Annotated in this window: 57 protein-coding genes (2 of these 57 only partly in view); 25 read left to right on the forward strand and 32 right to left on the reverse strand. The window is 65.9% G+C overall.

All coding sequences use genetic code 11. From position 1 onward, the window contains the following. The 3 genes from J2S32_RS11370 to J2S32_RS11380 all read left to right on the forward strand — a co-directional run. A protein-coding gene (locus tag J2S32_RS11370; RefSeq protein WP_253521396.1) for a GlsB/YeaQ/YmgE family stress response membrane protein crosses the window boundary here: on the forward strand, window positions 1-201 show its 3' portion. The gene continues 54 nt to the left of window position 1, outside the view; 201 of the gene's 255 nt are visible here — the last part of the coding sequence; its start codon lies off the left edge, out of view; its stop codon occupies window positions 199-201. A gap of 79 nt (window positions 202-280) precedes the next feature. Further along, window positions 281-538, forward strand: a complete 258-nt coding sequence (locus J2S32_RS11375) for a hypothetical protein (RefSeq protein WP_253521399.1) — start codon at window positions 281-283, stop codon at window positions 536-538. 204 nt (window positions 539-742) lie between these two features. After that, entirely contained in the window at window positions 743-994 is a 252-nt protein-coding gene (locus J2S32_RS11380; protein WP_253521402.1) for a DUF2680 domain-containing protein, read from the forward strand. Window positions 995-1082: 88 nt separating this feature from the next. Here J2S32_RS11380 and phhA read toward each other — a convergent pair whose 3' ends face one another. Continuing rightward, window positions 1083-2021 carry a phenylalanine 4-monooxygenase gene (gene phhA / locus J2S32_RS11385; protein WP_253521405.1) on the reverse strand — a complete coding sequence of 313 codons (939 nt, stop codon included), beginning with the start codon at window positions 2019-2021 and terminating at the stop codon, window positions 1083-1085. A gap of 58 nt (window positions 2022-2079) precedes the next feature. Between phhA and ppk2 the strand changes: the two genes are divergently transcribed. Then, on the forward strand, window positions 2080-2850 hold the full coding sequence (gene ppk2, locus J2S32_RS11390) for a polyphosphate kinase 2 (RefSeq protein ID WP_253521409.1): 771 nt from the start codon (window positions 2080-2082) through the stop codon (window positions 2848-2850). 46 nt (window positions 2851-2896) lie between these two features. Here ppk2 and J2S32_RS11395 read toward each other — a convergent pair whose 3' ends face one another. From J2S32_RS11395 to J2S32_RS11420, 6 genes are all read right to left on the reverse strand, one after another. Beyond that, window positions 2897-3751 carry an FAS1-like dehydratase domain-containing protein gene (locus J2S32_RS11395; RefSeq protein WP_253521412.1) on the reverse strand — a complete coding sequence of 285 codons (855 nt, stop codon included), beginning with the start codon at window positions 3749-3751 and terminating at the stop codon, window positions 2897-2899. Then, window positions 3751-4983: an acetyl-CoA C-acetyltransferase gene (locus J2S32_RS11400; RefSeq protein WP_253521415.1), complete on the reverse strand. Its 1233-nt coding sequence runs from the start codon at window positions 4981-4983 to the stop codon at window positions 3751-3753. Before J2S32_RS11400 ends, J2S32_RS11395 begins: the two co-directional genes overlap by 1 nt. Window positions 4984-4986: 3 nt before the next feature. Then, the gene (locus tag J2S32_RS11405) at window positions 4987-6225 is read right to left on the reverse strand and encodes a CoA transferase (RefSeq protein ID WP_253521418.1); all 1239 of its coding nucleotides are present in this window, start codon (window positions 6223-6225) and stop codon (window positions 4987-4989) included. Between the two features lie 3 nt (window positions 6226-6228). Next, complete coding sequence (locus J2S32_RS11410) at window positions 6229-7413, reverse strand: acyl-CoA dehydrogenase family protein (RefSeq protein ID WP_253521421.1); 1185 nt, start codon at window positions 7411-7413, stop codon at window positions 6229-6231. Next, a complete protein-coding gene (locus J2S32_RS11415; RefSeq protein ID WP_253521424.1) occupies window positions 7406-7675 on the reverse strand; it encodes a hypothetical protein in 270 nt (89 codons plus the stop codon). The genes J2S32_RS11410 and J2S32_RS11415 overlap by 8 nt, the downstream gene beginning before the upstream one ends. 92 nt (window positions 7676-7767) lie before the next feature. Next, complete coding sequence (locus J2S32_RS11420) at window positions 7768-8058, reverse strand: hypothetical protein (protein WP_253521427.1); 291 nt, start codon at window positions 8056-8058, stop codon at window positions 7768-7770. A 116-nt stretch (window positions 8059-8174) separates the two neighbouring features. Here J2S32_RS11420 and recQ point away from each other — a divergent pair, with 116 nt between their 5' ends. The 6 genes from recQ (at window position 8175) to J2S32_RS11450 (ending at window position 13411) form a co-directional block, all read left to right on the forward strand. Continuing rightward, entirely contained in the window at window positions 8175-9944 is a 1770-nt protein-coding gene (recQ, locus tag J2S32_RS11425) for a DNA helicase RecQ (protein ID WP_253521430.1), read from the forward strand. Between the two features lie 57 nt (window positions 9945-10001). Continuing rightward, entirely contained in the window at window positions 10002-10916 is a 915-nt protein-coding gene (locus tag J2S32_RS11430; protein WP_253521433.1) for an SPFH domain-containing protein, read from the forward strand. 22 nt (window positions 10917-10938) lie between these two features. Beyond that, window positions 10939-11130, forward strand: a complete 192-nt coding sequence (locus tag J2S32_RS11435) for a toxin-antitoxin system HicB family antitoxin (RefSeq protein WP_253521436.1) — start codon at window positions 10939-10941, stop codon at window positions 11128-11130. Between the two features lies 1 nt (window position 11131). Continuing rightward, complete coding sequence (locus J2S32_RS11440; protein ID WP_253521440.1) at window positions 11132-12103, forward strand: alpha/beta hydrolase; 972 nt, start codon at window positions 11132-11134, stop codon at window positions 12101-12103. Then, complete coding sequence (locus J2S32_RS11445; RefSeq protein ID WP_253521442.1) at window positions 12100-12363, forward strand: hypothetical protein; 264 nt, start codon at window positions 12100-12102, stop codon at window positions 12361-12363. Before J2S32_RS11440 ends, J2S32_RS11445 begins: the two co-directional genes overlap by 4 nt. Window positions 12364-12424: 61 nt before the next feature. Beyond that, the gene (locus J2S32_RS11450; RefSeq protein ID WP_253521444.1) at window positions 12425-13411 is read left to right on the forward strand and encodes a right-handed parallel beta-helix repeat-containing protein; all 987 of its coding nucleotides are present in this window, start codon (window positions 12425-12427) and stop codon (window positions 13409-13411) included. Here the strand turns inward: J2S32_RS11450 and J2S32_RS11455 are convergent. From J2S32_RS11455 to xth, 3 genes are read right to left on the reverse strand one after another with little or no spacing between them, the layout of a single operon-like run. Continuing rightward, complete coding sequence (locus J2S32_RS11455) at window positions 13389-13904, reverse strand: GNAT family N-acetyltransferase (protein ID WP_253521446.1); 516 nt, start codon at window positions 13902-13904, stop codon at window positions 13389-13391. The genes J2S32_RS11450 and J2S32_RS11455 overlap by 23 nt on opposite strands. Beyond that, window positions 13901-14920 (reverse strand): GTP cyclohydrolase II, encoded by a 1020-nt coding sequence (ribA, locus tag J2S32_RS11460; RefSeq protein WP_253521448.1) that lies wholly within the window; start codon window positions 14918-14920, stop codon window positions 13901-13903. The genes J2S32_RS11455 and ribA overlap by 4 nt, the downstream gene beginning before the upstream one ends. 35 nt (window positions 14921-14955) lie before the next feature. Continuing rightward, the gene (gene xth, locus J2S32_RS11465) at window positions 14956-15747 is read right to left on the reverse strand and encodes an exodeoxyribonuclease III (RefSeq protein WP_253521450.1); all 792 of its coding nucleotides are present in this window, start codon (window positions 15745-15747) and stop codon (window positions 14956-14958) included. Between the two features lie 91 nt (window positions 15748-15838). Between xth and J2S32_RS11470 the strand changes: the two genes are divergently transcribed. Further along, entirely contained in the window at window positions 15839-17287 is a 1449-nt protein-coding gene (locus J2S32_RS11470) for an alkaline phosphatase (protein ID WP_253521452.1), read from the forward strand. Between the two features lie 243 nt (window positions 17288-17530). Here the strand turns inward: J2S32_RS11470 and J2S32_RS11475 are convergent, their stop codons facing one another. The 5 genes from J2S32_RS11475 to pabB all read right to left on the reverse strand — a co-directional run bounded on the left by J2S32_RS11475 (window position 17531) and on the right by pabB (window position 21414). Next, complete coding sequence (locus tag J2S32_RS11475; RefSeq protein WP_253521456.1) at window positions 17531-18193, reverse strand: LolA family protein; 663 nt, start codon at window positions 18191-18193, stop codon at window positions 17531-17533. A gap of 74 nt (window positions 18194-18267) precedes the next feature. Continuing rightward, window positions 18268-18435, reverse strand: coding sequence for a 50S ribosomal protein L33 (rpmG, locus tag J2S32_RS11480; RefSeq protein WP_050601641.1), 168 nt, complete (start codon window positions 18433-18435; stop codon window positions 18268-18270). A 117-nt stretch (window positions 18436-18552) separates the two neighbouring features. Then, the gene (gene arfB / locus J2S32_RS11485; protein ID WP_253521459.1) at window positions 18553-18957 is read right to left on the reverse strand and encodes an alternative ribosome rescue aminoacyl-tRNA hydrolase ArfB; all 405 of its coding nucleotides are present in this window, start codon (window positions 18955-18957) and stop codon (window positions 18553-18555) included. Beyond that, window positions 18950-19603: an RluA family pseudouridine synthase gene (locus J2S32_RS11490; RefSeq protein ID WP_253523088.1), complete on the reverse strand. Its 654-nt coding sequence runs from the start codon at window positions 19601-19603 to the stop codon at window positions 18950-18952. The genes arfB and J2S32_RS11490 overlap by 8 nt, the downstream gene beginning before the upstream one ends. Continuing rightward, entirely contained in the window at window positions 19603-21414 is a 1812-nt protein-coding gene (pabB, locus tag J2S32_RS11495; RefSeq protein ID WP_253521462.1) for an aminodeoxychorismate synthase component I, read from the reverse strand. Before pabB ends, J2S32_RS11490 begins: the two co-directional genes overlap by 1 nt. Before the next feature lie 111 nt (window positions 21415-21525). Here pabB and J2S32_RS11500 point away from each other — a divergent pair, with 111 nt between their 5' ends. Beyond that, entirely contained in the window at window positions 21526-23100 is a 1575-nt protein-coding gene (locus J2S32_RS11500) for a helicase HerA-like domain-containing protein (protein ID WP_253521466.1), read from the forward strand. Here the strand turns inward: J2S32_RS11500 and J2S32_RS11505 are convergent. The 6 genes from J2S32_RS11505 to J2S32_RS11530 form a co-directional block, all read right to left on the reverse strand. Next, complete coding sequence (locus tag J2S32_RS11505) at window positions 23097-24512, reverse strand: sensor histidine kinase (protein WP_253521469.1); 1416 nt, start codon at window positions 24510-24512, stop codon at window positions 23097-23099. The two genes, J2S32_RS11500 and J2S32_RS11505, sit on opposite strands and share 4 nt — an antisense overlap. Then, window positions 24509-25246, reverse strand: a complete 738-nt coding sequence (locus J2S32_RS11510; RefSeq protein WP_253521472.1) for a response regulator — start codon at window positions 25244-25246, stop codon at window positions 24509-24511. Before J2S32_RS11510 ends, J2S32_RS11505 begins: the two co-directional genes overlap by 4 nt. Before the next feature lie 49 nt (window positions 25247-25295). Next, window positions 25296-25970 (reverse strand): EF-hand domain-containing protein, encoded by a 675-nt coding sequence (locus J2S32_RS11515; protein WP_253521476.1) that lies wholly within the window; start codon window positions 25968-25970, stop codon window positions 25296-25298. Window positions 25971-26147: 177 nt separating this feature from the next. Then, window positions 26148-26546 carry a cupin gene (locus tag J2S32_RS11520; RefSeq protein ID WP_253521479.1) on the reverse strand — a complete coding sequence of 133 codons (399 nt, stop codon included), beginning with the start codon at window positions 26544-26546 and terminating at the stop codon, window positions 26148-26150. Between the two features lies 1 nt (window position 26547). Then, window positions 26548-26943 (reverse strand): VOC family protein, encoded by a 396-nt coding sequence (locus J2S32_RS11525; RefSeq protein WP_253521482.1) that lies wholly within the window; start codon window positions 26941-26943, stop codon window positions 26548-26550. Between the two features lie 62 nt (window positions 26944-27005). Continuing rightward, a complete protein-coding gene (locus tag J2S32_RS11530; protein ID WP_253521484.1) occupies window positions 27006-28811 on the reverse strand; it encodes an aminopeptidase P family protein in 1806 nt (601 codons plus the stop codon). Window positions 28812-28963: 152 nt separating this feature from the next. Between J2S32_RS11530 and J2S32_RS11535 the strand changes: the two genes are divergently transcribed. From J2S32_RS11535 to J2S32_RS11545, 3 genes are read left to right on the forward strand one after another with little or no spacing between them, the layout of a single operon-like run. Next, window positions 28964-31111: a S9 family peptidase gene (locus tag J2S32_RS11535; RefSeq protein ID WP_253523090.1), complete on the forward strand. Its 2148-nt coding sequence runs from the start codon at window positions 28964-28966 to the stop codon at window positions 31109-31111. Next, the gene (locus tag J2S32_RS11540) at window positions 31108-31338 is read left to right on the forward strand and encodes a hypothetical protein (RefSeq protein ID WP_253521486.1); all 231 of its coding nucleotides are present in this window, start codon (window positions 31108-31110) and stop codon (window positions 31336-31338) included. The genes J2S32_RS11535 and J2S32_RS11540 overlap by 4 nt, the downstream gene beginning before the upstream one ends. 4 nt (window positions 31339-31342) lie before the next feature. Beyond that, window positions 31343-31735 (forward strand): acyl-CoA thioesterase, encoded by a 393-nt coding sequence (locus tag J2S32_RS11545; RefSeq protein ID WP_253521489.1) that lies wholly within the window; start codon window positions 31343-31345, stop codon window positions 31733-31735. 1 nt (window position 31736) lies between these two features. On the opposite strand, the gene ald is transcribed toward J2S32_RS11545, so the two are convergent. The 4 genes from ald to J2S32_RS11565 all read right to left on the reverse strand — a co-directional run bounded on the left by ald (window position 31737) and on the right by J2S32_RS11565 (window position 37515). Beyond that, a complete protein-coding gene (ald, locus tag J2S32_RS11550) occupies window positions 31737-32852 on the reverse strand; it encodes an alanine dehydrogenase (RefSeq protein ID WP_253521491.1) in 1116 nt (371 codons plus the stop codon). 85 nt (window positions 32853-32937) lie between these two features. Further along, window positions 32938-34524 carry a DUF389 domain-containing protein gene (locus J2S32_RS11555; RefSeq protein ID WP_253521494.1) on the reverse strand — a complete coding sequence of 529 codons (1587 nt, stop codon included), beginning with the start codon at window positions 34522-34524 and terminating at the stop codon, window positions 32938-32940. Between the two features lie 73 nt (window positions 34525-34597). Then, window positions 34598-36931 carry an FtsK/SpoIIIE family DNA translocase gene (locus tag J2S32_RS11560; RefSeq protein WP_253521496.1) on the reverse strand — a complete coding sequence of 778 codons (2334 nt, stop codon included), beginning with the start codon at window positions 36929-36931 and terminating at the stop codon, window positions 34598-34600. Window positions 36932-36987: 56 nt separating this feature from the next. Next, window positions 36988-37515, reverse strand: coding sequence for a thiamine phosphate synthase (locus tag J2S32_RS11565; RefSeq protein WP_253521498.1), 528 nt, complete (start codon window positions 37513-37515; stop codon window positions 36988-36990). A 22-nt stretch (window positions 37516-37537) separates the two neighbouring features. Here J2S32_RS11565 and J2S32_RS11570 point away from each other — a divergent pair, with 22 nt between their 5' ends. Next, on the forward strand, window positions 37538-38209 hold the full coding sequence (locus J2S32_RS11570; RefSeq protein ID WP_253521501.1) for a YggS family pyridoxal phosphate-dependent enzyme: 672 nt from the start codon (window positions 37538-37540) through the stop codon (window positions 38207-38209). A gap of 27 nt (window positions 38210-38236) precedes the next feature. Here the strand turns inward: J2S32_RS11570 and J2S32_RS11575 are convergent, their stop codons facing one another. Further along, window positions 38237-40996, reverse strand: coding sequence for a [protein-PII] uridylyltransferase (locus tag J2S32_RS11575; RefSeq protein WP_253521503.1), 2760 nt, complete (start codon window positions 40994-40996; stop codon window positions 38237-38239). Then, the gene (locus J2S32_RS11580; RefSeq protein WP_253521506.1) at window positions 40993-42687 is read right to left on the reverse strand and encodes a class I adenylate-forming enzyme family protein; all 1695 of its coding nucleotides are present in this window, start codon (window positions 42685-42687) and stop codon (window positions 40993-40995) included. The genes J2S32_RS11575 and J2S32_RS11580 overlap by 4 nt, the downstream gene beginning before the upstream one ends. Before the next feature lie 165 nt (window positions 42688-42852). On the opposite strand from J2S32_RS11580, the gene lgt reads away from it, so the two are divergent. The 3 genes from lgt to J2S32_RS11595 are packed head-to-tail and all read left to right on the forward strand — an operon-like array spanning window position 42853 to window position 45217. Beyond that, window positions 42853-43728 carry a prolipoprotein diacylglyceryl transferase gene (lgt, locus tag J2S32_RS11585; protein ID WP_253521508.1) on the forward strand — a complete coding sequence of 292 codons (876 nt, stop codon included), beginning with the start codon at window positions 42853-42855 and terminating at the stop codon, window positions 43726-43728. After that, a complete protein-coding gene (locus tag J2S32_RS11590) occupies window positions 43725-44807 on the forward strand; it encodes a class I SAM-dependent methyltransferase (protein WP_253521510.1) in 1083 nt (360 codons plus the stop codon). The genes lgt and J2S32_RS11590 overlap by 4 nt, the downstream gene beginning before the upstream one ends. Next, window positions 44804-45217: a DUF2147 domain-containing protein gene (locus J2S32_RS11595; protein ID WP_253521513.1), complete on the forward strand. Its 414-nt coding sequence runs from the start codon at window positions 44804-44806 to the stop codon at window positions 45215-45217. The genes J2S32_RS11590 and J2S32_RS11595 overlap by 4 nt, the downstream gene beginning before the upstream one ends. A gap of 1 nt (window position 45218) precedes the next feature. Here J2S32_RS11595 and J2S32_RS11600 read toward each other — a convergent pair whose 3' ends face one another. The 4 genes from J2S32_RS11600 to J2S32_RS11615 are packed head-to-tail and all read right to left on the reverse strand — an operon-like array spanning window position 45219 to window position 49570. Further along, entirely contained in the window at window positions 45219-46754 is a 1536-nt protein-coding gene (locus J2S32_RS11600; RefSeq protein WP_253521516.1) for an ABC transporter permease/substrate-binding protein, read from the reverse strand. Beyond that, the gene (locus J2S32_RS11605) at window positions 46751-47518 is read right to left on the reverse strand and encodes an ATP-binding cassette domain-containing protein (protein ID WP_253521518.1); all 768 of its coding nucleotides are present in this window, start codon (window positions 47516-47518) and stop codon (window positions 46751-46753) included. Before J2S32_RS11605 ends, J2S32_RS11600 begins: the two co-directional genes overlap by 4 nt. Then, window positions 47515-47988, reverse strand: a complete 474-nt coding sequence (locus J2S32_RS11610) for a hypothetical protein (protein ID WP_253521520.1) — start codon at window positions 47986-47988, stop codon at window positions 47515-47517. The genes J2S32_RS11605 and J2S32_RS11610 overlap by 4 nt, the downstream gene beginning before the upstream one ends. Before the next feature lie 49 nt (window positions 47989-48037). Continuing rightward, entirely contained in the window at window positions 48038-49570 is a 1533-nt protein-coding gene (locus J2S32_RS11615; RefSeq protein ID WP_253521522.1) for a sensor histidine kinase, read from the reverse strand. 153 nt (window positions 49571-49723) lie between these two features. Between J2S32_RS11615 and J2S32_RS11620 the strand changes: the two genes are divergently transcribed. The 6 genes from J2S32_RS11620 to J2S32_RS15855 all read left to right on the forward strand — a co-directional run bounded on the left by J2S32_RS11620 (window position 49724) and on the right by J2S32_RS15855 (window position 55027). After that, window positions 49724-50905, forward strand: a complete 1182-nt coding sequence (locus J2S32_RS11620) for an isovaleryl-CoA dehydrogenase (RefSeq protein WP_253521524.1) — start codon at window positions 49724-49726, stop codon at window positions 50903-50905. Continuing rightward, entirely contained in the window at window positions 50902-51207 is a 306-nt protein-coding gene (locus J2S32_RS11625) for an alkylphosphonate utilization protein (protein ID WP_253521527.1), read from the forward strand. Before J2S32_RS11620 ends, J2S32_RS11625 begins: the two co-directional genes overlap by 4 nt. A gap of 10 nt (window positions 51208-51217) precedes the next feature. After that, window positions 51218-52828 carry a carboxyl transferase domain-containing protein gene (locus J2S32_RS11630; protein ID WP_253521529.1) on the forward strand — a complete coding sequence of 537 codons (1611 nt, stop codon included), beginning with the start codon at window positions 51218-51220 and terminating at the stop codon, window positions 52826-52828. Between the two features lie 74 nt (window positions 52829-52902). Next, window positions 52903-53529, forward strand: a complete 627-nt coding sequence (locus J2S32_RS11635; protein ID WP_253521532.1) for a 1-acyl-sn-glycerol-3-phosphate acyltransferase — start codon at window positions 52903-52905, stop codon at window positions 53527-53529. Beyond that, window positions 53526-54329 (forward strand): DUF1295 domain-containing protein, encoded by an 804-nt coding sequence (locus J2S32_RS11640; RefSeq protein WP_253521535.1) that lies wholly within the window; start codon window positions 53526-53528, stop codon window positions 54327-54329. The genes J2S32_RS11635 and J2S32_RS11640 overlap by 4 nt, the downstream gene beginning before the upstream one ends. A gap of 71 nt (window positions 54330-54400) precedes the next feature. Then, complete coding sequence (locus J2S32_RS15855; RefSeq protein WP_253521538.1) at window positions 54401-55027, forward strand: hypothetical protein; 627 nt, start codon at window positions 54401-54403, stop codon at window positions 55025-55027. Here J2S32_RS15855 and J2S32_RS11650 read toward each other — a convergent pair whose 3' ends face one another. Beyond that, on the reverse strand, window positions 55028-55543 hold the final stretch of the coding sequence (locus J2S32_RS11650; RefSeq protein ID WP_253521541.1) for an AI-2E family transporter. 579 nt of this gene lie beyond the right edge of the window; the window shows 516 of its 1095 coding nt (coding positions 580-1095); the start codon falls outside the window, past its right edge; the stop codon is at window positions 55028-55030. It abuts the gene before it with no gap.

Here is a 55543-nt window from a genome sequence, read left to right on the forward strand (position 1 = left end):
ATTATCCTGCGCATCGAGGATGGTCGCACTATCCTCGCCAATGCGCTGGTCGGTGTGCTCGGCTCGCTGGTAACCGGGATGGTCGCGGGCAATGGTGCCATTCTGGGCACGGTAAGCGGCGTTGCGCTGCTGTGGGCGGTGCTGGGCTCGGTCGTGACGATCGGCCTGTTCAACCTGTTCCGCCAACGCGCCTACCGCTGAACGCGCTTCACATAATCTTAGCATTGATTACAAACGGGCGCGGGATGGATTCGCGTCTCGAATACCAAGGGGAATAAACATGAACTTCAACAAGCTTACCATCATCGCCTCGGCCGCTGCCCTGAGCCTCGGCGTTGCCGCTTGCGACAGCCCGCAGGAAGAAGCCGCTGAAGAGCAGGCCGAAGCCATGGAAGACGAAGCTGACGCGATGGAAGATGCCGGCGAAATCACCGATGCTGAAGCCGACGCGATCGAAGCCGAAGCCGACGACATCGAAGATGCCGCCGAAGGCGACACCGATGCGATGACCGAAGGTCTCGAAGAAGCCGTCAACTAAGACGCTCTTCAGCAGGAATTACCAGGCGGCCCGGAAGCGATTCCGGGCCGCTTTTGCGTGCGCCACTGCCAATCGCCGCATTAGCATTTGTCTGGGAACCTGGCGGCTATTCGCCCGTTCATCACATTCTCGCCGCATTTCGAATACGCGGCGTGCACAAGCGTCGCGACGCGGCGCGAACCTAAAGGTTAAAGGGGATACGTAATGAAGTTCACCAAAGCCACGATCATCGCTTCCGCCGCCGCCATGAGCCTCGGCCTTGCCGCTTGCGACAGCGCAGCAGAAAACGAAGCTGAAGAAAACATCGAAGAGATGGAAGACGCTCGCGACAACCAGGTTGACGCACTGGAAGAAGCCGGTGAAATCACCGAGGACCAGGCCGACGCGATCGACGACCAGACCGACGCCATGGAAGAATCCATGGAAGAACAGGCTGACGAAATCGACGAAATGTAAGCATCGTCGATCGTCAATCGATCATGCGGCCCCGGAGCGATCCGGGGCCGTTTTTCGTTAGGCCCTGTTTTTCTGGCCGCTGCTGTCGTCAGACCGGTTTGGCGCCGCTCTGGCGTCCGCCGCGCAGCGTATATTCGAGCGAGCCGCGGTTCACCACATGGTCGACATCGATCACCGCGGTATTGGCATAGGTGAAGCCCGCGCCAAGGTTCCGGTACAGCTTGTCGAAATCGCGCTCGACCGTCTGGCGGTAGAGATCCTCGAAACTCTCGATCACGAAATAGGTCGGCTGCAGATCGCTGATCACATAATCGGTGCGCATTACCCGGTCGACATTGAGCATGATCCGGTTGGGGCTCTCGGCCTCGGTGGCATAGACCACCTCGGTCGGGCCCGAGAGGATCCCCGCGCCATAGGCCTTGATGCCGTCGGCTTCCTGCAATAGCCCGAATTCGACGGTGTACCAGTAGAGCGAACCGAGCGCCTTGAGCCGGTTGTAGCGCATCGCCTTCCAGCCCGCGCGGCCATATTCCTGCATGTAATCGGCATAGACCGGATCGGTCAGCATCGGGACATGGCCGAAGACGTCGTGGAACACGTCGGGTTCCTGGATGTAGTCGAAGGTCTCGCGCGTGCGGATGAAATTGCCCGCGGGGAAACGCCGGTTGGCCAGGTGCCAGAAGAACACGTGATCGGGGATCAGCATGGGCACGGGGACCACGCTCCACCCGGTCAGCGTATCGAGGTCTTCGGACAATGTGCCGAATTCGGGCACGCCCCCGCGGTCGAGGTTCAGTTTCTCCAGACCCGCCATGAACGCGGTCGCCGCGCGGCCGGGCAGCACGGCCATCTGCCGCGCAAACAGATCGTTCCAGATCGCGTCGTCTTCGGCCGTATAGTCGGTCTGTTTGGGTTCGAGCCAGTCGTCGCCCACATGCGCGGGCTTCTTCAGCGGCGCGGTGAACACCTCTGCCGGAAGGTCGGGCAGGCGGGTAAAGTCCTGTTCGGTCTGTGTAAGTGTAGCCATATGGTCGGCGTTAATACTATCATTGCCGCATGCATACAAATGGCAGGAGCGAGGCGCGATGAAACGCAAGCACTATGAGGCGGCGATGGCGCCGCTGCGCGAGCAGCTGGTCGTCATGGCGCGGTGGGCGCGGACGACGGGGCAGCGGATCGTGGTATTGTTCGAAGGGCGCGATACCGCGGGCAAGGGCGGTGCGATCCGCGCGGTGTCCGAAAAGCTCAACCCGCGCCAATGCCATATCGTCGCACTCGCCAAGCCGACCGAGGCCGAACAGACGCAGTGGTATTTCCAGCGCTACGTCGATCATTTGCCCAGTGCAGGCGAAATCGTGCTGTTCGACCGCAGCTGGTACAATCGCGCCGGGGTCGAGAAGGTGATGGGCTATGCCGACGACGCGCAGGTGGCGCGCTTTCTCGAGCAGACCCCGGCGTTCGAGAAGATGCTCGTCGACGACGGCATACTGCTGTTCAAATACTGGCTCGGGACCGATCAGGCACGGCAGGAGGAGCGGCTGCGCGAGCGGTTGGAGGACCCGCTCAAACGCTGGAAGCTCTCGCCGATCGATCTTGCTGCGCGCGGGCGTTACGATGCCTATACCGACGCACGCGAAGCCATGCTGGAAGCAACGCATACGGCGCACGCCCCCTGGACGCTGGTCGATTTCAACGACCAGAAACGCGGGAGGCTGACGCTGGTGCGCGATCTGCTCGACCGGCTGCCCGATACGCATGTCGTCCCGCCGGAGATCGACTTCCCGGCGCTGGACCGCGAGCCGCGGGCCGAAACCTATGCAGTGCTGAAGCCGATTGCGGACTATCCGATCGAATAGTCATTGCGAGGAGCCGCAGGCGACGCGGCTGCGCCGCTCGCGAAGACTAGCTGAGAGTAGCAGACGCCTTGGTCACCTGGCGTCCATCACCGGCAAAGGCACCGAGCTCGATTTCCCCGCCATCGCCGCGTAGCACGAGGTGGAGCGGCTCGCCCGCAATCGCCGGGCTGACCCCGCGAAAAGCGAAGTGGGCAAGGCGGTTTTCGCCAAAATGCGCGCCGGCCAGCTGCAGCAGCAGACTCGCGGTGAGCGGGCCGTGAACGACGAGCCCGCGATAGCGTTCGACCTCACGCGTATAGGGCGCATCGTAATGGATGCGGTGCGTGTTGAAGGTCAGCGCCGAATAGCGGAACAGCAGCCGCTCGTCGGGCAAGAGTTCGCGGTGCCCATCCCACCCTTGCCGGTCGAAGACAGCCGGGGTCGGTTCGGGCGGGGACAAGGGTGCATCACCCGTCAGCGCTTCGAGATAGACTGCGGTCTGGCGCTCGGTAACGGCAGCGGTGCCGTCGGCGCTGGTTTCATGATCGATCTCGACGAAGACCATGTCGCCCCGGCTGCCCGATTTCGGCGTGATCGAAACCACGCGGCTGACGCGCTCGACTGTCGCGCCTACAGCGATCGGGGCGTGAAACTGGATCGCGCTCGATGCCCACATCCGCCGCGGCAGCGGGATCGGGGGCAGGAAGCTCGCCGGGTCGTTCTCGCGCAGCGGATGCCCGTCGGGGCCCAGCCGTGCGGTCGGTGATTCGGGCGTGCAGAGGCAGAAATGGATGCCCTGCGGCATTGCCGCCGAATCCGGGGCGCCGTGATCGAAGGTCGCGTACCACCGCGCGGCGAGCGCCGGATCGAGCCGGTCTGCCGCGCGCTGCTCGCGCCCGATCCATTCGCCCCACTCGGCCATCAGGCGGCGCGTTCGAACACGGCGGCCATCCCCTGGCCGCCGCCGATGCACATGGTTTCGAGCCCGTAGCGCACCTCGCGCCGCTGCATTTCATGTGCCATGTCGGCGAGGATGCGGATCCCCGTCGCGCCGATCGGGTGGCCCAGCGAAATGCCCGACCCGTTGACGTTGACCAGCTCGCGGCGGCTGTCGTCCTCGGTGAAACCCCAGCCCTTGAGCACGGCGAGCGCCTGCGGGGCGAAGGCCTCGTTGAGTTCGATCAGCCCGATATCGTCCCAGCCCATGTTGGTCTTGGCGAACAGCCGTTCGACCGCGGGAACGGGGCCGATCCCCATCCGGCTGGGGTCGCAGCCCGCCGCGCTCCACGAATGGAACCACAGGATCGGTTCGAGACCCAATTCCGCCACCTTGTCTTCTGCCACCACCAGGCAGGCGGCGGCGGCGTCGTTCTGCTGGCTGGCATTGCCCGCCGTCACGATCGCATCCGCATCGCGCTTGCCGTCGATCGCGCGCAGCTTGCCCAGTGTGTCCATGCTGGCGTCCTCGCGGAAACCCTCGTCACGCGCGAAGACCACCGGATCGCCGCGCCGCTGCGGGATCTCGACCGGGACCAGCTGTTCGTCGAACTTGCCTTCGGCCCAGGCGCGGGCGGCGTTCTGATGGCTGCGCACCGCGAATGCATCGGCGGCCTCGCGGCTGATGTCGTAATCCTTGGCGAGATTTTCGGTAGTCTCGATCATGCCGGTGATCACACCGAAACGTTCGATCGGCTGGCTCATCAGCCGGCCGCGCGTCAGCCGGTCCCACAGCACCATGTCGCCCAGCCGTGCGCCGTGACGCGCCTTGGTGGTGTAATGTTCGACATTGGACATGCTCTCCACCCCGCCCGCGAGCACGCAATCGGCGACGCCGGTCTGTACCATCATCGCCGCGGTCGCGACCGCCTGCAGGCCCGAGCCGCAGCGCCGGTCGAGCTGGAAGCCGGGCACTTCGATCGGATAGCCTGCCGCCAGCCAGCTCCAGCGCCCGATCGCGGGGGCCTCGCCGCTGCCATAGCCCTGACTGAACACCACGTCGTCCACCCGCAGCGGGTCGATCCCGCTGCGTTCGACCAGCGCCTTGATGATCACTGCGCCGAGCGCGCCGGCCTCGAGCGGGGCGAGGCTGCCGAGGAACTTGCCCACCGGGGTGCGCAGGGGCTTGCAGATGGCAACGCGGCGGAGTGTCGTCATGGCTTATTCCTTGTCGGAGAGGCGGGCGATATCGCGATCGACGAGCTTGCCGATCGCACCCGAGGACAGGCCGAGCCGTTCGGCGAGCACTTCCTCGGTATGCTGGCCCAGATAGGGCGCGGGCGCGGGCGGCCCGGCTTCGCGCGAAGGGATATTCGCAAAGCTGCGCGTGGCGGGATATTCGAAGCCGCTGGGATTGGCGGGCGAGGCACCGAACAGCGGGTTGTCGGCCACCAGCGCGGCGTCGTTCGCCGCTTCGTGCATCGTGCGGTAGCGTTCGAAAGTGGTGCCATGCGCGGCGAGGCTGGCGGACAGTTCGTCCCAGTCCACCTTGTCCGCGCGCTCCTGGAACAGCGCGAACAGGCGGTGGCGGTGCTCGAAACGCGGGCGGTCGCCATCGGCGAAGCGCACGCCCAGTTCGGCCTCGAGCGCAGCAATCGCCTCGCCGATGCCAAAGGCGGCGACGAGGCCGTCCCATTGCTTGGCCGTCAGTGCCGCGACCATGAAGCGCACGCCGTCGCGGCTGCGGAAATCGCGCCCGAATGCGCCCCAGATCGCATTGCCCAGCCGTTCGCGGTCGCCGCCGCGATAGAGCATTTCGGCCATCGCGCCGCTATTGGCCAGGGTCCCGATCGCGACATCGCCCAGCGGTACGCGCAATTCGCTGCCCTGACCCGTGATATCGCGCTGGCGCAGCGCAGCGAGCAGCGCGAAGGCGCAATAGGCCCCGGTGATGAAGTCCCATGCGGGCAGCACCTGGTTGACCGGCGGCGCATTGGCCATGTCCCAGTCCTCGGGACCGCACATCAGCGGATAGCCGCTCGCCGCATTAACGGTGAAATCCATCGCCTGGCGCCCATCGTGCCAGCCCATGATGCGCACGCTGACTAGTTCGGGCGCGCCCTCGGGCTGCTGCGCGGCGATGGCATCATGCCCGAGGAAGCTCTTTTCGGGCAGGTTGGTGATGAGATTGCCGGTATTGGCAGATAGCGCGACCAGCAATTCGCGTCCCTCGCCGCTGCGCAGGTCGAGCGCGACCGATTTCTTCGCGCGGTTGAGGTTTTCCCAGCTCAGGCTGCGGCCCTGCTCGGTCAGCATGTAGCGGTCGTAGTCGAGCCCGCCTTCCTTGTGATCGACGCGGATCACTTCGGCGCCCAGTTGCGCGCAATAGAGGCCGGCGGTGGGCGAGGCGACGAAGCTCGAGGCCTCGATAATGCTCAGTCCGTCGAGAAGCTGGTACACGCGCTACAATCCCGCCGCGTAATCGCGCAGCATGTGCTTGGCGATCTGCAGCTGGAGGATCTGCGTCGTGCCCTCGTAAATGCGGTAGATGCGGGCATCGCGGAAGAAGCGTTCGGCATCGTATTCGGCGAGATAGCCCGCGCCGCCATAGATCTGCACTACGCGGTCGACCACGCGGCCGCACATTTCGGAGGCGAAGACCTTGAAGGCGGCGGCGTGCTTGACCGTGTTCTCGCCACGATCGACGCGCGCGGTGACATCGGCCATCATCGCCTCGGCAGCATAGATTTCGGTCCAGCTTTCGGACAGCATCTGCTGGATCAGCTGGAAATTGGCGATCGGTTCGCCGAATGCCTGCCGCTCATTGGCATATTTGAGCGCCGAATCGAGCGCGCGGCGCGCATAGCCGGTGCTGGCTGCGCCGACCGAGATACGGCCATTGTCGAGGCTCATCATGGCGAAGCGGAAGCCCTGTCCGGTCTGTTCGCCCAGTAGCGCATCGCCGGGGACATGCACGTCGTCGAGCATGATGTCGGAGATATGGCTGCCGGCCTGGCCCATCTTTTCGTCGGGGCTGCCGGTCGATACGCCCGGCGTATCCATCGGCACGATGAAAGCGCTGACATGCGCGTTCTTGGGCTGCGCGTCCTTTTCGGTGCGCGCCATGATCAGCCCGACCTCGGCATGCGGGGCATTGGTGATGTAGCGCTTGGTCCCGTTGAGGATCCAGCCATTGCCATCGGGATCGGGCTTGGCGGTGGTCGCCATGGCGGCGCTGTCGCTGCCCGAACCGGGCTCGGTCAGGCCGAAGCAGGCAATCGCGCCCCCGGCGATCCTGGGCCACCACTCGGCCTTCTGCGCGTCGGTCCCGCCATTCTTGATCGCCGAATTGAACATGCCGACATTGATCGAGAAGATCGAACGATAGGCGGGCGCGGCATAGGCCATGGTCTTCACGACCTGGGCATATTGCGTGATGTTCAGCCCGGCGCCGCCGAATTCTTCGGGGACGGTCAGGCCGAACAGACCCATGTCCTTCATCTCCGCGACGATCTCGTCGGGGATGCGGTCGTTGGCGATGACGTCCTTTTCCGCCGGGATCAGCCGCTCGCGGACATAGCGTTCGAGCTGTTCGAGAAACTGGTCGAAAGTCTCGGCATCCATGCCGGGGTGGACGGCGTCACTCATCGGGTAGCTCCATTTGCTCAGGGCCGCCCGATTCCTGCGGGGCTGCACCGGGGGGCATCTTGCCCGCGGGGGTCTCGGCGGATGCTTCGGGCGCGGGCGGAACCACGCCGTCGGGCAGGCGGCGCTGCTCGATCATCTCGGCGGCATCGTCGAGCGCTTCGGCCTCGCTTTGCGTCACCGCGCCGACCGGCTCGGTATCCTCCTCGTAGCCGGAACAGGCAGGCAGCGCGAACAGGGCGAGGAGCGGGATGAATCGGTTCATGGCTGCGGAAGCTAGGCGCACATACACCGCGCGCAAAGGACGCTACGGCGCGGCTGGGCGCGGGCGAGCCGCGAGGCCCGCCCGCTTGAGGCTCAGTTGCTGGCGTCTTGCGACATGGCGTCCATCGCCGCAGCGGCGGTGTCGGCCGCATTGTCGCCGGCTTCCTGGATCTGCGCGGTCTCGCTTGGGCTCAGATCGGGGGTCTCGGTGGCCACGTCATTGGCGGCGGGGTCTTCGACCGGCTCGGCTTCGACATCGGCCAGCGCATCGTCGGCGGCGATTTCGACGGTGTCGGCTTCGGCTTCGGTCGAGGCGTCTTCGGTGCTGCCGCAGGCGGCAAGAGCAAGCGTGGCGGCAGCGGTCAGGGCGATACGGAAGTTCATGGTTTCTCTACTCCGGTGATGGGTCGCGCGGGTAAAGCGCAACCGCGGGGCGCGGGGCAAGGGGAAAATCGCCCGCGACCGGTTGCGTGTGCCGTTCCTTCTGCCATCAGGCGGGCATGACCGGGATTGCGCACGCAGGACAATCGCTGAAGGAGACCTTCGGCTTCGATCGCTTCCGCGGGCGGCAGGAAGAAGTGGTCGCACGCGTACTGGCGGGCGATTCGACGCTGGCGGTGATGCCGACGGGGGCGGGCAAGTCGCTGACCTACCAGCTCCCCGCGGTCATGCTGCCCGGCACCTGCGTGGTGATCAGCCCGCTGATAGCGCTGATGCACGACCAGCTGCGCAGCGCGCGCGCCAACGGTATCCGCGCGGCGACGCTGACCAGCGCCGATGCCGACTGGCGCGAAACGCAGGACGCTTTCCGCGCCGGCGAGCTGGATCTGCTCTATGTCGCGCCCGAACGTGCCAGCCAGCCGGGTTTCCGCGACCTGCTGGGCACGGCGCCGCTGTGCCTGTTCGCGATCGACGAGGCGCATTGCGTGTCCGAATGGGGCCATGATTTCCGCCCCGATTACCGCATGCTGCGCGGCATGCTCGATGCTTTCCCCCAGGTTCCGCGGCTGGCGCTGACCGCCACCGCCGACAAGCAGACCCGCAGCGACGTGATGACGCAGCTGGGCATCCCCGATGACGGGCTGGTGCTGGCGGGATTCGACCGGCCCAATATCCGCTATGCCATTCGCCACCGCGACAATCCGGTGCGCCAGCTGACCGACCTGATGGCCGCCGCGCCGGGACCGGGGATCGTCTACGCCCCGACGCGGCGCAAGGTGGAGGATCTGGCGGACAAGCTGGCGGCGGCCACCGGGCGCGCGGTGCTGCCCTATCACGCGGGGCTCGATGCGGGGACGCGCGCTGCCAACCAGGCGGCTTTCGTTACCAGCGAGGATATGGTGATCGTCGCCACGGTCGCCTTCGGCATGGGGATCGACAAACCCGACGTGCGCTTCGTCGCGCATGTCGGCGTGCCCAAGTCGATCGAGGGCTATTACCAGGAAACCGGGCGCGCGGGGCGCGACGGCGATCCGGCCCAAGCGGTGATGTTCTGGGGCGCGGGCGATTTCGCCACTGCGCGCCAGCGGCTGGCCGAAGTCGACGAGGCGCGGCGCGGCGCGGAGCGTGCGCGGCTCGATGCGCTTGCCGGGCTGGTCGAGACCGCCGCCTGCCGCCGCGCGGTGCTGCTGCGCCATTTCGGCGAGGACCCGCCGCAGAGCTGCGGCAATTGCGACAATTGCCTCGAACAGCCGAGCGTGACCGATGTCACCGAACTGGCGCGCAAGCTGCTGTCGGCGGTATACCGCACGGGGCAGAGCTTCGGCATGGGCCATCTGCAAAAGGTGCTGACGGGGAGCGAGGACGAGCGCGTGCGCCAGCGCGGGCACGACCGGCTGAGCGTCTTCGGGATCGTCGAAGGCGAGGAAGCGGCTCTGCTCCAGCCACTGTCCCGGGCCCTGCAGGCGCGCGGCGATCTGGTCGCGACCGAACATGGCGGATTGGCGCTGGGCGGCTCGGCGCGCGCGATCCTGACCGGCGAAAGCGCGGTCGCGATCGTCGTCCCGCCCAAGCGCCAGCGGCGCCGCCGCGGCGATACGACTCCCAATCCGGTCGGCGATCCACTGTTCGAGGCGCTGCGCGCGCTGCGCAAGGAGCTCGCCGAAGAGGCGCAGGTGCCGCCCTATGTCGTCTTCCACGATTCGACGCTGCGCGAGATGGCCAGTGCGCGGCCCGCCACACTCGCCGCGCTGGGCCAGCTCCCCGGCATCGGGGCGAAGAAACTCGAAGCCTATGGCGAGCGCTTCCTGCGCGCGATCGACGACCATTGAACCCGGACCTCCAATGATATAATGATGATATCATAATTATTGGAGGAGCGATTCGTCATGACCGTCGAACTCAGGGGAATGAAGACGAGCAGCGAGCATGCAGGGTCCAGCTTCAGCGGCTATCCGATGCTGGGGCTGATCCTGGCCTTGCTGGTGCTGGTGATCTGGAACGTTGCCGGAAATGTGCCGATGGACGGCGCGGACAAGGCGGCCAAGCTCACCTTCGTCGGCCTGCTCGTCCTGCCCATCCTCGTGCTGGCGTTTCTCGCCGCCGGATTTTTCATGATCCAGCCCAACCAGGCCGCGGTGATCACGCTGTTCGGCGAATATCGCGGGACCGAACGGCGCGAGGGGCTGCGCTGGATCTGGCCGTGGATGACCAAGAACAAGCTGTCGGTGCGCGCGCACAACATCCATTCGGAGCGTGTGAAGATCAACGATTTGCGCGGCAATCCGATCGAGATCGCCTGCAATGTCGTGTGGCGCGTCGCCGATAGCGCGCAAGCCAGTTTCGATGTCGACGATTACAAGGAATTCGTGAACATCCAGATCGAGGCGGGGCTGCGCACGGTGGGTTCGCGCCATCCCTATGACGATTTCGAAGGCGAGGAAGTCACGCTGCGCGGTGGTGCGGATGTCATAAACCGCGAATTGCTCGAGGAACTCAACGACCGGCTGAAGGTCGCGGGGATCATCGTCGACGAAGCAGGCCTGACCCACCTCGCCTACGCCAGCGAGATTGCCAGCGCCATGCTCAAGCGCCAGCAGGCCGATGCCATCATTGCCGCACGGGCCAAGATCGTGCTCGGCGCGGTCGGCATGGTCGAGGATGCGCTGACCAAGCTGGCGCAGGACAATATCGTCGAGCTGGATGACGAACGGCGCGCGACGATGGTCAGCAATCTGATGGTGGTGCTGTGCGGCGAGAAGGACGTGCACCCCGTGATCAATGCGGGCTCGCTCTACCAGTAGGCATGCGTAGAGCCCCGATCCGATGACGAAGAAGGCTTTCGCCCTGCGCCTCGACCCGGCGGTCCACGCCGCGATCGAACGGCTTGCCGCGAGCGAATTGCGCAGTGCCAATGCGCAGATCGAGATGTTGCTGCGCGAATCGCTGGCAAAGCGCGGGATCGAGGTGCCGGTTTCGAAGCCGCCCAAGCGCGGCCGACCAAGGAAGGAGGAATAAGATGAAAGTGCTTCACTGGCTGAGCGCCGGGGGCCTGCTGGCCGCGCTGGGTGCCGCGCCCGCAGTGGCCCAGGAAACGCTGGTTGCCCCCGGGCCGCAAGGCGATCTCGCCGGAACGCTGGTTGCGCCCGCCGAAGGGCAGCCGCTGGTCCTGATCATCCCGGGGTCGGGCCCGACCGACCGCGATGGAAACAATCCGCTGGGAGTGACTGCGGCACCCTATCGCCTGCTCGCCGAGGCGCTGGCCGAGCGCGGCATTGGCACATTGCGGATCGACAAGCGCGGCATGTTCGCCAGCAAGGCGGCGGTGGCGGACGCCAATGCGGTCACGATCGCCGATTATGTCACCGACACTGCAAGCTGGGTTGGCGCGGCGCGCACTGCGACCGGGGCCGAGTGCCTCTGGCTGCTGGGGCATAGCGAGGGCGGGATCGTCGCGCTCGCTGCGGCGCAGGAGATATCGGATCTGTGCGGGATCATCCTCGTCGCTGTACCGGGCCGCCCGCTGGGCATGGTGCTGCGCGAGCAATTGCGCGCCAATCCCGCCAATGCGCCCTTGCTGGAGGATGCCGAGGCGGCGATCGCGACGCTGGAGACGGGCGAACGCGTCGATGTCACGCCGCTGCATCCTGCACTTCAGAGCCTCTTTGCGCCCGCAGTGCAGGGCTTTCTCATCGATCTGATGGCGCAGGATCCCGCAGCGCTGGCAAAGCAGACCGACCTGCCCATGCTGATCGTCCATGGCGGGACCGATCTGCAAGTCACTGCAACCGATGCCCAAATGTTTCGTGCGGCGGCCTCACAGGCCAAGTATTTCGAAATTCCGGCGATGAACCATGTGCTCAAGGACATTCCGGACGGCGCGCCCGCAGCGAACCGCGCAAGCTATGGCGACCCCTCGCTCCCTGTATCGCGCGCCTTGGTCGCGGGCGTGGCGGATTTCGTGACGCGCGATAGGGGAGCAAGCGAATGAGCGAGCGTGATGACGGGGCATGGTTCGCACCCAAACGCTTCGGCTATGGCGCAGGGCTGCCGATCGCCTGGCAGGGCTGGGCGTTGCTGGCCGGGTACATCGTGGTGATGCTCGCCCCCACCCCTCTCCTCGAATGGGATCCCATTCTCGGCACCGGCATTGCCGCAGCCGTCTGGATGTTCGCGACAGCGCTCGTCCTGGTCGTCGCACAGCGCAAGACGCGAGGCGGGTGGCGCTTGCGCATCGGCGAACGCGATTGACGCGAACAGCGCGATGGGCGGAGTTATTCCACTGTTAACCATCACGGCGTAGAAGAAAGCCATGGTTTCGCCATTCGTCTCTCCTGCTTCGCGCCTTCCGCGCTGGCTCCTTGCTGCGATCGCCGCGATGGCGGTCAGCGCGATCCCGCTGGCAGCGGTGCTGGCGCAGACCGGAGGATCGGCCAGCTTCACCGTCACCGAGACTGGCCGCGGCTATGGCTCGCTACAAGCCGCGGTCGATGCGATCGGCAATCGCGAGGGCACGGTGGTGATCGCTCCCGGCAATTGGAACGAGTGCGCGGTACAGAGCGAGGGCGTGGTTCATTTCCGTGCCGAACAGCCGGGCGAAGCGCTGCTGGGCGGCAAGGCATGCGAAGGCAAGGCATCGCTGGTGCTGCGCGGACGCGGGGCCAGCGTCGAAGGCCTGGTCTTTGCCGATATCGCGGTTGCCGATGGCAATGGCGCGGGCATCCGGCTGGAACAGGGGCCGCTGCGCGTTTCGCAAAGCTGGTTCCGTGACAGCCAGCAGGGCATTCTGACAACCAATGGTGTCGACAGCGAGCTGGTGGTCGACAAATCGACCTTCACCCGGCTGGGCACTTGCGAAAATTCGGGCGGCTGCGCCCATTCGATCTATGCCGGCGATTACGGCCGCGTCACGGTGACGCGCAGCCGGTTCGAACAGGGCACCGGCGGCCATTACCTCAAGTCGCGCGCGGCACGCAACGTGATCGAGGGCAACAGTTTCGACGATGCCAACGGGCACGGCACCAATTACCTGATCGACCTGCCCAATGGCGGGACCGGTGCGATCCGCGGAAACTGGTTCGTCCAGGGGCGCGACAAGGAAAACTGGTCGACGATGATTGCCATCGGCGCCGAAGGCGCGCGCTACGCGTCCGACGGGCTGGTCATTGCGGACAACGATGCGCGGATGGTCCCGGGGCTGTCGCGCAGCCCGGCCTTCATTGCCGACTGGACCAATGACGCGCTGGTGATCGAGAACAACAGGCTCGGCAGCAACGTCAGGCGCTTCGAGCGGCGCTGAACGCCGGAGCGAAGGTCACCGCGCCGCGCGGCGCGTCGCCTTCAAGCACCAATCGCTGGAAATAGCGGGGCTCCGCCCCGTCGTAGCGCAGCGCGGGATCGCATTCGAAACCGAAGCGCGCGTAATAGGCCGGGTCGCCGACCAGCACGATCCCGCGCCCGCCGCTTTCGCGCAGATCGGCAATGCCGCGCTTGATCAACGCCGAACCGATGCCCTGCCGCTGTAGTTCGGGCGAGACGCTGACCGGACCGAGCCCGAACCACCCCTCGCTGCCATCCGAGATGGTGACCGGCGAAAACGCGGCATGGGCGACGATCCGCGTCGCATCCTCGGCCACCAGCGACAGCGCCAGATCGCCATCGGCGCGCAGCCGGTCGACCAGCTCCTGCTCGTCGCCATCGGCATAGGGCATGTCCCGAAACGCCGCCTCGGTCAGCGCGACGATCGTCGGCGCATCGCCATCGCGCTCGGGCCGGATCGCGATTGCGGTCACAGCAAATGTCCCGACCGGTCGCGCTTGGTCGCGAGGTAATGCGCGTTGTGCGGGTTGTCGGGCAGCGCATGCGGCACGCGTTCGGCAATCGGTACGCCCACCGCGGCGAGCGCCGCGACCTTGGCGGGATTGTTCGTCATCAGCCGGATCTCCCCGACATTGAGCAGCTCCAGCATCCGCGCGGCAGTGGGAAAATCGCGCGCTTCATCGGGCAGGCCGAGCCGCGTATTGGCATCGACCGTGTCGAAGCCCTGATCCTGCAGGCGGTAGGCGCGCAGCTTGTTGATGATGCCGATCCCGCGGCCTTCCTGCCGCATGTACAGGAGTATGCCCCAGCCGTCCCTGTCCGCTTCCTGCGCCATCGCCTGCAGCGCGGCGGCGAGCTGCGGGCCGCAGTCGCATTTGAGGCTGCCGAGGATATCGCCCGTGAGGCATTCGGAGTGCAGCCGGACCAGCGGAATGCGGTCGGCCGATTGCTCGCCGATGATCAGCGCGACATGCTCGCGCGTGTCGTCGGGGCTGCGGAAGGCGACGATCCGCGCATCGTCGGCGGCGGCCACGGGCAGCCGCGCGCGCGAGGCGATCTGCAGCCGCGCGGCATCGGTAAAGGCGCCGACGTCGGCAGCTTTCAGCGCCACCGCTTCGCCGGCATTCTCGGGATCGACCAGAAAGGCGGGCAGCACGCCGGCGAGGCGGGCGAGGTCGAGCGCGGCGCGCGCCTGCTCCTCCCATTCGAGGGGCATGGCCTTAAACGGCCCCTTGAGCGGGTTGGCCATGTCGAGCGCAGGATCGGCGACCGCCAGCGCGGACGGCAGGTCGAACCGGTCGGCACCGCGCATCAGCACCGGCTGGCGCGGGGCGGCGGCTTCGATCTGGTTGGCCAGCTTGAGCGTCGCCGCGCGCGTGGCGGAGATCAGCATGGCCGATCCCGCTAGCTCGCCGAAGGCGGTTTCGACCGGTTGCAGCAGCGGGGCCCCTTCGATGGCGAGCGGCCAGCCGTGACGCAGCGCGTCCACCGCCTGCGCCGCGCGCCGTGAAGGGGAGGCCGTGCTCAGAGCGTGAACTCCGTCACCAGCGGCACATGGTCCGACGGCTTTTCCCAGTCGCGCGCATATTCGTGGATCGAATGGCCGGTGGCCTGCCGCGCGAGTTCGGGGCTGGCCCACATATGGTCGAGTCGGCGGCCGCGGTCGTTCACCTTCCAGTCCTTCGACCGGTAGCTCCACCAGCTGTAGTAGCGTTCGGGCGCCTTGACGTGTTCGCGCCCGATATCGCTCCAGCCGTGGGCGTCCATGAAGCGCTGCAGGCTCTCGACCTCGATCGGCGTGTGGCTGACGACCTTGAGCAATTGCTTGTGGTTCCACACGTCGCTTTCGAGCGGGGCGATGTTGAAATCGCCGACGATCAGCGTCGGGCGGTCGACCGCATCGGCCCAGCGGGTCATCCGCTCGAGGAAATCGAGTTTCTGGCCGAACTTGGCGTTGATCTCGCGATTCGGCTCGTCGCCGCCCGCCGGAACATAGACATTCTCGACGATCATCCCGTCATGCTCGGTCAGCTCGACCCCGACGTGGCGCGCCTCGCCATTGTCCTGCCAGTCGTGGCGGCTGAATTCCCTGAGCGGCGTTTTCGCCACCGTCGCGACGCCGTGGTAGCCCTTCTGCCCATGCACGGCGAAATGCTCGTATCCCAGCGCGCGGAACGCCTCGTAGGGGAACTGGTGCTCCTGGCACTTGATCTCCTGCAGGCACAGCACATCGGGCGCCTGCTCTTCGATGAAGCGCTCGACGATGGGCATGCGCAGGCGGACGGAATTGATGTTCCAGGTAGCGATAGAAACCATGGCCAGCGACTTAGGACGCGCGCCGGGAAAACTCCACCTTTCCCTTTTCGCATCGAGCCGATAGCGCGGGGGCGATTGCCAGGAGAGCTACATGATCCGGACCCCTTCCCTCGCCGCGCTGGCGGCATCCGCCGCGCTGTTGCTGGGTGGCTGCACCACCACCAACAATTACAACTATCCCGACAAGGCGCGCGCCGCCGCCCCTGCGCATGAAACGCAGGCCGCGGGCAAGGCGAAGAACGTCATCCTGCTCATCGGCGACGGCATGGGCATTTCCACCGTCACCGCCGCGCGCATCTATGCCGGCCAGAAGCAGGGGCAAAGCGGCGAGGAATACGTCCTGCCGTTCGAGACCTTCGACAATGTCGCGCTGGTCAAGACCTACAACACCGACGCGCAGGTCGCCGACAGCGCGGGCACGGCCAGCGCCATGCATACGGGTGTGAAAACCCGGATCGGCGTGCTCGGCTACGGGCCCGGCGTGACCACGGGCGACTGCGCTTCGGGCAGCGGGCACGAACTGGGCCTGCTGGGCGAAGAGGTGAAGCAGCGCGGACTGGCGCTGGGCATCGTCAGCACCGCGCGGCTCACGCATGCGACCCCCGCCTCGGTCTATGCGCGCAGCGTGTCGCGCGACTGGGAAGGCGATACCGCGATTCCCGAAGATCAGCGCGGACGCGGCTGCAGCGACATCGCGCAGCAATTGGTCGCCGCGCCGTTCGATGTCGCGCTGGGCGGCGGCAGCGTGGCATTCTTCGGCAAGCAGAACGGCGGGTTGCGGCTCGATGACGGCGCCGACCTGCCCGGCGACTGGCAGGCCGCCACCGGGGGCCATTTCGTCACCACCGCCGCCGATCTGGCCGCAGCTCCCGCCGATGCGCCGCTGCTCGGGCTCTTTTCGCCCAGCCACATGACCTACATGGTCGATCGCGACGCCGAGAGCAGCGAACCCACGCTGACCGACATGACCGCCGCGGCCGTTACCCGGCTGGCAGGCGACCCGGACGGCTTCTACCTGATGGTCGAAAGCGGGCGGATCGATCACGGCCACCACGCGGGGCAGGCGGGCTACGCGCTGGAGGAAGCAGTCGAGTTCGCGCGCGCAATCCAGTGGGCGATCGACAACACCGACCCGGCCGAAACGCTGATCATGGTCACGGCCGATCACAGCCATGTGTTCACCATCGCGGGCTATCCGCGGCGCGGCAACGATATCCTCGGCCTCGTCGTCCCGCCCGCCGGCGGGGGCGGGGACGACGCCGATCCGATGCTGGCCGCCGATGGCCAGCCCTACACCACGCTTGGCTATGCCAATGGTCCGGGGGCTGTGAAGCACGATGCGGGCGCCGGCCGACCGACCCCCGAAACCGGGGTGATGGCGCATCAGCAGGCGCTGGTCCCCCTGGGCTCGGAAACGCATGCGGGCGAGGATGTCGCGCTCTACGCCAATGGCCCGGGCGCGGGCAGCGTGCGCGGCGTGATGGAGCAGAACCTGATCTACGACGTGATCCGCAAGGCATACGGCTGGGACGCTGAATAGCCGCGCCATCGCGTCCCCCCATGCGAACAGCAAAAAACCCTCGCGCCGGGGGCATTGGCGCGAGGGTTTCCTGTGAGCGTTCGTCACGCTTGGAACGAGACGAACCAGATCGAGGGGGTCAACAGGGGGGAAACCCGCCTCGTGTCGTCTCGTGGATTAGAAATTAGGCCTCGCTCGATTGCTGTTCAATGAACGCCATGGAGCGGGATAACGCATAGATCGCACAATTCGCCGCGTGCCCGTTTATCCCGGACGACGGGACGAACGGCGCGGGTCGCGGAAAGTGAACGCGCTGTCCGCCACCGCCACGCCGTAACGCTGGTTCGCGAGTCGGACGGTGGTGCGATGGTTCTGCGAATCGAGCGCGACCCAGTGGGTCAGCCGCAGCCCGCCGGGCGATGCGGCATCGCGGGCGAAGATCAGCGTGATCACGCCAAACTCGGGCCGCTTGGTATCGCGTACTTCGACGCTGACGACATCGGGGTGGCTGGTCGGCACCAGCTTGCCGAAGCGCTTCACGTCGCGGCTCGGGTCGAGCAGCGCGCCAAGCGGCGAGTTCTCGATCGGCCAGCGCTGGACCTGGTTGACCTCGTAGTCGACCATATACATCGACTTGCCGTTCGAGACGACGAGCATGGGCACGCCCTTCTCGTATTCGAAGCGGATCTTGCCCGGCCGCTTGAGCGTCATCACCCCGCGGACGGTCTGGCCGCTGCGGTCGGTCTGGACGAAATCGGCCTTCATCGTGGAGATGCCGCGCAAGGCGGCAACGGCCTTGTCGAGATCGCCCTGGGCGGCGGCCACCGGGGCCGGCGCCAGGAGGGCGGATGCAGGAAGCGCCGCGGCCAGCGAAAGGGCTAGCGCGGCGCGAATCGATTTATGCTTTTGCAAAGACAAGGTGCTCATGCTCCTGCGGTTAGGGTCGGAGCATTGAACCATCGCTGAACCCCGCTCGTTCCCGCGGTTCAGCTGGTTGCGCATTACTTGATCTTGGCTTCCTTGAACTCGACGTGCTTGCGCGCGACGGGATCGTACTTGCGGAAGGTGAACTTCTCGGTGTGATTCCGGGGGTTCTTCTTGGTCACGTAATAGAAACCCGTGTCGGCGGTCGAGACGAGCTTGATCTTGACGGTTGCGGGCTTCGCCATGGCGTGTTCCTAAAGATCTGAAAGGGGCCGATGGGCCCCGAAAAAACAAGGGCGGCGCGCAGAGCACCGCCGTTCCGGCGCGCCCATTGGGCGATTCACCGGCAAAAGTCAAGCATCCTACCAGTCGACCCGGCCACGCTTGGACTTCACTTCGCCGCGCGCCTTCTTGGCCTTGAGACGCTTGACCTTGCCCACGCGATTGACGCGGCTCTGCTTGCGTTTGCGCGGCGGCGTGAGCGCTTCGGCAAGCAGCGCGACCAGCCGTTCGCGCGCCGCCTCGCGGTTCTGTTCCTGCGTGCGATATTCATTGGCGGTGAGCACGATTTCGCCGCCCTTGGTGAACTTGCTCCCGGCGATGTCCTTGAGGCGCTCGAACGATTCGGGATCCATGCCCAGCTGGAACACATCGACCCGCAACTGGACCGAGGTGGCGACCTTGTTGACGTTCTGCCCGCCGGGGCCCGAGGAGGCGATGAACTTCTCCTCGGCAATTTCGAGAGCCTTGTCGGCTATCCTACCCATCGCCGAAGCCGAGCGCGGTGAAATCGCGCGGGACGGGGGCAGTGGCGGCGATCGGCGGCTTGCCCTCGCGCGGGACGGTGATCGCTGCGGCATGCAGCATGGTGCGCGGGGCGCCCTTGCCGTCGCCATAGACCGGATCGCCCAGCAGCGGCAGGCCGAGCCCCGCCTCGCAATGCACGCGGATCTGGTGGGTGCGCCCGGTTTCGGGACGGAATTCGAGCAATGCGCGGCCATCGATCTCGGCGAGCACGCGCCAATGCGTGATCGAGGGCTTGCCCTTTTTCGCCGCGATCATGCGCCAGCCCTTTTCAGCGCTGCTGATCTTGGACAGCGACAGTTCGATCGTCCCTTCGCTTGCGTCCGGCACACCGGCCAGCACGCCAAGATAGCGCTTTTCGACCCGCCGCTCCTCGAAGGCGCGCGAAAACCGCGTCAGCGCCTTGGGATTGCGCGCCAGCAGCAGGCAGCCGCTGGTATCGGTATCGATCCGGTGCACCGGCACCGGCGCGCGCTGGAACCCCAGCTTGAGGTGCTCGAAATGGTCTTCGAGACACGCGCCGCCGCGCCGCGGGCGTTCGATCGGCAACCCGGAAGGCTTGTCGATCACCAGCGCCTCGCCGTCTTCGAAAAGGATCGGGATCTGCATCATGTCTTGAGTGTCGCTTTCATCAGAAGCCGCAGCGCATTGCCGAGGAAGAAGCCCTTGTCCAAATCCTCGATCCGCAGGTCCGCTTCGCGTACGCGGCCTTGCTCGATCAGGGTCCGGCGATAGACACCGGGCAGCAGGCCGAGGCGCGCGGGCGGGGTGAGCAGGCCGCCGTCGCCATCCTCGACGAAGATATTGGTCACGCAGCCCTCGGTCAGCAGCCCGTCTTCGCGCACGAACAGCGCCTCTTGCGCGCCGTGACTGTGCGCGACGCGCTGGGCATCCTCGTAAAAGCTGCGGTCGGTGGTCTTGTGCCGCAGCCGCCAGTCGCCCGGGTCGACCGGCAGCGGCAGGACGATGCAGCGCGCCGGATCGGGCCAGGCCTGCGGCAGGTCGCGCGCCTCGAGCGCGATCGCGCCCGAGCGGGACGCGAGCAAGCGCACCCGGCTGGGCCGCTCGAGCACAAAACACAGCGCATGCAGCTGGTTGCGCGCTTCGTGGCGGTCGAAGGAAAAGCCGAGTTCGGCGGCGCTGTCCTTCATCCGCTGGAGATGCATTTCGAGCTGGGCGATGCCCTTGTCGGGGGTGAAACGCATGGTTTCAATGAGGTCGAATTGCGCGGCGCGGCAAGCGGGCGAGGAACTGCGCGCAAAGGCCCCCTTGAGCAGCGCTTCGCGCCATTCGGTGCGCGGTTCGCTATCGGCGACGATCGCGCCGCCCACGCCCAGCACCGTCTTGCCGCGGCCGTTCTCGATCTCGGTCAGCCGCAAGGTGCGGATCGCCACGTTGAAGGCTGCATCGCCGCCTGCGCCGATCCGACCGATAGCCCCGCAATAGGCGCCGCGCGGATCGCGCTCGACCGCGTCGATCAATTCCATGGCGCGGATCTTGGGCGCACCCGTGATCGACCCGCAGGGGAACAGCGCCCGGACGAGATCGACCGCGCCTTCGCCCTGCCCAAGCCGGGCGCGGACCACGCTGACCATCTGGTGGACGGTGGGATAGCTCTCGATCGCGAAGGGTTCGTCCACCCGCACGCTGCCGGCTTCGGCGACGCGAGCGAGATCGTTGCGCATCAAATCGACGATCATCAGATTCTCGGCGCGGTCCTTGACCGAACCGGCGAGCTCCGCGGCCAGCGCTGCATCCGTCTCCGCATCGCTGCCCCGCGGGCGGGTGCCCTTCATCGGCTTGGCCTTGGCCTCGCCATCCTTGAGCGAGACGAACAATTCGGGACTGAGGCTGAGCAGCCAGTGCGAGCCGTGGAAAATCACGCCGCCATAGCCCGCCTGCGCCGCCGGACGTAGCGCGGCGTAAAGCCCCAGCGGATCGCCGGTGAAATTGCCCGCTAGCGGGAAGGTCAAATTGGCCTGGTAGATATCGCCCGCGCGGATCGCGTCCTGCAGCGCCCCGAAAGCCTGCGCATAGCCGCCCGGTGACAGCTGCGGCTCGAGCGGACCGACACTGCCGCCGCCTTGCGCATGCGCTGCCAGCCAGTCGGGCATGTCGGCGGCGGCGATCCGCGTCGGTGCATCGAACAGGCCGAGCCAGACCAGCGGCCCGGCGCCGCCGCTGCGCGCATCGGCCAGCGGGCGAAGCCGGTCTTCCAGCGCCAGTCCTGCCTCATAGGCGATAAAGCCCGCGAGTTCGCCGCCTGCCTGCCGCGCGGCTTCCGCCGCCGCGAGCACCTCAGCCACCTGTTCGGGGCGCTGGGCGATGAAGATTTCGCGCGGGTTCTCGAACAGCAGAGCATCCGCCGCGCCGCATTCGCGCGCATCGTCGAGCAGGACAAAGGGACGCTTTTCCGCCATCGGTGCCAGCCTTTACCGCAAGTGCTGCGCCTGTCGAGGGATAGCTTGACCGCACCCACAAGGCTGCGCCACACCGCAAGGGCGGGCAAACCATCGGGAGCGGGCAGCGCAATGAGCGAGATTTTCCTTGGACTGGGCGGAAATGGCGAGAACCAGTACTTGCGGCTCGACCAGGCCAATCGCCACGGTCTGATCGCCGGGGCGACGGGCACTGGCAAGACGGTGACGCTGCAGGGGCTGGCGGAAAGTTTCTCCGCCAATGGCGTCCCGGTCTTCGTTGCCGATGTGAAGGGCGATCTGGCGGGTATCTCGATGGCCGGTTCGCCGCAGTTCAAGCATGCCGCCAAGCTCGAAGCACGGGCGGCGGAACTGGGCTTGGAAGACTATGCTTATGCCGACAATGCCGCCGTTTTCTGGGATCTGTATGGCGAGCAGGGTTTCCCGATCCGCACCACCATTTCGGAAATGGGGCCGTTGCTGCTGGCGCGGTTGCTCGATCTCAACGAGACGCAGGAAGGTGTGCTCAACATCATCTTCCGCCATGCCGACGATGATGGACTGCTGCTGCTCGACCTTGGCGACCTGCAGTCCATGCTCGCCTATGCCTACGAGAACGCGAAGGAGCTTTCGGGCACTTACGGCAATGTGTCGAAGGCCAGCGTCGGCGCGATCCAGCGGCAGCTGCTCAGCTTCGAGAGCCAGGGCGCGGACATGTTTTTCGGCGAACCCGCGCTGGAGATCGACGATTTCCTCGCGCTCGACGACCAGGGCCGGGGCGTGATCAACGTGCTCGCCGCGGACAAGCTGATGCGCGGGCCCAAGCTGTACGCCACCTTCCTGCTGTGGTTGCTGGCCGAATTGTTCGAAAGCCTGCCCGAAGTGGGCGATCCCGAAAAACCCAGGCTGGTGTTCTTCTTCGACGAAGCGCACCTGCTGTTCGATGACGCGCCCGAAGCGCTCGAAGACAAGGTCGAACAGGTTGTGCGCCTGATCCGTTCGAAGGGCGTGGGCGTCTATTTCGTCACGCAGAACCCGATCGACATTCCCGAAAAGATCGCCGGCCAGCTGGGCAACCGCGTCCAGCATGCGCTGCGCGCCTTCACCCCGCGCGACCAGCGCGCGATCAAGGCGGCAGCGGAAACCTTCCGCATCAATCCCGAACTCGATGTCGCGCAGGCGATCACCGAACTGAAGGTGGGCGAGGCGCTGGTTTCCTCGCTCGACGAGGACGGGGCGCCGACGGTGGTCCAGCGGACGCTCATCAAACCGCCGCAATCGCGTCTTGGCCCGGTGACCGAGAAGGAGCGCAAGATCGTCAATTCGGTCAGCGCGCTCGACGGGAAATACGATGTCGCGGTCGATCGCGAGAGCGCCGAGGAAGTGCTCGCCGCCAAGGCAGTCGACGCGGCCGCGACCGCCAAGGAGGTCGAGGAGAAGGGCGAAACCGAAGTACGCAAGCGCAGCCGCAAGACCACTTCGCTATGGGAAAAGGCGGGCAAGGCCGCCGCGGGGGCTGCCGCGAGCAGCGCCGCCTCGCTCATCGCGGCCAAGGTGCTGGGCAAGAAAAGCCGCGCCAATCCGGCACGGTCGGCTGCGACTTCGGCCGCCGGGTCGATCGCGACCGAGTTTGGCGGCAGTATCGCGGGCCGCTTCGTCCGCAATCTGGTCGGCGGGTTGATGCGCTAGGTCGGAATGCGGATTTCGGCGCGCAAACCGCCTTCGGGACGGTTGGCGAGCGTCAACGTCCCGCCATGCTGTTCGGCCACCGCGCGCGCCAGCGTCAGACCCAGCCCGGAACCGCCGGTTTCACGATTGCGGCTCGCCTCGCCTCGGGTGAAGGGCTCGAGCATTTCGTGAATGCGGTCCTCGGGAATGCCGGGGCCTTCGTCCTCGACTCGTAGCACGGCCATGCCGTTCTCGCGCAGCACGCTGACATGTGCGGTGCCGGCATAGCGCAGCGCATTGGTGACGAGATTGCGCAGGCCCCGCTTGAGCCATGTGAGATGCACCGGGGCGGCGATGCGCGCGCCGCCGGCAAGCGTGACCGGCTGGCCCAAATCCTCGAATTCCTCGATCACCGACGCGGCCAGCGCGCCGAGCTCGGTCATTTCGGGCGGCGCATCGCTGCGTCCGATCCGCGCGAGCGAAAGGATTTCGTCGAGCGTGCGGGTGATATCCTCGATCGTCGCCGCCATCTTGTGCCGCGCGCCTTCATCCTCGACGCTTTCGATGCGCACCCGAAGCGCGGCGAGCGGGGTTTTCAGATCATGCCCGATGGCGCCGAGCATGACGTCCTTTTCGTCGAGCATCGAACCGATCCGTCCCTGCATCGCATTATGCGCTTCGATCAGTCGGCGGACATCCTGCGGGCCGCTGGGCACCAGCGGTTCCTCGGGCGCGCCCGCGCTGCCGAACCGCCGGGTGCGGTCGGCCAGCGCGGCGAGCGGGCGGGTGATCCGGCGCAGCACGAAATAGAGCAGGCCGACGAGCACCAGGAACAGGATCAGCGTCTGGAGAACGAGGGTGCGGACGATCCCGCGATCGGGGGGTGGCACTGCGAGGCGGGCGACCTGCCAGCCATCGGTGCCCGCCTGCCGCAGGCCGACGACCAGCAATTCATGCGGCGCGGTGCGCAGGCGCTGGTCCCATACGGGGTGGGTCTGCTCCAGCTGGCCGACGAGCGGATCCGACTTCAGCGAGCGGTCGGTGACGACGATTTCGGCCACTTCGAGGCCCTGGCGTTCAAGCTGGCGCGTGATCGCGGCCTCGCGCGCCGAATTGCGTTCTTCGCCGGAGAGCAGCGGGCTGGTCTCGCTTTGCGAGAAACGAATGCTGCGCGGCAAGCGGATGAACGGTTCGTCCTCGACGGGGCCGGGCCGGCCCGATGGCGGACGCGCGCGCCGGCGCCGTTCGTCGCGCAGGTCGCGGCGCTGGCCGACGAGGAGCTGGAAGCTCGCAGCGCTGGTCACGGCAAGCTCGCGCCGCTCGGAAGCCGCGCGGTAGAGCATGGTCGCCGAGATTGCCTGCGCGATCAGCAGCGCAGCGGCCAGCGCCAGCATGACCTGGCCGAGCAGGCTACGGGGCAGGAAACGCGTCATGCGCTGTCGTCGCGCGCCACGCGCGTGACCTCGGCACCGAAGCGATAGCCGCCGCCGCGTACGGTCTGGATGAAATGCGGATTGCGGCTGTCGGTTTCGATCTTGCGCCTTAGCCGGCTGATCTGGTTGTCGACCGCGCGGTCGAATAGCTGCGCCTCGCGCCCCTGCACCATATCGAGCAACCGGTCGCGGTCGAGGACCTGCCGCGGATGATCGCAAAAGGCGCGCAGCATGCGGAACTCGGCGGTCGAGAGCGGCACCAGCGCATTGTCGGGGTCGGTCAGGCGGCGTTTGAGGGGATCGAGCTGCCAGTCTTCGAACCGATAGAGCAATTCCTCGTCGGCCACGGCGGCCGGCCGTTCGGCACGGCGCAGCACCGAGCGGATGCGCGCCACCAGTTCGCGTGGTTCGAAAGGCTTGGTGACATAATCGTCGGCACCAATTTCCAGGCCGATGATCCGGTCCATGGCTTCGCCCTTGGCGGTCAGCAGGATCGTCGGCAGGCCGCGGCTTTCGACCAGGTGGCGGCACAGCGACAGCCCGTCTTCTCCGGGCATCATGATGTCGAGCAGCGCGAGGTCGGGCAGGTCCTGCGCCAGCAGCGTGCGCGCCTGCGCGGCGCTGTCCGCCTCGCGCACGACGAACCCCTGGCGGGTAAGATACTCCGCCAGGGGTTCGCGCAGGCTGCTTTCGTCATCGACGAGCAGGATGGAAGTGGGCGCGGGTTCGGTCATAGGTAATCCAATCCCGCGCCTACCGCCCGGTGGTCCCTGCGATCAACCGTTACTGGCCGCGGCGCTCGCCCCGCTTGGCACGGCGTTCGCCCTTCTGTGCCTCGCGTTCCTCGGCTGAGATCGCGCCGTCGCCATTGGTATCGAGCTTGGCGAAGCGGGCCTGAACCGAAGCATCGAATTCGGCGCGGCTGATCGCCTGGTCGCCATTGGTATCGGCGGTCATGTGCATGCCGCCGCGCTTTCCGTCACGGCCACCACGTTTGCCGCGTTCGCCGCGGGCTTCGTGCATTGCGGCCAGTTCGGCTTGCGAGAGGCCGCCCGACTGGTCGGTATCGGCCTTGGCGAAATGCTCGGCCATGCGGGCGCTGCGATCACCGCCGCGCCGGCCGCGACGGTCCGCGCGATCGCCGCGTTCGGGCCGATTCGCCTTGCGGGCTTCATGCGCAGCCTTCATTTCGGCTGCGGTCAGTTCGCCATTACCATCGGTGTCCGCCTGGGCGAACATTTCGGCGCCCACTGCCGCACGGTCGTCGGCATTGAGCACACCATCGCCATTGGCATCCATACGGGCGAAGCGCTGAGCGCTGGTGGCCTGCATTTCGGCCAGCGTGATGCGGCCATCGCCATCGGTGTCGGGATTTTCCCCGCCACGGTGCTGCGCGATTGCAGCAGTGCCGGTCAGCGCCAGCACGGCAGCGGAGAGAGTGAGGAAGGTCTTGTTCATGGGTTATCTCCAAAAGTGGAGAGCTGCGACGGACCAGGGGTCTGAGGGGAGGGACGTATTCGCCCGCCGCAGCTCGTATTCCCGTTCTAGGCCCGCAATGTCGCAGCAATATCCCGAACATGGCCTGAATTGTAACGGATTGCATCGGCGCGGCGTACCTGTTCATCGCGCTGCAAGTCAGCGGGGCCGGTGCCGGGTGCCCTCGCCCGCGGTGATGAATATGGCGGTGGCTTCGCTATCGATATCGGCAATATGCCACACGCCCGCGGGGTTGATGGCATATTCCCCCGCCGCGAGTGAGGTGGTTTCGCGCCGCCCGTCCGGGAATTCCTGCGTCACCACCATCGTGCCCGCGGTGCAGATCACCACTTCCTCGCCCAGCGGGTGCATTTCCCAGCTTGGCCAGCTTTCGGTAAAATGGTGCTGGCTGACCAGCCGCCCCTCGCGCCCGTCGGCCGCATGCCGCTCGCCATAGGCTTCATACCATTCGAGCCCGTTGAAGGGCGGCTGCGGCACCGCCGTCGCGCCCAGACCCAGATGGATGAAACTGTCGGCGACACGGTGCGGCCGGGCCATGTCAGGCCACCTTGTCCATCAGGAAAGCGTTGAGCTTGTTGCCATCGGGATCGCGGAAATAGGCCGCATAGAAGACCATGCCGTTGGCGTCGGGTTCGCCCCGCGGGCCCGGTTCACCTTCGCTGGTGCCGCCGTTGGCCAACGCGATGTCGTACAGCCGCTGCACCTGATCGCGGTCCTGCGCCTGCAGGGCCACCATGGTGCCATTGCCGACGGTCGCCGCTTCGCCATCGAATGGCTTGGTCGCAGCGATACCCGCCGCGCCGTCCATATTGCCCCAGGCAATGAAGCTGTCGAAATCCATCATCCGCCCCACGCCCAGTTCGGCCGCGATGGGATCGTAGAACCGAGCCGCCTGCTCGAGATCGTTGGTCCCCAGTGTCACATATCCGATCATCTGCATTCTCCTTGTCGAAAACGACTCGCGACCGGCGGAACATTAGGGGAACATGATCTGGCCTACAAGGGCGCGCATTGCTCCTCGAGCCAGGCGAGATCATCGCCCTCGAGCTGCGGGGCAAGCGTAGCGTAGACCGCGGTGTGATAGTCGTTCCACCAGCCGATTTCGGCCTCGCTGAGCAGCGCGGGGTCGACCAGCGTCCGGTCGAGCGGAACCATCGTCAGCGTTTCGAAGCCGAGATACTTGCCCTCGCTGTCCGCAAGGCCCGCATCGACCACCAGCACGAGGTTCTCGATTCGGATGCCGTATTCGCCGGGCTTGTAGTAACCGGGCTCGTTCGACAGGATCATCCCCTCGCGCAGCGGGGTTTCGGTGCCGGGGAAGGCGCCGCCCGGCTTGCTGATCCGCTGCGGGCCCTCGTGGACCGAGAGGAAGCTGCCGACGCCGTGACCGGTGCCGTGGCCGTAATCGACCCCGCCGTTCCACAGATGCATCCGGGCCAGCGCGTCGAGCGCGCCGCCCGTGGTGCGATCGGGGAATTTCTGCATGTCGAGCTGGATATGGCCTTTGAGCACGCGCGTGTTGCGCTCGACCATCTCGGCGCTGGGCTCGCCCGGGCCGATCCACACGGTACGGGTGATGTCGGTGGTGCCGTCGAGATACTGGCCGCCCGAATCGACGAGGTAGATCGACGAGGGCGGGATCGGGATATTGCTGTCTTCATCGACCTTGTAATGCGGCAGCGCGGCATGGCCCGCTGCGGCACTGATCGTGTCGAAGCTCGCATCCTTGAGCAGGCCGCCCGCTTCGCGGAATTCGCGCAGCTTGGCCGCCGCGGCGAGCTCGTCGACGCCGCCCTTGGGCGCTTCGATGCCGAGCCAGCGCAGGAACCGCGCCACGGCGGCACCATCGCGCGACTGGGCATCGCGGTGGCCCTGCTGTTCGGCCGGGTTCTTGATCGCCTTGGGCAGCACGGTCGGATCGTCGGTGCGCACCACGCTGGCGCCGCCCTGTTCCAGCGCGTGGAAGATGCCTGCCACCGCATGGTTCGGATCGACCGCGACCCGCTTGCCGTCCAGCGCCTCGAGCGCGGGTACGAATTCCGCGCGGTCGCGCACCGTCACCGCATTGCCGAGATGCTGGGTGAGTTCGGGCGTGACCTTGTCGGGCGCGATGAACAGTTCGGCGGTGCCATCGGCATGCGCCAGGACATAGGACAGCGCGACCGGAGTGTTGTCGACATCGCTGCCGCGCATGTTCAGCAGCCACGCGACCGAATCGAGCGCGCTGACGACGGTCGCGTCATACCCTTCCTGCTTGAGCCAGTCGGCCACTTCGGAACGCTTGTCGGCGCTCGACCGTCCGGCATGCTCGTCGCCATGCGGGACCGCTGCGGCCAGCGAGGCCTGCGGACGGTCGTCCCAGATCGCATCGATCGGATTGCCGTCCACCGGGACCAGTTCGATGCCCTTGCGTGCGAACGCGGCTTCGGCCTCCTCGGCCCAGCCGATCCCGTGCAGCCATGCGTCATAGCCGATCTTTGCCCCCTCGGGCGCGTGCTCGGCGATCCATTTGGCGGGCGATGTGGCGGGCACATCCTCGTAATCGTACAGCGCCCCGCTGACCTGCTCGCGCACCTGGACGGTATAGCGCCCGTCGGTGAACATCGCTGCGCGGTCCTGCAGCACGGCGGCACTTCCGGCGCTGCCGCCGAAACCGGTCAGCCAGTTGAGCCGCTGGGCATAGGAGCCGACATATTCGCTCATATGCTCGTCCGAGATGGGAATGACGAAGCCGTCGAGGCCGCGGCGGGCCAGTTCCTTGCGCAATCCGTCGAGACGGGCTTCATGGGTCTGCATCAGCATCGAGAAATCCTTTCCTTCGCGCCGGTCGCGCTGGGGAGCGACTCGGTGCTTGCGGCGCGTGGCGCAGCCGCATAATCACTCCCCCGTCATAGTCATCCGCGGCGCTCCTTTCCAGTTTTGCGCCGCCCGGGGGAGGACCACCCATGCCTTTCATGCGATACGCCGCGTTCCTATCTGCCGCATCGCTGGCGCTCAGCGCGCCGCTCCACGCCCAGAACTCCGAAGGGACCACAGTGCCACAGCCGACTTCGCCGCCGACTGCCGAAAAACGCGACCACAGCTATTCGCACCACGGGATCACGATTTCCGACCCCTACCACTGGCTGCGCGACCAGTCCTATCCGACGATCGACGACGAGGACGTGCTCGACCATCTGAAGGCCGAAAACGCGTGGTTCGAAGCGCGGATGAAGCCGCAGCAGCCGCTGGTCGACGAATTGTTCGCGGAGATGAAGGCGCGCATCAAGGAAGACGATTCCACCGTGCCGCAGCGCCGCGGGGATTATCTCTACTGGTCGGAGTTCGAGGAAGGCGCGGAATACCGCAAATATTACCGCAAGCCGGTTGCCGGGGGCGACGACGTCCTGATCCTCGACGAGAACGCGCTGGCCGAAGGGGTCGAATATTTCCGCCTGGGCGCGTTTTCGGTGTCGCAGAACGGCCGCTATCTCGCCTATTCCGCCGATACCAACGGCTCCGAACGCTTCACCGCGCGGATCAAGGACCTGGAAACGGGCGAACTGCTGCCCGACGAGATCCCCGGCACGCTGTCGGACCTCGTTTGGGTGAAGAACGACACGGCGCTGGTCTATGGCACTGCGGACGACAATTGGCGCGTCCACGATGCGACCATGCATGTCCTCGGAACGCCGGTCAGCGAAGACGTCGAACTCTACCGCGAAACCATCGACGAGGGTTTTCGCGTCGGCACCGGCCTGTCGGCACAGGAAGACTGGCTGATCATTTCGACCGGCGACAACGAGACCAGCGAAGTCCGCTTGGTGCCGGCCAGCGATCCCACGGCGGAGCAGGTGCTGGTCAAGCCGCGCCAGAAGGGCGTCGAATACGATGTCGATGTGCGCGACGGGATGGTGTGGGTCCATACCAATGACGACCACGTCAATTTCCGGCTGGCGACCGCCAAGCTCGAGACACCGGGCGACTGGACCACGCTGATCTCCGGATCGGACGAGTTTTACCTGACCGGTTTCGAACTGTTCAAGGACTTCTATGTCACCGAAGGGCGACTGCGCGGGCTCGACCAGATCCAGCTGCGCTCCTACAAGGATGCCAATCTGGTCAAGCCGATCGCCTTTGCCGAGGCCAGCTTCAGCGCAGGGCTGAGCAACAATCCCGAATACGATCAGGACACCCTGCGGCTGGCCTATGAGAGCATGGTCACGCCCGATTCGGTCTATGACTATCACGTCGCCACGGGCGAGCTCGAACTGCTCAAGCAGCAGGAAATCCCCAGCGGTTACGACCCCGCGCTCTACACCACCGAGCGTGTCGAGATCGCCGCGCGTGACGGCACGATGGTTCCGGTCAGCATTATCATGCGCAAGGACCGGCCGAAGACCGGGCCGCTGCACCTCTATGCCTACGGCGCTTACGGCTATGCGGTGCCACCGGGCTTCTCGACCTCACGGCTGAGCCTGGTCGATCGCGGCTATGCCTATGCCATCGCGCATATCCGCGGCGGCGACGACCTGGGCCGCAAGTGGTACCTGCAGGGCAAGCTCAACGAACGCACCAACACCTTCAACGACTTCGTTGACGTGGCGAAGGGGCTGGTCGCCAAGGGCTATACCGAGAAAGGCCGGATCAGCATTTCGGGCGGTTCGGCGGGCGGCGAGCTGATGGGCGCGGTGGTCAACACCGATCCCGAGCTGTGGGGCGCGGTGGTGGCGCATGTGCCCTTCGTCGATGTGCTGTCGACCATGCTCGACGGAGAACTGCCGCTGACGCCGGGCGAATGGCCGGAATGGGGCAACCCGATCCTGAGCAAGCAGGCCTTCGCCTATATTCTCAGCTACAGCCCCTACGACCAGGTGACGGCGCAGGATTACCCGCCGATGCTGGTGACCGCGGGTCTGAACGATCCGCGCGTGACCTATTGGGAGCCCGCCAAGTGGGTGGCCAAGCTGCGCGAGGTGAAGACCGGTGACAGCGAATTGCTGCTCAAGACCAATATGGGCGCGGGCCATGGCGGCAAGTCGGGCCGTTTCCAGTCGATCTACGAAACCGCCGAAGAGGTCGCCTTCATCCTGTGGCAGATGGGGGTTGCGGGCGCAGAATGAGCATTGTCGGGAAGATCCTTCTTGGTGTCTCCGTCGCAGCGGCGGGCGTCGTGCTCCTCGGAACGCTATTGCTAATGGACAAGAGTTATATGCCGATCCTCGCTCCGGTTGCGGTTATTGGCCTCGTGGCATGGTGCGTTGCCGGGGTCATCTTTTGGAAGCGCTGGTCGATCCTCCTACTACCGATCTTCGGCCTCCCCTTTCTGCCCACCGCCATCTGGTACTGACGCGATGTCAAACATCTTTCGCTCAGATTTCACCGCCGAGCCGCGCCACATCGACGAGATGGGGCACGTCAACAATGCGGTGTGGGTGCAGTGGATACAGGACATGGCGACCGCGCATTGGGACGCCGCGGCGCGGCCCGAGGACCGCGAGCAGTTTGTCTGGCTCGTGGTCCGCCACGAGATCGACTACCGCGGCAATATCGACCTGGGGCAAAGCGTCGAAGGCACGACCTGGATCGAAGGCGGGGCCCGCGGAGCCAAGTCGCTGCGCCGCGTCGATTTTCGCGATTCTGCGGGCCGGGTGATCGTCAGCGCGGCGACCACCTGGGCCATGCTCGATCGCACTTCGGGGCGCCCCGCGCGGGTGCGCCCCGAAGTGATCGCGCCGTTCCTCTGACCTAGCGGAGCAGTTCCGCCGCCGGGCGATAGTCGTAGCCGAGTTCGGTGGCGACCGCTTCATAGGTCACTTCGCCGCGGTGGACGTTGAGCCCTTCGGCGAGATGCGGATCGGCGGCGAGCGCATCCTTCCAGCCCATCCGCGCGATGCGCAGCGCATGCGGCAGCGTCACGTTGTTGAGCGCATAGGTGCTCGTGCGCGCCACCGCGCCGGGCATGTTGGCGACGCAATAATGCACGACATCGTCGATGACATAGGTCGGTTCGGCATGCGTCGTCGCGCGGCTGGTTTCGAAACACCCGCCCTGGTCGATCGCGACATCGACCAGCACCGCACCCTTGTGCATGTCCTTGAGCATCTCGCGCGTCACCAGCTTGGGTGCCGCGGCCCCGGGGATCAGCACCGCCCCGATCACCAGATCGGCATTGGTCACTGCGTCGTAGAGATTGGCCGCGTTGGAAAAGCGCGTGCTGGCGCGCGCCTCGAAATGCGTGCCGACCTTTTCGAGCACTTCGGGATCGCGATCGAGAATGGTCACGTCGGCACCGAGGCCGACCGCCATCTGCGCGGCATTGAAGCCGACCACGCCGCCGCCGATCACCACGACCTTGCCCGGCATCACGCCCGGGACACCGCCCAGCAGCACGCCGCGTCCGCCATGCGCCTTCTCGAGCGCGGTGGCGCCCGCCTGCACGCTCATTCGGCCGGCGACCTGGCTCATCGGCTTGAGCAGCGGCAGCTGGCCGCGCGGACCGGTTACCGTCTCATAGGCGATCGCGGTGACGCCGCTGTCGAGCAGTTCCTTCGTCTGGTCCGCATCGGGTGCCAGGTGCAGGTAAGTGTAGAGGATCTGGCCCTCGCGCAGCTTCTTGCGCTCGACCGACTGCGGCTCCTTGACCTTCACCACCATTTCGCATTCGGCGAAGATCGGATCGGGACCGTCGACGATTTTCGCCCCTGCGGCGACATATTGGTCGTCATTGGCGTCGATGCCGGCACCCGCCTGGGTCTCGATCCACACCTCATGGCCCTGCATGACGAGCTCTTTCGCGCTCTCGGGCGTCAGGCCGACGCGGTATTCGTGGTTCTTGATTTCCTTGGGGCTGCCGATGCGCATGGGGGGACTCCTTGATTGCGCGCGTCCGTTACAACTGCAACCAAGCGGCGGCAAGCCTGGCCCCTTCTTGCATGCCGGGCCGGGTCTAGTCGGGCACAGTGCCCGCAGCCGTCGACCAGGCGGCGGTCACGGTATTCCCGCCTCCCGATGTGCGAGTGTCGATATAGCGGGCGTCCGCGCCGAGCGCCTGCGTCACTACGGCAAGCGCACTTTCGCTGCCACTCAAGGTGATCCGCAGGCCGGTGCGCCGCGCAGCCCAGCCGATCAGCGCGACCCGCGACGTATTCGCGTCATCAAGACCCTCTTCGCCGACGGTAACCTCGGGCAGGGCGACAAGGGGCGGACGTAAATCGACCGTCCAGCCCGGCGTCGTGCGCTCGAGCCGCTGCTCCAGCTGGCGGTAGCCCGAGAGGGTGAGGCCTGCGAGCGGTTGTGCGGTCGCCTGAACCGTCTGGTTCTCGCGATCGAGCATCACATCCTTGCGCGCGACTCCGGCGATCAGAGCGACGCTTTGCCCCAGTGTCGCGATCTGGCGCTCGCTCGCCTCGGCCGCCTCGCGCACGCGCGCCTGCGCCAATGCGGCCTGCTCGGCGGCGCCCGGATCTGTACCGACCTGGAACTGGTCGATCGTCACCACCACCGGCCGGCCCAGCCGCTGCGACAGCCGTTCGGCCACCTCGCTGTCGGCGCCGGGATTGAACTCGGGGGTAAAGACGCTGGCGGCGATGGTTACGGGTTCGGCCGCCCAATTGACGATCGGCTGTTCGACCCGCGCGCGTCCGGTGAAGGCCTCGGCGACCTCTTGGTTGACGATTCGCTGGCCGTTCGCCTCCCAGGCAATCGTCCTCAGCGAGAAGCCGAGCGGCACCGCCAGCGAGACGAACACCGCCACCATCACCATCGACTGCAACCGGGTCTGGCGGTGCGTCATGTCCGACTGGAAGCCGTAGAGCCGCGCCATCAGCGCAGCGGTCAGGCCGATCGTCACGAGGTTGGTGATGAACAGGCCCAGCGCGCCGCCGAAGACCGTCCAATTGAAGGTGGCGAGGCCGAAGCCCACCACCGCCAGCGGCGGCATCAGGGCGGTGGCGATCGCCACGCCCACGATCGTGCCTTCGCGCCCGCGGATCACGGCATAGGATCCGGCCAGCGCCGAAAACAGCGCGACCAGCAAGTCGAACAGATTGGGCCGCGTGCGCGCGGCGATTTCCTCGGTCACCGTCTGCAACGGCGAGAAATAGACGATCAGCGCACAGAACAGGATCGCGAAGACCGACCCCGCCACCAGCGCCTTGCCGCAGCGCCGCAGCCAATCGGCATCGCCCGTGGCGAGCGAGAAGCCGGTGCCGAGGATCGGGTTCATCAGCGGCGAGAGCAGCATGGCGCCGATGACCACCGCAGGCGACGACAGCAGCAGGCCGAGGATCGCGATGCCCGCGCTCATCGCGGTCATGAAGATATAGCGGCTGGTGAGCAGCGATTCGCCGCGCACGCGTTCGATCGTGGCGACATGGTCGAGATCGGCGATCACCCCGTCGCGCCACCACATGCGCACTTCGACCAGCGCGCGCAGTATCGTCAACCGGCTGATCGGACGGCGGCTGGCGAACGCTCCGGTGCGGGCCTTGTCGGTCTCGGCTGTGCTTGCGGTGTCGTCGGTGGGGCTGGTCATCGGCGCGCTATCTAGCTCGCCCATCCCCGCGAGTCGCGCGGATTCTGAACCTCGTGGTTCGTCCGTATGGCGGTCAGAGCGGATTGCCGTCCTGATCGCGGAATATCTCGCGCCGCCCGACATGGTTGGCGGGGCCCACCAGCCCTTCGCTTTCCATGCGTTCGATCCACTTGGCGGCGGTATTGTAACCTACGCCCATCTGACGCTGCAGCCATGAACCCGATGCCTTCTGGTTTTCGATCACGATCTGGCAGGCCTGGCGATACTTGCGCTCTTCGGGATTGTCCGACGCGGTAAATTCGTCCTCGAAGTTGAAACCGCCATCCTCCGGCTCCTCGGTCACGGCATCGACGTAATCGGGCTTGCCCTGCGCGCGCCAGTGGGTCGCGACGCGTTCGACTTCCTCGTCGCTGACGAAGGGGCCGTGAACGCGGATCATCGCGCCGGTATTGGGCTTGTAGAGCATGTCGCCCTTGCCCAGCAGCTGTTCGGCACCCTGCTCGCCGAGGATCGTGCGGCTGTCGATGCGGCTGGTCACCTTGAAGCTGATGCGCGTCGGCAGGTTCGCCTTGATGACGCCGGTGATGACATCGACCGAGGGGCGCTGCGTCGCCATGATCAGATGGATGCCGGCGGCGCGGCTCTTCTGCGACAGCCGCTGGATCAGCACTTCGATTTCCTTGCCCACGGTGACCATCAGATCGGCCAGCTCGTCGACGATCAGCACGATCAGCGGCAGCGGTTCGTAATCGAGCTGCTCTTCCTCGTAGAGTTCCTCGCCGGTTTCGGGGTCGAAGCCGGTCTGCACGCGGCGGCCAAGCGGCTTGCCCTTCTCGATCGCCTTGCCGACCTTCTCGTTGAAGCCGGCGATATTGCGCGAATTGACCGACGACATCATCCGGTAGCGCCGCTCCATCTCCTCGACCGCCCATTTGAGCGCGCGCACGCTCTTGTGCGGCTCGGTCACCACCGGGCTGAGCAGGTGGGGGATGTCATCATAGCTCTTCAGCTCGAGCACTTTGGGGTCGATCAGGATCAACCGGCATTCGTCGGGCGTGAAGCGATAGAGCAGCGACAGCAGGATGGCGTTCAGTCCGACCGACTTGCCCGAACCGGTGGTGCCCGCGACCAGCAGATGCGGCATCGCGGCCAGATCGGCGACGATCGGTTCGCCTGCGATATCCTTGCCGAGGATCATCGGCAGGCTGCCCTGGTGGTCGACGAATGCTGCCGAATTGGCGAGCTGCTTGTAGCTGACCATCTGGCGATCGGCATTGGGCAATTCGATGCCGATGACCGTCTTGCCCGGGATCGGCGACACGCGCGCGCTGATCGCCGACATGTTGCGCGCGATGTCTTCGGCCAGCCCGACCACGCGGCTGGCCTTGATGCCGGGCGCGGGTTCGAGCTCGTACATGGTGACCACCGGCCCCGCGCGCACCGCGGTGATCTCGCCCTTGACGTTGAAATCGTCGAGCACGTTTTCGAGCAGCCGCGCATTGCGTTCGAGCGCCATCTTGTCGAGCTTGGGCGCGGTATGATCGGGGGCGTCGTCGAGCAGGTCGTGGCTCGGCAGCTGGTAATTGGCGAACATGTCGCGCTGCTTGGCCTTGGCCGGCCTTGGCTGAACCGGGGTCGGCGCAGGATCGGCGATTTCGGGTGCGCGCCGCGGCTCGTTCATCGGCACCGGCTCCGCCTCGTCATCCTCGGACGATTTGGCCGCGCGCTTCTGCTTCTTCGGCGCGAGCGGCAGGTCGAGCTCGGGCAGCTGCGCCTTGCGTTTCACGAAGTCGGGCAGGGTGAGGAATTGCGCCCAGTCGATCGCGAAGACGCGGGTAACCAGCGCGATGCCGCCGCCCAGCGCGATCAGGGCGAGGACCAGCACGATCCAGCCGGAGAATGCGCCGCCGAAGCGCTCCGCCACCGCTTCGATCCCCAGCCCGCCGAGCTGGCCGAACAATCCGCCGACACCTGCGGGCAGGCTGCCGGTGGCGGGATCGAAAACCAGTGCCAGCACCGTGTCGAGCAGCGCGATCGCGGCGAGCAGCATGGCGACAGGGCGCCACCAGCGGCCGGGCGTTTCCTCCTCGTCCTCGCGCTCGACCCCGGTCCACAGCCGCCGCGCGGAGATATAGAACAGCGGAAGCAGCAGCACTGCGGGCAGGCCGAGGAAATTGAGCGCGCGTTCGCTCGCCCAGGCCCCGCTGGCGCCCATCCAGTTGCGGATGTCCGCCCCGCTGGCTGCGGTCGAGGGGCTGGGGTCGGTCTGGGTGTAACTCGCCAGTGCCAGCGTCAGGAAAACGAGCAGCGCGAACAGCACTCCGGCGCCCGCCATATGCGTGGCACGGCGGAAGGAGCGGCGAAACGCCGCGCGCCAATCGGGTGCTGCGCCTGCGCGCGAAGCCATGTAGGGTCCCCTGATCCGTTGAGAGCGCGCAGTATGAATCCTCGGGGACTCCGCCGTCAAGCGGCCTTCGTCGAACCGAGTCCGTCGATCGCGCCCCAGCGTGGCCAGTCGAGTTCGCGCGCGCGTTCGTGGGTCATGCCGCCCAGCGCGATGACGGGGACGGGTGACCGGTCCGCCAGTGCATGAAACCCGGCCGCGCCCAGCGTGGCGGCGCCGGGGTGCGAGGCGGTCGGGAAGACCGGCGAGAGGAAGATGCCGTCGGCCTGCGCCGCCACGGCGGCCTGCATTTCCTGCTCGTCATGCGCGGTGGCAAGCCGCAGGCCGCGGCCGAGCTTCTCGGGCACGCCGTAATGGCCATCCGCGCCCCACTCCTGCGTATCGCCGAGCACGACCACATGCCCGTATGCCTGCGCTACGGCGGCGAGGGTGTCGAACCGCGCGCGCCGTGCGGCGGGGCCCAGGTGGTAGTGGCGAAAGACGAAGCCCGAACCTTGCGGGAGCGCCGCGAGCGCTTCCTCCAGCCGCGCGTCGTTGCGGGCATCGCTTAGCAACCAGATCAGCGGGAGGGACTGTTTATCGCGCATATTGTCGCTATAGCGCGCCGCGATGGAAAAGGCAGAGACCCCGCTTCAGCAAGTGCAGGCGACTATCGCGCAGGCCTGCCAGATCGCCCGCCGCGAGCCGGGCGAGGTGACGCTGATTGCCGTCAGCAAGATGCACCCCGCCGCCGCGATCGAACCGCTGCTGCGTGAAGGCCAGCGTCATTTTGGCGAAAACCGCGTGCAGGAAGCGCAGGGCAAGTGGCCCGCGCTGCGCGAGGCGCATCCCGCGGTCCAGTTGCACCTCATCGGCCAGTTGCAGTCGAACAAGGCCGACGATGCCGTCGCGCTGTTCGATGTCATCCACTCGCTCGACCGGCCCAGCCTCGTCAAGGCGCTGGGCAAGGCGATGGACAAGGCGGGCAAGCGCGTGCCCTGCTTCGTGCAGGTCGATCTGGGCGAGGAACAGCAAAAGGGCGGCTGCCCGCTGGCCGAGTTGCCCGCACTGCTCGACCAGGCGCGCTCGGCCGATATCCCGATCGCGGGGCTGATGTGCCTGCCGCCCGCCGATATCGAGCCCGCGCCGTTCTTCGCCTTCCTCGACAAGCTCGCGCGCGACCACGGCCTTGAAGGCCGCAGCATGGGCATGAGCGGGGACTACGAAACCGCGATCAAGCTGGGCGCGACGCATGTGCGTGTGGGCACCGCGCTGTTCGGCGCGCGTCCCCCGCAGGTCTGACGGGCCAGCCGGGTACGGCCTGCCCCGTCACGCGTTCTCGAGGCGGTCCTGCGTGGCATCGCTGGCGGCTTCCATCAGCCGCGCTTCGATACGGTTCATCCGCTCGCCCGGCTCCAGCTTTCCGCCCGTAAGGTCGGTCACGTAGAAGGTGTCCGCCGCGCGTTCGCCGTAATTGGTGATATGCGCCGAATGCACCACCAGCCGGCTTTCGAACAGCGCGCGCGCCAGGCGGTTGAGCAGCGCCGAACGGTCGCGCGCATTGACTTCGATGACGGTGAACTTGTTCGACGCCTTGTTGTCGAACAGGACACGCGGGGCGACGTCGAAGGCGCGCGCGCGGCTATGCGGCAGCGGACGCTGCGCGAGGCGCGGGGCAAGATCGACCCGATGCGCCAGCGCATCGGCAATGCTTTTCTTCAGCCGGTCGAGCTGGCCCGCTTCGGCGAAGGGTTCGCCATGCGGGTCCTGGACGAGGAAATTGTCCAGCGCCCAGCCCATGCGCGTGGTGTGGATACGCGCATCGATGATGTTTCCGCCAGCCAGGTGGATGCCGCCCGCAATGCGATAGAACAGACCCGGATGGTCGGCGGCGATCACCGTGACGAGCGTGGCCCCGCGCGCCTCGTAATATTCGCAATGGATCGACAGTTCGTGCTCCGCCGCGCGCGCCGCGGCATAATGCACCAGGTTGAGCGCGATGATATCGGTCGGCTCGGCGATCCAATAGGCATCGCCCACAGTCTCGGCGAGATCCTCGACCAGACCCGAGCGCTCGCCGAGCAAATCGACCACCTCGGCCTGCTTGTGCGCGACCTTCTGGTCGCGGCCATGGCGCATATGCCCCAGCCGCAGGCGTTCGCTGGAGACGTCGTACAGCTCGCCCAGCAATTGCCCCTTCCAGCTGTTCCACGTGCCGGGCCCGACCGCGCGGATATCGACTGCGGTGAGGATGGCGAGATGGCGCAGCCGTTCGTGGCTCTGCACATGCCCGACGAAATCCTCGATCGTCTTGGGATCGGTCAGGTCGCGTTTTTGCGCGGTGTGGCTCATCAGCAAATGGTTGCGCACCAGCCAGGCGACCATCTCGGTCTCGCTTTCGGTGAGGCCGAAGCGCGGGCACAGGTCCTCGGCAACTTCCGCCCCGAGCACCGAATGGTCGCCCCCGCGGCCCTTGGCGATATCGTGTAGCAGTGCGGCGACATAGGCGGTGCGGCGCGATCCCACCTTGTGGATCAGCCGCGTCGCGCGCGGATGGTCGCCCGCCAGTTCGCCCTTCTCGATCTGGTTGAGCAGGCCGATCGCGCGAATGGTATGCTCGTCCACCGTATAATGGTGGTACATGTCGAACTGCATCTGCGCGTTGACCTTGCCGAAATCGGGCACGAATTTCCCGAAGACGTTGGCCTCGTTCATCCAGCGCAAGACCATTTCGGGATCGTTACGGCCGCACAGCAGGTCGAGGAACAGCGCATTGGCGCGGGCATCCTCGCGAATCTTGTGGTCGATCAGCCCGCTGTCGCGATTGGCCTGGCGCATGGTTTCGGGGTGGATTTCGAGCTCTTCGGCTTCGGCCAGCTGGAAAATTTCGATCAGTCGCACCGGATCCTGCTTGAACCATTCGTCCGTCGGCGCGGCGATCTTTCCGCCATAGACCCGGTATCCCTTGAGGATACGCGCCTTCTGCTTCCACCCGGCGAAGAACCCGCGCCGCGCGGTCTTGGCCTCGAACTGTTCGTCGATATGCGCGAGGAAAATGCCGGTCAGCGATCCGACCCGCTTCGCCTGCAGGAAATAGAATTGCATGAACCGTTCGACCGAGCTCTTGCCCGGCCGCTCGGCGAAATTCATCCGCTCGGCAATGCGGCGCTGGAGGTCGAAGGTCAGCCGGTCCTCGGCGCGCCCGGTCAGCACATGCATATGGCTGCGCACTGCGAGCAGGAAGTTTTCCGCGCGGCGGAAGCTGCGGTATTCGGCCGGGGTAAACAGGCCGACATCGACCAGTTCGGCGGCGGCGCGGACGCGGTGGATGAACTTGCCGATCCAGTAGAGCGTATGCAGGTCGCGCAGGCCCCCCTTGCCGTCCTTCACATTGGGTTCGACGACATAGCGGCTGTCGCCCATGCGCTTGTGGCGCGCATTGCGCTCGGCCAGTTTCTCAGTGACGAAGGCGCGCTCGTTGCCGCGCACGACTTCGGTCGTAAAGCGGCGCGAGCCCTCGTCGTAAAGCTCCTGGTCGCCCCAGACATAGCGCCCTTCGAGCAGCGCGGTGCGGATGGTCAGGTCGTTCTTCGACAGCCGCATCGCTTCGTCGAGCGTGCGCGTCGAATGACCGACCTTCAGCCCGAGATCCCACATCAGGTAGAGCATCGCCTCGACCACCTGCTCGCACCAGGCGGTTTTCTTGCCGCCGACGAGGAAGGCGATGTCGACATCCGAATGCGGCGACATTTCCGCGCGGCCATAGCCGCCCACCGCCATCACCGCGAGCCGTTCGGCCTGCGAGCGATTGGCGCTGGAATAGAGATGGGTGGTCGCGTGATCGTGGATCACCCGGATCAGCTGGTCGATCAGGAAGGCGAAGCCGCCCGCATTCTCGTGCCCTGCCGAAGGCTTTTCCTCGAGCCGCCGCTCGAGCTCGGCACGGCCCTGGTCGAGCGCGGCCTTGAGCAGCGCCACCACATGCGGGCGGGCCTTGTCGCCGTGCTCCCCGACCAGCGCCTCGATCCCGGAGGCGAGCTGCCGCCGGTCGATGATGGCACGCTGGCGGGGGACACGGGTCACGCTCAAGCGGCCAGGTGCTCCTTGGCGTAGGTCGCCTTGACGGTGCGCTTGTCGACCTTCTGCGTACCAAGGCGGGGAAGCTGTTCCTCGCTCTGCCACATGACCGACGGCACCTTGAAGGCGGCGATGTGTTCGCGCAGGAACTCCTGCAGTTCCTCGACCGACAGGCTCTGCCCCGGATGCGGATAATAGACCGCCGCCGGAATTTCGCCGAAGCGTTCGTCGGGCAGGCCGAAGACCGAGCATTCGGCAACCTTGGGATGCGCGTAGATCGCTTCTTCGACTTCGATGCAGCTGATGTTCTCGCCGCCGCGGATGATGATGTCCTTCTTGCGATCGACGATGAAGAGGTAATTGTCCTCGTCGAGATAGCCGAGATCGCCGGTGCGGAAATAGGCATCGTCCGAATAGGCCGCCTTGGTCGCGTCCTCGTTCTTCCAATAGCCGAGGAAGTTGCACACCGAGCGGATCGAAACCTCGCCGATCTTGCCCTGCTCGAGCGGTTTGCCGTCATCGTCGAGAATGGCCATGTCGACCAGCGGCCGCGAGGGCATGCCGGTGCTGTTGGGCTTGGCGAGATAGTTCTCGTTCAAATTGCCCGCGCCGACACCATTGGTTTCGGTCAGGCCATAGCCCAGCGCGGGGAAGCCGTCCTTGAACGCATCCTTGATCTTCTTGACGTGTTCGATCGGGCGGGCCGCGCCGCCACCGGCGAAGGTCTTGCACTGCGACAGATCGTATTTCTCGCGCTCGGGATGGACCGCGATCTCATAGCTCATCAGCGGAACGCCGACGAAATAGGTGATCTGTTCCTTCTCGAGCAGTTCGAGCGCGTTGGTCGCATCCCACTTGGGCATCAGCACCAGCTTGCGGCCCATGGCGAAGCTTTGCAGCATGAGCGGCACTTCGCCGGTCACATGGAACAGCGGCACCGCCACCAGCGCGCTCGGCTGGACGGTCGGCGCGGCGTCGTTCTCGGTCAGCAGCTGGAGCATCATCGCCGTCTGGCAGACGTAGTTCATCGTGCCCGACACGACGCCGAGATGATCCGAATAGGCGCCCTTGGGATGGCCGGTCGATCCCGAGGTATAAAGGATGGTGGCAAGATCGTCGGGACCGAGCTGGCCGAGCATGGCCATCGCGGTATTGCCCGCCGCCCAGATGGGGGCGAGTCCTTCGGACGGAACGCCGTGGTCGAACACGACGACCTTGGCGCCATGCTGGACCCCTTCGAGCCGTTCGGCGCGCTGCGCATCGGCCAGCACCAGCTTGCACTCGCACAGGTCGATTCCGTAGGCCAGTTCCTCGCCGGTCCACCAGCCGTTGAGCAGCGTGGCGCAGCCGCCCGCCATCAGGATGCCCATATAGGCGATGATCCAGTTGGCCGAATTGCGCGCGGCAATACCGACCCGGTCGCCCTTGGCGATCCCGTGCTCGGTCGCAAGGCTATGCGCGACATGCGAGGCCGCGCCCCAAACTTCGCCGAAGGTCAGCCGCATTTCGCCATCGACGATGAACAGCTCGTCCTTCTTCTCGTTGCAGAAATGCGCGAAATAATGCGCCACGCTGGGCGGCGCATTCTTGAACGCGGGCATGGTAACGCCGCGGCGGGTGACTTCGGTCAGCTCGAACATCTGGCCGGGTTCGGTCACTGCCCTGGTGATCCGGTCGATATCCTTGTCGAGTTGTGTCGGCATGGGTTGTTTCGTGTCCTCTCCAAATCGGCACGCGGCCTCGTGCTCGAGGCTCGCGCATGAACTGCGGCTCGACGCAGGCTTTCCCCAAATCCCCTGCTATGCCAAAAGCCGCCCCCGATGGGTCGCCGGACGCGGCCTTGGGCACACCTCTAAGGGGATAACCACTTGCTGTCACTACTGGCTGCATCGGGCGCGGCAGAGCCGATCTACTGGGAGAATCTGGGGCTACGGCCCTATCTCTTCGAGATCGGCGGCTTCCAGCTGCGCTTCTACTCGCTCGCCTACCTGCTCGGCATCCTGCTGGGCTATTGGCACCTGTCGAAGATGATCAAGGCCCCCGGCGCGCCGATGGCGCAGCGCCATGCGGACGATCTGTTCTTCTATTGCACGCTCGGGGTCATCCTCGGCGGGCGACTCGGCTATGCGGCCTTCTACAAGCCCGAACTGTTCGCCAGCGCGGATGTGTTCAAGCTGTGGGAAGGCGGGATGAGCTTCCACGGCGGGGTCATCGGCGTATTGATCGCGATTACCTGGGTCGCCTGGCGCGGCGGTCTGAACTGGCTCCGCATCACCGATTACATCGCGGTCAATGTCCCGCTCGCCTATATGCTCGGGCGGCTGGCGAATTTCGTCAATGGCGAGCTTTACGGACGCCCGGTCGAAGGCGGCTTCCCGCTGGCGATGATATTCCCGACCGATCCGGACCAACTGCCGCGCCATCCCAGCCAGCTGTACCAGGCCGGGTTCGAAGGCCTGCTGCTCGGGTTGCTGCTGCTGGCCATGTTCTGGAAGACGCCAGCGCGCTATCGCCCGGGTCTCCTCGTCGGCATCTTCACCATCGGCATGGGGCTGGGCCGGTTCCTGATGGAGTTTTTCCGCGAACCCGATGCGCATCTGGCGCATGTAGTGGTCGAAACCGGCCTGTCGCGCGGCCAGTGGCTGAGCCTGCCGATGATCGGCGTTGGGCTGGCAGTGCTCGTCTATGCATTGCTGCGCCCGGCCATCGGTAGCGCCAAGGCATCCCCGTCGACGCAGGCATGACCGAACCGGGCGAGCCCGCGCTGGGGGCGGTCTTCCGCCGTCTGATCGCCCAGCACGGGCCAATGCCTGTGGCGCGCTATATGGGTGAGAGCAATGCGCGCTATTACACCAGCCGCGACCCGCTCGGCGCGGCGGGCGATTTCACCACCGCACCCGAAATCAGCCAGATGTTCGGCGAAATGGCGGGGCTGTGGCTGGCGGATATCTGGGCGCGGGCGGGACGTCCGGCGGATGCGATCTATGTCGAGCTCGGCCCTGGACGCGGGACGCTGGCGAAGGATGCGCTGCGCGCGATGGCAAGCCAGGGGCTGCATCCCGACGTGCACCTCGTCGAAGGGTCCGAAGCGCTGCGCGCGGTGCAGGGTACCGCGCTCGCCGGCGCGCAGTTCCACGATTCGCTCGACAGCCTGCCCGACGATCGCCCGATCCTGCTGCTTGCCAACGAGTTTCTCGACGCGCTGCCGGTCCGCCAGCTGGTTATGACCACAAAGGGGTGGCGCGAGCGCATGGTGGGGCTGGAGGAGGATCGCTTCGCCTTCGTCGCGGGGCCCAGCCCGATGGACGAGGTCGTGCCCGAGGCGCAGCGCGCCGCGGCTGCCGGAACCGTGATCGAAACCTGCCCCGCCGCCGCCGCGCTGGTCCAATCGCTCGCGCAGCGGCTCGATGTGCAGGGCGGCGCGGCGCTGTTCATCGATTATGGCCATGTGGCCCCGCGCCATGGCTCGACGCTGCAGGCGGTGCAGGCGCATCAGAAAGTCGATGTGTTCGCCGCGCCCGGCGAGATGGATCTCACCGCGCATGTCGATTTCGCGACGCTCGACACGATCGCGCGGCGCGAAGGCGTGGCGAGCTCGCTGACCACGCAGGGTGCCTGGCTCGCCGCGATGGGAATCGGCTTGCGCGCGCAGGGATTGGCATCCGCCGCGCCCGAGCGTTCGCAAGAGATCAAGGCCGCGCACGACCGGCTCGTTCAGCCGCAGGCCATGGGCGAATTGTTCAAATGCATGGCCCTGTCTGCCCGCGACTGGCCGCGTGGGGCGGGCTTTCCCGAAGGCCAGCGGAGGACGCCCCCGTCATGAAACACCTGCTTGCTGTTGCCGCGCTTGTGCTGGCCGCCACGCCGCTGGCCGCCGCCGAACCGATCGAAGGCCGCTGGGTGACCGCGGAAAAGGACGCCGTCGTGCAGATCAGCGATTGCGGACGCAGTATCTGCGGGCGGATCGCCAAATTCCTCGTCACGCCGCCGCAGGGCGCCGACCAGCGCGACGTCAACAACCGCGATGCCGCCAAGCGCAGCCGCAAGCTGCTCGGCATGGCGATCCTCACCGGCTTCACCGAAGACGAGGATTCGTGGCGCGGCGAAATCTACGATCCCAACAACGGCAAGACCTATCGTTCGATAGTGCGCCGCCGCGGTCCCGACCGGCTCGAGGTCAAGGGCTGCATCGGCCCCTTCTGCCAGACGCAGGTCTGGCAGCGCGCACGCTAGCCTACCCGCCGATCCGTTCGGCGAGGCGGCGCGCGGCCTCCCCGAACGACAGCTTGTCTTCGTCGCGATCGACCGAATAATTGGCTTCGCGCATTGCTTCGACGCTGATCGCACCGACCAGTGGTTCCAGCGCGGCAACAAGTGCGTCGTCGGCCCCGGTTGCGGGGGCGAGGAGGATGATCGCGTCGTAATTGGGGAAGGCGCCTTCCGGATCGTCGAGGATCACGAGGTCGTCCGCCGCGATCCGTCCGTCGGAGGTGTAGGCACCGATCACGTCGGCCTCGCCCGAGGTCAGCGCATTGTACATGAAGGTGGGCGAGAAATTGCGCCGTGCGGCGAAGCGCAGGCCATAGGCCTCGCGCACCGCGATCCATTCGGGCCGTTCGAAGAATTCGGGATCGCCGCCGATGGTCATGTCCTGCGCGCGTCCCGCGAGATCGCCGATACTGGCAAAGCCGCCGGCCTCGGCCGCTGCGCGCGGCATGGCGAGGCCGTAGGCGTTTTCGAAACCCAGCCTTCCCAGCACATGCGTGCCGCTGGTGCGGGTTTCCCACGCGGTAATTTCGGCAAGCATGGTTTCGCGGTCGGGATTGTCGCTGCGTTCCATCTGGTTGGTCCAGATGGTACCGGTGTAGTCGACCAGCACATTGATCGCCCCGGTCGATACCGCCTGGTGCGCGACCGCCGAACCCAGGCCGTCACGGTATTCGACCGAGAAGCCCTCCGCCTGGAGCCGTTGCCCGATCAGGCGGGCGAGGATGTATTGCTCGGAAAAGCCCTTGGCTCCGATGACGATGCGGTCGCCCCCCCGGTCGCCGAACTGGACGGTAAGCGCGCCAAGAATGCCCAGCAGGACCGCCGCCAGCCCGCCGAACGTCAGCATCCGGCGGCGCGTGGCGAGCCCTTTCTCGATCAGGCCCAGCAGCGCATCGGCGACCAGCGCCAGCCCGGCGCTGGCAATGCACCCCGCCAGCACCAGCACCCAGTTCTGCGTCTGCAGTCCGGCGAAGATCGGATCGCCCAGGCTCGGCTGTCCGATGGTGGTGGCGAGTGTGGCGGCACCAATGGTCCACACCGATGCGGTACGGATGCCGGCCATGATGTAAGGCGCGGTGAGCGGAGCTTCGACCAGCCGCAGGCGCTGCCAGAAATTCATGCCGACGCCGTGCGCGGCCTCGATCACGCCCGGGTCGAGATTGACCTGCGCGGTCACCGCATTGCGCAGGATCGGCAGCAGTGCATACAGCGCCAGCGCCAGCAGCGCAGGCAGGAAGCCCAGCGTGGGCAGGCCTTCGCCAAACACCGCGCGCAGCGACAGCAATATGGGGAAGAACAGCGCAAGCAGCGCCAGCGCGGGGATCGTCTGGACCAGGCTGGCAAAGCCCAGCGTGGCGCGCGCCACACCCGGCGAGCGGCTGGCCCAGATCGCCAGCGGCAGGGCCACCGCGATTCCCAGCCCAATCGCGGCAGCGGAAAGCAGCACATGCGCGGCAAGCTTGTCGCCCAGCCCGAGCAGCGTGGTCCAGATTTCGCTCATCTTGCCAGCTCCGCCAGCCGGTCGGCCTGCGCGCGCGGGACTGCGACGAGGCCCTGGGCGATCTCGCCGCCGGCCCCGGCGAGCAGCGAATGCGGGGTTTCATCGGCCACGACCGTCCCAGTATCCATCACCAGCACGCGATCGGCGAGCAGCAGGGCTTCGGCCATGTCATGCGTCACCATCACGGTGGTCAGGCCGAATTCGGCATGCAGCGCGCGGACCCGGTCGCCCAGCGCGTCGCGCGTAATCGGATCGAGCGCGCCGAAGGGTTCGTCCATCAGCAGCAGCTGCGGCTCGTTCGCCAGCGCGCGCGCCACGCCGACCCGCTGGCGTTGCCCGCCCGACAATTCGTCGGGCAGCCGAGCGGCCATGTCGGGCTCGAGATCGACCAGTTCGAGCAATTCGCCGATCCGCTCTGCGGCAAGCCGCTCGCCGACGAGGCGCGGCCCGATGGCGATATTCTCGCCCACGGTCATATGCGGGAACAGGCCGACCGACTGGAAGACATAGCCGATCTTGTGACGCAGCGCGGCCAGCGGCAGGCTTTCGACATTGTCGTCCTCGAACCGCACCTGGCCCGATGTCGGCTCGACCAGCCGGTTGACGGTCTTGAGCAGCGTCGACTTGCCCGAGCCCGAGGCACCGACCAGCGCGACGAATTCGCCCTGCGGGATCGTGAGCGAGACGCCCGCAACCGCTTCGGTCGCCTCGTAGCTCTTCCTGAGGTCGCGAAATTCGAGCAGCGGGGCGGGCGTATCGGTCACGCGGGTGCGTCGTCCGCGTTTGCGTCTACGTCCGCGTCCGAACCTGCATCTGCGGGAGGCCGGTAATCGACGCGTTCGAGCTCGATCGAGACCCCGTCGTCATTGGTTGCCTTCATCTTCCCGCCGGACATCCGGCCTGGCTCCCAGCACCGCTCAATCCCGCTGTCGGGCGCAGGCATGAAACACAGGCGCTTGTCGCGTTCGACCACGCTATAGGTCCAGCTGCCGGTCTGCCACGGATCGCCGTTGCGCAGGTCGCGATAGGTCCCGTCGGCATCGAGATAGGTGGTGTAGCGCGCACCGTCTGCGGCCACCGCGCGCCACGCGGTGGCAACGAAGACTTCGGGGGCCGGCTCGCCCGATGGCGATACGACCTGCTGCGGCGTAAGCGCGGAGCTCTCGCCTTCGTCACTGGCGGGGGTGCAGGCGGGGAGCGCCATTCCCAGCGCAAGGATTGTCAGACTTCGCATGGCGGGCGGGAAAGCACAGCCACGCCAAGCGTGCAAGGCGGGCGGGGGATCAGGTTTCGATCGAACTGCGCGGAAAGACGATCCGGATATCGAGCCCGTCGTCCGAAAACGTGCGCTCGAACGAACCGCCCAGCTGGCCTTCGACCGCCATCCGCAGGAGACGCGAGCCGAAACCCTCATGCGCGCTGTCTTCGGGTGCGCTGGCGCTGCGTACGCTTTCTTCCCACAAGACGCAGACCTTGCTGTCGTCCTCACCCTCGCATTCATCCTCGACGGTGACGGTCACATGCCCGTCGACACGCGACAGCGCGCCGTATTTCGCCGAATTGGTCGCCAGCTCGTGGAAAATGAGCGCCAGCGGGGTGGCTGCACGCGCACCGACCACGATCCCCGGACCCGTCACGCTGAAGCGCTTGTCTTCCGCTGTGCCGTAAGGGGCCAGCAAATCGGCGAGCAGGCCCGACAGCGTGCCGCCCTGGTGCCCGTGACCGGGCCGCACGTAATCATGCGCTGCGCCCAGAGCGCGGATGGTGTCGTTTAGCTCGGTGGCAAACTCGGCGATTTCGGGTTTCCCGCGCGACCGGATCGCAACCAGCCCCGACACCACGGCGAAGATGTTCTTGATCCGGTGCGACAGCTCGTTCGCGAGCAGGTCCCGCGCTTCGGACAGACGCCGCTGGCGATCGACATCGATGACCGTGCCGAACCAGCGGTTCTGCCCCCCGCCAACCGGCGTCTGGACCGCGCGGGCGAGCATCCAGCGATAATTGCCGTCGGACAGCTTCAACCGCCATTCGAATTCGAACGGCTTGCCGCTATCGAGCGAGGCAAGGAACGCGCCCGAGGCAGTGTCCCAGTCTTCCGGGTGAATCGTCGCGCGCCAGTCCGCCAGCGTCCTGGGCTGCGCCCGGCCGGTCATCTCGTCCCATTGCGCGTTGACGTAATCGAAATTGCCTGCGGCATCGGCGGACCAGGCGATCCCCGGGACGCTGTCGATCATCCGCTGGAGGTAGCTTTCGCGGACCGCGACCGCGGCCTGCGCAGTCTCGCCCATGCGTCGCTGCGAGATGCGGCGCATGACCGCCTTGCCCAGCACACCCAGGGTCTCGCGCTGGAGCGCGGTCAGCCCGTCCGGGCGCGGCACGGTATCGATGACACAGAGAGCGCCCAGCGGAGCGCCCTCGACCGACACCAGCGGATGGCCGGCATAGAAGCGGATATGCGGTTCACCCGTCACCAACGGGTTGTCGGCGAAGCGTTCGTCCTCGCGTGCATCGGTGATCACCATCGGCTCGGTGCCGAGCATGGCATGCGCACAGAAACTGGTTGGGCGCGGCGTTTCGCGCGCGTCGATCCCGACCCGGGTCAGGAACAGCTGGCGCCCCTCCTCGACCATGGTGACCATCGCTATCGGTGTGCCGCAGATCTTGGCGGCGAGATCGACGACTTCCTGCAGTTCGGGATCGTCGAGCATGGCTTCGGTGCCGTGCGCGGTCAGGATCGCGAGGCGCCGGTCCTCGTCGCAATAGGCATCCGAGGGGGGCTCTCCCTCGGGCCAGAGAATATTGTCTTTACGGTACATAGGCAGACCCAAGCGCCTAGATGCAAGCGACTATCGCGTAAAGTATTTACCAGTGACAGAGGGTAAAGCCAGCCTATTCGGTTTGCCCCGTGCTGCGCGCTCGGCTATCGGCCCGCCCGCAGCCGAATTTTCGCGAGCCCCCAAGGAGAGAGCATGCGCGCGACCCCCGATTTCGATTTCCAGCTTGGCGAAAGCGCCGAGATGATCCGCGACAGCGTGGCCCGCTTCGCCGATGAACAGATCGCCCCGCTGGCGGAGAAGATCGACCGCGAGGATTATTTCCCTCGCGCCGAGCTGTGGGAGCAGATGGGCGAGCTGGGCCTGCATGGCATCACCGTGAGCGAAGAGGATGGCGGGCTCGGTCTCGGCTATCTCGAACACGTCATCGCGGTCGAGGAAGTCAGCCGGGCCTCGGCCTCGCTCGGCCTCAGCTACGGCGCGCATTCCAACCTCTGCGTCAACCAGATCCGCCGCTGGGGCAATGCCGAGCAGAAAGCCAAGTATCTCGCCCCGCTGGTAAGCGGCGAACATGTCGGCAGCCTTGCCATGTCCGAAGTCTCGGCGGGTTCGGACGTGGTCTCGATGAAGTTGAAGGCCGAAGCCGCCTCGCGCGACGGCGTGGACGGCTACATTCTCAACGGCACCAAGTTCTGGATCACCAATGCGCCCTATGCCGATACGCTGGTGGTCTATGCCAAGACCGACGGCAGCGCTGGTTCGCGCGGGATCACCGCCTTCCTGATCGAGAAGGACGATGCAGGTTTCTCCATCGGCCAGAAGATCGAGAAGGTCGGCATGCGCGGCAGCCCGACCGCCGAACTGGTGTTCGACGATTGCTTCGTGCCCGAAGACCGCGTGATGGGGCCGCTGAACGGCGGCGTCGGCGTGCTGATGAGCGGGCTGGATTACGAACGCGTGGTCCTGTCGGGCATCCAGCTGGGGATCATGCAGGCCTGTCTCGACACGGTCATTCCCTACCTGCGCGAGCGCAAGCAGTTCGGCAAACCGATCGGCAGCTTCCAGCTGATGCAGGCCAAGGTGGCGGATATGTATGTCGCGCTGCAAACCGCCCGGGCCTATACCTATGCGGTCGCCAAGGCCTGCGATGCGGACCAGACGACGCGCTTCGATGCCGCGGGCGTGATCCTCTATTCGAGCGAGAGCGCTTTTCGTGTGGCAGCCGAAAGCGTCCAGGCACTGGGCGGGGCGGGCTACACGCTGGACTGGCCGGTGGAACGCTACATGCGCGATGCCAAGCTGCTCGATATCGGCGCAGGGACCAACGAGATCAGGCGGATGCTGATCGGCCGCGAGCTCATTGGGGCGGCGGGGTGAGCGCCGACGAAGACTATGTCTATGACGAGGACAGCGGCGAATGGATGCCCGCGTCCGAGCTCGCGGCAAAGCAGGCTGCCGCGAACCGCGTCGAAGTACGCGATGCGGTGGGCAATGTGCTGTCCGACGGCGACCAGGTGACTTTGATCAAGGATCTCGACGTCAAGGGCGCGGGACAGACGCTCAAGCAGGGTACGCTGATCAAATCGATCCGCCTGACCGGCGACCAACAGGAAATCGACTGCAAATATCCCGGTATCAAGGGCCTCGTCCTGCGTGCCGAGTTTGTGAAGAAGCGCTAGGGCCAGACGAATGACCGCACCCGTTCTTACCTCGACGCTCGACCGCGAGGCGCCCGATGCGAAGGCTCGCTTCGAACACAATAAGGAGCTTGCCGAGGAACTGCGTTCGGCCGTCGCCGCAGCCGCGCTTGGCGGGTCCGAAGGCAGCCGCGAGCGGCATGTCGGGCGGGGCAAGCTGCTCCCGCGCGAGCGGGTGGAGCGCCTGCTCGACCCGGGCAGCCCCTTTCTCGAAATCGGGCAACTGGCCGCGAACGGCATGTACGGCAAAGACGAAATCAACGGCGCAGGGCTGATCGCCGGGATCGGGCGTGTGTCGGGCCGCCAGGTGATGATCGTGTGCAACGATGCTACCGTGAAGGGCGGCACCTACTACCCGATGACGGTCAAGAAGCACCTGCGCGCGCAGGAGATCGCGCAGGAGAACCGCCTGCCGTGTATCTATCTCGTCGACAGCGGCGGGGCGAACCTGCCGCACCAGGCGGAGGTCTTCCCCGACCGCGACCATTTCGGGCGCATTTTCTTCAACCAGGCGAACATGTCCGCGCTGGGTATTCCGCAGATCGCCTGCGTGATGGGCAGCTGTACCGCGGGCGGGGCCTATGTCCCGGCGATGTCCGACGAGACGGTGATCGTGCGCGAACAGGGCACGATCTTCCTTGCCGGTCCGCCGCTGGTGAAGGCCGCGACGGGCGAGGAAATCAGCGCCGAGGACCTCGGCGGCGGCGATCTGCATGCGCGAAAATCGGGCGTGGTCGACCATCTGGCCGAGAACGACGAGCACGCGCTCACCATCGTGCGCGATATCGTCAGCCATCTGGGCGACAATCACGCCGCCGCACGGGCCATGACGACACAGGATCCGCGCGCGCCGAAATTCGATGCCGAGGACCTCTATGCGCTGGTGCCTGACGATGTCCGCGCGCCCTATGACGTTCATGAAGTGATCGCCCGGCTGGTCGACGGCAGCGAGTTCCACGAGTTCAAGCAGCATTACGGCAGCACTTTGGTATGTGGTTTCGCGCATATCTGGGGCATGCCGGTGGCGATCCTCGCCAACAACGGCGTGCTGTTCTCCGAAAGCGCGCAGAAGGGCGCGCATTTCATCGAGCTCGCGTGCCAGCGGCGTATCCCCTTGCTGTTCCTGCAGAACATCTCGGGCTTCATGGTCGGCGGGAAATACGAGGCCGAAGGCATCGCCAAGCATGGCGCGAAGCTGGTCACGGCAGTCGCCACTGCCAGTGTGCCCAAGCTCACCGTAGTCATCGGCGGCAGCTTCGGTGCGGGCAATTACGGCATGTGCGGGCGGGCTTACTCCCCGCGCTTCCTGTTCACCTGGCCCAATGCGCGCATCTCGGTGATGGGCGGCGAACAGGCCGCCTCGGTGCTCGCTACCGTCCACCGCGACGCGGATAGCTGGACGGCGGAACAGGCCGAGGAATTCAAGGCCCCAATCCGCCAGAAATACGAGGATGAAGGCAATCCCTATTACGCCACCGCGCGGCTATGGGACGACGGTGTGATCGATCCGGTGCAGACGCGCGACGTGCTCGGGCTGGCGCTGGCCGCGACGCTCGAAGCGCCGATCCCCGAGCATCCGCAATTCGGTGTGTTCCGCATGTGATCGGCGGGAAAACCGCTGCATCCCTATCGCTTTCCCTCGCGTAGCTGCTAGGTCGGATCACCGGGGAGAGTGAAGTGTCGTTAGCCAGGCCGCGCCGCAAGCGTTCGATCCTGTCGCGTATCGTGCGGCGGATCATTCTGGCGATCTATCGCTGGCGCGGATGGACGCTCGACGGGCATCTGCCCGACATCCCCAAATTCGTTATCGCCGGCGCTCCGCATACGTCCAATTGGGATTTCGTTTTCTTTACCGGCGCCACCGCCGCAGAGGGGATCGAACCCGCCTTCATGGGCAAGCACACGCTGTTCAAGGGCGTGATGCGCAATTTCATGCTCGATATGGGCGGCATTCCGATCGACCGGACGCAGCGCGCCAATGTGGTCGAGCAGGTCGCGGACGAATTTGCGCGCCGGGACCGGCTCGCGCTGGTGATCGCGGCGGAGGGCACGCGCAGTTCCATGGGCGAATGGAAATCGGGGTTCTACAATATCGCCCGCGCCGCCAATGTGCCGATCGTTCCAGCCTGGGTGTGCAACACGCGCCGGATCGTCGGCTTCGGACCGGCGATCATCCCGAGTGCGAATTATGGCGAGACACTGCTGGAAATCGCGCGTTTCATGCGCGCCAAGTTGCCCGAGTTCGAGCGCTTCAAGGTGCTCGAACGCCAGGCGCTGCAACTGATCGAGGAGAACGGGACATGATCGTCGAAGCACTGCTGGCCAATGCAGCGATCCTGCTCGGCATGGCGATCATCCTGTGGGTGGTCGCGGTGCAGATCGACGATGTCAGCTTTGTCGATGCCTATTGGGGCGGCGGCATGACCTTGATGGCATTTGTCAGCTGGCTGCGGCTGTACGAACCCGGCCCGCTGGCCACGCTGCTGATGGCGATGGCGGTGATCTGGGGGCTGCGGCTGTGCGTCCATCTGCTGCTACGCTGGCGGCGCGAGGGCGAGGACAAGCGTTACGCGCGCATCCTCGCGAAAGACCGCGCAAAGGGGCGTTTCGCGCTGGCCGCCCTGACTAAGGTGTTTATGGGTCAGTCGGTGTTGCTGTTCATCGTTTCGAGCCCCGCGCAATACGGCATTCTCGAGGCCAATTGGATGGTGCCGATCAGCGGCCTGGCACTGATCGGCTTGGCGCTGTGGACGGTGGGCATCCTCTTCGAATGGGTCGGTGACTGGCAGCTCGCCCGGTTCAAGGCCGATCCCGCGAATGCGGGCAAGGTGATGGACCGCGGCCTGTGGCGCTATACCCGTCACCCCAATTACTTCGGCGACGCCTGCGTCTGGTGGGGCATCTGGATCGCCGCCGCATCGGCCGGCTGGTGGGTCGCCGCCGCGACGGTGATCGGGCCGCTGTTCCTGACCTTCACGCTGACCAGGTGGTCGGGCGGTCCGCTGCTCGAACGCGGCATGAAAAACTCGCGTCCCGGCTATGCCGATTACAGGGAGCGGACCTCTGCCTTCTTCCCGCTCCCGCCCAAGAAATCCTCGGGCTGATCCCGCAGGGGGTTTAACCCGCGCCCTTGCGCCCCTATTTGCGGCGCAGGACGAGAGGGGAGCGCGCGAGCGTGAGCGAGAACGAAATCGACGAACTGCGCAGCCGCTTCGCGCGCGAGGCGATGGCGTTGATGGAGCGCACCGGCGAGGAAGTGTCGCGGGCGCGGCTGGCCGCCGAACTCGGCGTTGCGCGGGCGCGGGTCGATTCGGTCTTTCCCGGGGATGGCGATCTGTTCGAGGCGATTACCGCCGAATGGTTCGCGCCCAAGCTGCGGGTGATGGACGAGGTGATGGCCTCCGACCTGCCGCCGCCCCGCAAAATGTATGAATTCTTCGCGCGGCGGTTCCGCTTGCTGGAGCAGAATTTCCGCGACGATCCCGCGACCTTCAACCTCTATGTCGAGATGGGGCAGCGCTATTTCGAATATGCGCGCAGCTATATCGATCTCGGCGACCACTACCTGTGCGAACTGATCGCCGAAGCGCAGGCCGACGGTTACCTCGAGGGGCTCGAGGTCGACACCGCGATGTCGATTATCAACCAGATGGTGAATTGCTATCTGCAGCCCTACATGATCGCCATGATCGACGACCGGCTGACCGAAGAAAAGCTGGCCCTGATCGTGGGCGCGATCTTCGGTGGTCTCGATGCAAAGGATGGCGGCGCGCGCGGAACGAACGACATCCGCGCGGCGTAATCAAGCCGCTTTGTTCGGCTCCGTTGGGGGGACTGCGGGTTCGCGCTGTTCGGCGAAAATGCCCCAGGCGGCGAGGAACAGGCCGCAGACAAGCGGGCCGACCACGATCCCCGACAGCCCCATGAGCGCGATGCCGCCAAGCGTCGTCACGAGGATCAGCCAGTCGGGAATACCGGTATCGCGGCCCACCAGGATCGGGCGCAGGACATTGTCTGCCATCCCGATCAGCGCGACGCCGGAAACAATCACTACCACGCCTTCCCACAGCGCGCCGGTGGCGAGCAGGTAGATCGCGGCGGGCACCCAGACGATCGCCGGGCCCAATGCGGGCAGCAGCGAGGCGATCGCCATGATCACGCCGAGCAGCAGCACCGAAGGAAGGCCGACGATCCAGAAGGTCAGCGCCCCCAGCGCGCCCTGCACCAGCCCGACCACGACCGATCCCTTGATCGTCGCGCGCACGATGGTGAGGAAGCGTTCGGCCAGCCGGTTGGCGACCTGCCGCTCCATCGGCAG

Origin of the sequence: Qipengyuania citrea, from assembly GCF_024171405.1 — a bacterium.
GTDB lineage: Bacteria > Pseudomonadota > Alphaproteobacteria > Sphingomonadales > Sphingomonadaceae > Qipengyuania > Qipengyuania profunda.

Excerpts from the sequence above, each read along its gene's own strand:
- xth (WP_253521450.1), bottom strand. The coding sequence starts at position 15,747 with ATGGTTTCTATCGCTACCTGGAACATCAATTCCGTCCGCCTGCGCATG.
- J2S32_RS11420 (WP_253521427.1), bottom strand. The coding sequence starts at position 8,058 with ATGAACTTCCGTATCGCCCTGACCGCTGCCGCCACGCTTGCTCTTGCC.
- J2S32_RS11400 (WP_253521415.1), bottom strand. The coding sequence starts at position 4,983 with ATGACGACACTCCGCCGCGTTGCCATCTGCAAGCCCCTGCGCACCCCG.
- J2S32_RS11545 (WP_253521489.1), top strand. The coding sequence starts at position 31,343 with ATGTCAAACATCTTTCGCTCAGATTTCACCGCCGAGCCGCGCCACATC.
- J2S32_RS11565 (WP_253521498.1), bottom strand. The coding sequence starts at position 37,515 with ATGCGCGATAAACAGTCCCTCCCGCTGATCTGGTTGCTAAGCGATGCC.
- ppk2 (WP_253521409.1), top strand. The coding sequence starts at position 2,080 with ATGAAACGCAAGCACTATGAGGCGGCGATGGCGCCGCTGCGCGAGCAG.
- J2S32_RS11530 (WP_253521484.1), bottom strand. The coding sequence starts at position 28,811 with ATGCTGATGCAGACCCATGAAGCCCGTCTCGACGGATTGCGCAAGGAA.
- J2S32_RS11640 (WP_253521535.1), top strand. The coding sequence starts at position 53,526 with ATGATCGTCGAAGCACTGCTGGCCAATGCAGCGATCCTGCTCGGCATG.
- J2S32_RS11595 (WP_253521513.1), top strand. The coding sequence starts at position 44,804 with ATGAAACACCTGCTTGCTGTTGCCGCGCTTGTGCTGGCCGCCACGCCG.
- pabB (WP_253521462.1), bottom strand. The coding sequence starts at position 21,414 with ATGGCGGAAAAGCGTCCCTTTGTCCTGCTCGACGATGCGCGCGAATGC.
- J2S32_RS11435 (WP_253521436.1), top strand. The coding sequence starts at position 10,939 with ATGACGAAGAAGGCTTTCGCCCTGCGCCTCGACCCGGCGGTCCACGCC.
- J2S32_RS11520 (WP_253521479.1), bottom strand. The coding sequence starts at position 26,546 with ATGGCCCGGCCGCACCGTGTCGCCGACAGTTTCATCCATCTGGGTCTG.
- J2S32_RS11590 (WP_253521510.1), top strand. The coding sequence starts at position 43,725 with ATGACCGAACCGGGCGAGCCCGCGCTGGGGGCGGTCTTCCGCCGTCTG.
- J2S32_RS11620 (WP_253521524.1), top strand. The coding sequence starts at position 49,724 with ATGCGCGCGACCCCCGATTTCGATTTCCAGCTTGGCGAAAGCGCCGAG.
- J2S32_RS11515 (WP_253521476.1), bottom strand. The coding sequence starts at position 25,970 with ATGAACAAGACCTTCCTCACTCTCTCCGCTGCCGTGCTGGCGCTGACC.
- J2S32_RS11580 (WP_253521506.1), bottom strand. The coding sequence starts at position 42,687 with ATGCCGACACAACTCGACAAGGATATCGACCGGATCACCAGGGCAGTG.
- arfB (WP_253521459.1), bottom strand. The coding sequence starts at position 18,957 with ATGGGTAGGATAGCCGACAAGGCTCTCGAAATTGCCGAGGAGAAGTTC.
- J2S32_RS11375 (WP_253521399.1), top strand. The coding sequence starts at position 281 with ATGAACTTCAACAAGCTTACCATCATCGCCTCGGCCGCTGCCCTGAGC.
- J2S32_RS11555 (WP_253521494.1), bottom strand. The coding sequence starts at position 34,524 with ATGACCAGCCCCACCGACGACACCGCAAGCACAGCCGAGACCGACAAG.
- phhA (WP_253521405.1), bottom strand. The coding sequence starts at position 2,021 with ATGGCTACACTTACACAGACCGAACAGGACTTTACCCGCCTGCCCGAC.
- J2S32_RS11570 (WP_253521501.1), top strand. The coding sequence starts at position 37,538 with ATGGAAAAGGCAGAGACCCCGCTTCAGCAAGTGCAGGCGACTATCGCG.
- J2S32_RS11380 (WP_253521402.1), top strand. The coding sequence starts at position 743 with ATGAAGTTCACCAAAGCCACGATCATCGCTTCCGCCGCCGCCATGAGC.
- J2S32_RS11440 (WP_253521440.1), top strand. The coding sequence starts at position 11,132 with ATGAAAGTGCTTCACTGGCTGAGCGCCGGGGGCCTGCTGGCCGCGCTG.
- J2S32_RS11615 (WP_253521522.1), bottom strand. The coding sequence starts at position 49,570 with ATGTACCGTAAAGACAATATTCTCTGGCCCGAGGGAGAGCCCCCCTCG.
- J2S32_RS11415 (WP_253521424.1), bottom strand. The coding sequence starts at position 7,675 with ATGAACCGATTCATCCCGCTCCTCGCCCTGTTCGCGCTGCCTGCCTGT.
- J2S32_RS11395 (WP_253521412.1), bottom strand. The coding sequence starts at position 3,751 with ATGGCCGAGTGGGGCGAATGGATCGGGCGCGAGCAGCGCGCGGCAGAC.
- J2S32_RS11430 (WP_253521433.1), top strand. The coding sequence starts at position 10,002 with ATGACCGTCGAACTCAGGGGAATGAAGACGAGCAGCGAGCATGCAGGG.
- recQ (WP_253521430.1), top strand. The coding sequence starts at position 8,175 with ATGACCGGGATTGCGCACGCAGGACAATCGCTGAAGGAGACCTTCGGC.
- J2S32_RS11510 (WP_253521472.1), bottom strand. The coding sequence starts at position 25,246 with ATGACCGAACCCGCGCCCACTTCCATCCTGCTCGTCGATGACGAAAGC.
- J2S32_RS11475 (WP_253521456.1), bottom strand. The coding sequence starts at position 18,193 with ATGAGCACCTTGTCTTTGCAAAAGCATAAATCGATTCGCGCCGCGCTA.
- rpmG (WP_050601641.1), bottom strand. The coding sequence starts at position 18,435 with ATGGCGAAGCCCGCAACCGTCAAGATCAAGCTCGTCTCGACCGCCGAC.
- J2S32_RS11410 (WP_253521421.1), bottom strand. The coding sequence starts at position 7,413 with ATGAGTGACGCCGTCCACCCCGGCATGGATGCCGAGACTTTCGACCAG.
- J2S32_RS11500 (WP_253521466.1), top strand. The coding sequence starts at position 21,526 with ATGAGCGAGATTTTCCTTGGACTGGGCGGAAATGGCGAGAACCAGTAC.
- J2S32_RS11630 (WP_253521529.1), top strand. The coding sequence starts at position 51,218 with ATGACCGCACCCGTTCTTACCTCGACGCTCGACCGCGAGGCGCCCGAT.
- J2S32_RS11505 (WP_253521469.1), bottom strand. The coding sequence starts at position 24,512 with ATGACGCGTTTCCTGCCCCGTAGCCTGCTCGGCCAGGTCATGCTGGCG.
- ald (WP_253521491.1), bottom strand. The coding sequence starts at position 32,852 with ATGCGCATCGGCAGCCCCAAGGAAATCAAGAACCACGAATACCGCGTC.
- J2S32_RS11470 (WP_253521452.1), top strand. The coding sequence starts at position 15,839 with ATGATCCGGACCCCTTCCCTCGCCGCGCTGGCGGCATCCGCCGCGCTG.
- J2S32_RS11490 (WP_253523088.1), bottom strand. The coding sequence starts at position 19,603 with ATGCAGATCCCGATCCTTTTCGAAGACGGCGAGGCGCTGGTGATCGAC.
- J2S32_RS11535 (WP_253523090.1), top strand. The coding sequence starts at position 28,964 with ATGCGATACGCCGCGTTCCTATCTGCCGCATCGCTGGCGCTCAGCGCG.
- J2S32_RS11610 (WP_253521520.1), bottom strand. The coding sequence starts at position 47,988 with ATGCGAAGTCTGACAATCCTTGCGCTGGGAATGGCGCTCCCCGCCTGC.
- J2S32_RS11445 (WP_253521442.1), top strand. The coding sequence starts at position 12,100 with ATGAGCGAGCGTGATGACGGGGCATGGTTCGCACCCAAACGCTTCGGC.
- J2S32_RS11540 (WP_253521486.1), top strand. The coding sequence starts at position 31,108 with ATGAGCATTGTCGGGAAGATCCTTCTTGGTGTCTCCGTCGCAGCGGCG.
- J2S32_RS11560 (WP_253521496.1), bottom strand. The coding sequence starts at position 36,931 with ATGGCTTCGCGCGCAGGCGCAGCACCCGATTGGCGCGCGGCGTTTCGC.
- J2S32_RS11600 (WP_253521516.1), bottom strand. The coding sequence starts at position 46,754 with ATGAGCGAAATCTGGACCACGCTGCTCGGGCTGGGCGACAAGCTTGCC.
- J2S32_RS11525 (WP_253521482.1), bottom strand. The coding sequence starts at position 26,943 with ATGATCGGATATGTGACACTGGGGACCAACGATCTCGAGCAGGCGGCT.
- J2S32_RS11450 (WP_253521444.1), top strand. The coding sequence starts at position 12,425 with ATGGTTTCGCCATTCGTCTCTCCTGCTTCGCGCCTTCCGCGCTGGCTC.